We start from the raw sequence: 56,145 nt of genomic DNA on the forward strand, positions 1-56,145 counted from the left end.
CGGCTCGATCCCGCCTTCCACACCGGCAGCCGCCGCGGGGCCGCCGCCGGACCCGCTGTCCGGGACCGGCTCGGTTCCGGCTTGCGCATCGGCGTCCGCGCTGGACCTGCCGGCCGGAGCCGCAGTCGTGGGCGCGCCGGCGGGGTCGATCCGGGGCTCGCCGTCCTGTCCGGATGTGGGCAGCATCGGCCGCCCGGCCTGGTCGGGCGCAGGGCGGGCAGGGGTCGCTCGCAAATCGGCCTTCACACGGAAACCGTTCTCGGCAGCGGGCTCAGGTCGTTCTCCGGGCTCGTACGGGGCGGGCGGTGTCAACGATCCTGCCTGCCGTCCTCCGAGGTCATCGGGATCGGGGGTGGGCTTGGTCATGGATCGCCTTCAACCGCTCGACGGTCACGTGGGTGTAAAGCTGTGTCGTGGCAAGCGTAGCGTGACCGAGTAGCTCCTGAACGCTGCGAAGGTCGGCACCGCCCTCCAACAGGTGCGTCGCCGCGGTGTGCCGCAGTCCGTGCGGGCCCATGTCGGCCGCCGAGGGCACCGCGTCGAGGGCTTCGTGCACCACTCGCCGGACCGTCCGCGGGTCCAGCCGCCCGCCCCGCACACCGAGGAACAGCGCGGACGCGTGCGGCTTCGCCACCGCACCGGCCACCGCCGGCCGGCCGTGGTCGAGCCAGCTGCGCAGAGCCCGATCGGCCGGCGCGCCGAACGGAACCATGCGCTCCTTACCGCCCTTGCCGAGCACCCGGACGAGCCTGCGGCCGAAGTCCACGTCGTCGACGTCGAGCCCGCACAGCTCGGACACCCGCACCCCGGTCGCGTACAGCAGCTCGAGGACCGCGTGGTCCCGCAGCGCGACCGGCTCCTGCTGCGCCGCGCCGCTGCCCGCAGCGGTGAGGACGTCCTCCGCCTCGTCCGGCCGCAGCACCGGCGGGAGAGTCCGGTGCACCCGAGGCGCCACCAGCTTCGCCCCTGGGTCGTGGTCCAGCGCGCCCTGACGACGGGCCCAGGCGGTGAAGGTCCGGGCCGAGGCCGCTCGCCGCGCGAGAGTGGTCCGTCCCGCTCCCCCGTTCCGCTGGTCGGCCAGCCACGACCGGAGCACTCCGATGTCCAGGCCCGCGAGCGCGGCGGCGTCCGGCTGCGGCTCCTCACCGTGCAGGAAGCCCAGCAGGGACACGACGTCCCCGACGTACGCGCGCACCGTGTGCGGGGACAGCCCCCGCTCCAGCCCGAGGTGCCGTTCGTAGTCGTCGACCAGGGTGGCGGCGGCGCGCGGCAGGGCGTCCCGGAGGGCGTGCAGGTCCGTTTTGCGGCCCCGAGATTCCCGTGCGGACATGGTTGTTCACGCTGCGCGAAGGGGCGCGCGTGGTCAAGCATCGCCACACCGGGAGCAGATGACGATCACATCACCTCCTCGTCCTGCGCCGCCAGCCGCTTTCGCAGCGCTCGGCGAGCTCGTCGAGTTCGAGGGCGGGCAGCAGCGCCCGGACCCGGGCGACCGGAACCCCGGATTCGGCCGCGATCTGCTCGGCGGACTTGCCCTCGCGTTTGTGGAGCGCCTCGTGGACGCGCAGGGCGTCCGGGCCGAGGCCGTCGGTCGGCCGTTTCGCGCGGGCCTTCTCGGGCCGGGGCGTGCCGAGCCGGCCGACGGTTTCGATCACGTCGTCGATCGAGGCGACGAGTGTCGCGCCGGACTCGCGGATCAGCTCGTGGCAGCCGATCGACATCGCGGAGGTGATCGGCCCGGGGACGGCCATCACGACCTTGCCGAGCGCGCCGGCAGTCGTCGCGGTGTTGCGCGCCCCGCTGCGCCGGCCGGCCTCGACGACGATGGTGCCCTCGCTGAGCGCCGCGATGAGGCGGTTGCGGACCAGGAACCGGTGCCGGGCCGGCGGTGTGCCCGGCGGGTACTCACTGGCGACGAGCCCACCGAGCTCGGCGATCTTGTCGAGGAGGACGACGTGCCCGGCGGGGTATCCGGCGTCGAGGGCGCAGCCGAGCAACGCGACGGTGGTGCCGCCGACGGCCAGGGCTCCCCGGTGGGCGGCGCCGTCGACGCCGTAGGCGGCACCGGAGAAGATCGGCACTCCCTGGCGGGCCAGAGACGAGGCGAAGTCACCGGCCACGTACTCGCCGTATCCCGAGGCCGACCTGGCGCCGACGATCGCCACGGCCTGGTCCGTGGCCTCGTCGAAGCGGGTGTGGCCGCGCACCCACAACGCGAGTGGCGGGGCGGCGCCTTGCACGCCGCGACTGGCCGCGAGCTGGAGGGACAGCAGCGGCCAGCCCGGCCACTCGTCGTCCTCGGGGATCAGCAGCCGCATGCCGAGGCGAGCGCCTTCGTCGAGGTCGCGCTGGGCGTGGTCGTGCGTGCGGCGGGCCTCGGTCTCGTCGCGCACACGGCTGGGACAGTCGCCGGCACGGATCGCTTCGGCGGCCGCGACGGGCCCGTGCTGGGCGACGAAGTCGACCACGGCCGGAGCCGGTGGTTCGGCGACGCGGACCAGGTAGGAGCGAGCCAGGCGCTCGGCGGCGAGGTTGTCGGTGGAGGGCTCGGGGGCGGTGTGGGTGGTGGTCATGCCGGCCTCCGGCCGTGGGCGGCCAGGTTGGTGGCGCGCGGTCGAGGCGGGTCCGTGGGGCGACTCATGCTGGCCTCCGATCGCGGAACTCCAGGGCAGCGGCGACGTGGTCGCGGCACCACGCGGGGGCGGTGTGGGTGGTGGTCATGCCGGCCTCCGGCCGTGGGCGGCCAGGTTGGTGGCGCGCGGTCGAGGCGGGTCCGTGGGGCGACTCATGCTGGCCTCCGATCGCGGAACTCCAGCGCAGCGGCGACGTGGTCGCGGCACCACGCGGGGGCGGTTCTGGGAGTAGTCATGCCGGCCTCCGGCCGTCGGATTCCAGCGTCGGGGGCAGGTTGGCGGCGGGCGGTCGAGGCGGGTCGGTCGTGCGGCTCCTGCTGGCCTCTGATCGCGGAAACTCCAGCGCGGAGCCAGGGTGTCGGAGCTTGTGTGAGGTGGTCATGCCGGTCTGCGGCTGAGGGAGGCGCGGTTGAGGCGGGTCGGTGGGGCGGCTCATGCTGCTCTCCGATCGCGGAACTCCAGTGCGGCGGCCACGTGGTCGGGGGTTGGTTCGTCGGTCTCGTCCAGGTCGGCCAGGGTCCAGGCGATGCGGAGGCAGCGGTCGGCGCCGCGGGCGGTGATCGTGCCGCGTTCGAGGTTGCGCTCCAGCAGGGCTGTCGTCGGGGGTGGGAGCGCGAACTCGCGGTGGAGGGCGGGGCCGGGAACCTCCGCGTTGGTCTTCCAGCCGTGCGAGCTCCAGCGGGCGGCGGCGCGGTCGCGGGCAGCCAGGACGCGTTTGCGGACCACCTCCGTCGGCTCGGGTTCGCTGCTCTCGTGGCGGCCCATGGCGGTCATCGGACGCAGCCGGACCCGCAGGTCGACGCGGTCGAGCAACGGGCCGGACAGCCTGCTGTGGTAGCGGCGGCGCTCGGTCGGGGAGCACGAGCAGTGGGTCTCTCGTGGTGGTGCGCACGGGCAGGGGTTGGTGGCCATGACGAGCTGGAAGCGGGCCGGATAGCAGACCGAACCGCGTGCGCGGGCGATGCGGACCTCGCCTTCCTCCAGGACGGTGCGCAGGGAGTCCAGCCGTTGCGAACCGAACTCCGCGGCCTCGTCCAGGAACAGGACCCCGCGGTGAGCCTGGCTGATCAGGCCGGGTGTGGCGATGCCCGCGCCGCCACCGATCAGGGCGGCTTCGGAGACCGAATAGTGCGGCGCGACGAACGGCGGAACCTTGATCAACGGGGCCGCCGCCGACAACTTGCCGTGGATCGAATGCACGGCCGTGACCTCGAGCGACTCCTCCGGGGAAAGCATCGGCAGGAGCCCGGGCAGGCGTTTGGCCAGCATGGTCTTCCCGACGCCGGGCGGCCCGGTGAGGAGGAGGTGGTGCCCGCCCGCGGCCGCCACTTCGAGCGCCCAGCGGGCCTCGGGTTGTCCGATGACGTCCGCCAGGTCCGGTACCGCCGGCGGTGCGCTCTCTACGGGCGGCTCCGGCCGGGCGAGAGCGTTCTCGCCCTCCAGCCAGGACACGACGTCACGCAACCTGGCCGCGCCGTAGACCTCCAGGCCGTCGACCAGGGCCGCCTCGAACAGCGTGTGGGACGGGACGATCGCCCGCTTGATCCCGGCTTTACGGGCCGCGAGCAGGCCGGGCAGGATGCCGCGGATCTCGCGCACTCGACCGTCGAGCGCCAGCTCGCCCAGCAGGACCGTGCCGAGCAGGCGGGTGGCCGGGACCTTGCCCGCCGAGGCGAGCACGGCCACCGCGATCGCGAGGTCGTAACCCGAGCCGAGTTTCGGCAGGTTCGCCGGGAACAGGCCGAGGGTGACCTTGTCCTCGGGCCAGTGTTGACCGGAGTTGCGGATGGCCGAGCGGACCCTGTCCTTGGCTTCGCGCAGGCCCGCGTCGGGCAGGCCGACCATCTTGACGCCGGGCAGGCCGCCGCCCAGATCGGCCTCGACCTCGACCAGGCGGCCGTCGAGCCCCACGAGGGCCACCGACCAGGCACGTCCGAGCGGCATCAGAACGCTCCCGGGATGTGCCGGACGCGGGGCTCGCCTTCGCCGTCGGCGTAGACCGCGATGACATCGAAGCGGATCCGACACCAGCCGACGCGGTGGACGCTGAGCCACTGCCCGGCCAGCCGCCGGATGCGGGCGATCTTGTCCTCGGTGACGGCCTCCGCGGGATCGCCGAAACTCTCCCGCGTCCGTGTCTTGACCTCGCAGATGACGAGGGTGCTGCCGTCAGTGGCAACGAGGTCGAGTTCGCCCTGGCGGCAGCGCCAGTTCCTGGACAGCACGACGAAGCCGAGCTTCTGCAGGTGGCGCGCGGCGATGTCCTCGCCCCGGCGGCCGAGGCTGAGGTGGCGGGCGGGTCTGGCCGCGGTGGTCATGGCTGGTCCCCCAAGGTCGGTGGTCGTTCACTGCCTTCGACGGTGCCAGGACCTGGGGTTTCGCCGACAGACCGAGTTGCCGGGCCTGTGGACAAGTGGGGTGTTGTGGACAACCGCGGCGGGTTGCGGTGGGGAGTGGCGGAAATGTCGGACCCGGGTGGTAGGGGGCCGAGCGGTTGGGGGCGAGGTGCACGTGGGCTAGTGGTGGGTTGGGGTTCAGGGCCCCGGGGGCGAGGGGCCGGGGAGCGAGCTGGCGGCGGGCGGAGGTGGAGGCAGAGAACCGCGGCCGGACGCCGAGGGCCGCGGCAAGGCGCAGGGGCGTGGGGCCGAGACGCGGCGAGGCAGACGGGCCGGGGACCGAGGCTCGCGGACGGAACGGAGAGGTGGGGCCCCGGCGGTGTGCGGAGGCTCCCGGCCGGACGCCGAGGGCCGCAGCGGGGGCGCAGGGGCGTTGGGGCCGAGACCCGGCGAGGCAGACGGGCCGGGGACCAAGGCTCGCGGACGGAACCGAGAGGTGAGGCCGCGGCGGCGCAGAGGCTCGCGGCCGCACGCCGAGGGCCGCAGCGGGGGCGCAGGCGCGTGGGGCCGAGACCCGGCGAGGCAGACGGGCCGGGGACCGAGGCTCGCCAACGGAACCGAGAGGTGGGGCCGCGGCGGTGCGGAGGCTCGCGGCCGGAGGCCGGGGGGACGGCCGGCACCGAGGGGCCAGCGGGACGGGAGTGGGAGAACCTTGGTGGGCGGTGGCCGGTCAGGATCGCGGGAGCGGGGACTTCTTCTCGAGAACCTGGTGAGGGGCTTCTCTTGGAGGAGTGGGAGCCGGGGGCCTTCCGGCCGAGGAGCGGCGGGCGGTGGGGCGTCCGTGGAGCGGCTGCCGCCCTGCGGAGGGGGCTGAGAGGGCTGCTCCCCCATCGCCCGGTTGGGTGGGCTGCCGGGGCGTGAGGTCGGTGCACCGGGTGGGCATCCGCACAAAAAGACCGAGGGACGTCCCCTCGCGGGGGGCGTCCCTCGGGTTGAAAACTGCTCCTCAGCCGGAGAAGGGGCCCTCCTCCGGGAGCCTCAGCTCGGGCTTTTCCAGCTCCTCCACGTTCACGTCCTTGAACGTGATCACGCGGACGTTCTTCACGAAACGAGCCGGCCGGTACATGTCCCACACCCACGCGTCGGACATGCGGACCTCGAAGTACACATCTCCCCCGCTGTCCCTGACCTGCACGTCCACCGCGTTGGCCAGGTAGAACCGCCGCTCGGTCTCCACCACGTACGAGAACTGGCTGACGATGTCGCGGTACTCGCGGTACAGCGACAGCTCCATCTCGGTCTCGTACTTCTCGAGATCCTCTGCGCTCATGAAATCCGCGCCCCTCCTCGCGAGTTCGACCGGTCTCCGGCGGCGGAACTCCCATTCTGAACCACGCTGCCCTCCAGAGCACGTACCGGAGCATCGGACTGCCCCAACGCAGCAGCGGTGAGCATGACCTTCCGCGGTGGTCGCATCCCGTGGGCGGCGGCCGCCGCTGCCACATTGGTGTACGACCACCGGTGTACCTCACACGGCCCGTGTTCGACGAGCGCCGCGCCGTGGTCCACCGTCGTGTACCCCTTGTGCACGTCGAATCCGTACATCGGGTACTTCACATGCGTCTCGGCCATGATCCGGTCCCGCGTCACCTTCGCCAGCACCGACGCGGCCGCCACGCACGCCACCGCCCGGTCCCCCTTGATCACCGGCACGCTCGGCGCCGGCAGGCCGGGCACCTTGAAACCGTCCGTCAGCACGTACCCGGGGCACTCCCGCAACCCCGCCACGGCCCGGCGCATGCCCTCGATGTTGGTGACATGAATACCGAGCTGATCCACCTCTTCGGGTGAGATGACGACGATCGAGTAGTCCAGGGCGCGCACCAGCAGCCGCTCGTAGACCCGCTCCCTGGCCAGCGCCGTGAGCAGCTTCGAGTCGTTCAGCTCCGCCAGCCGCGCGGCGTCCCCCGGCCGGAGCACGCACGACGCCACCACCAGCGGGCCGGCACAGGCCCCGCGGCCCGCCTCGTCGACCCCGGCCACCGGGCCGAGGCCCCGCCGATCGAGCGCCGACTGCAGCCCCCACGCCGTCTCGCCCCGGACGATCGCCCTGGGCGGGCGGAAGGAGGCCAGAACCGCCGAAGACCTACCCAACCTGGTTACCGCTTTCGCTCGACCGCCTCGCGCACCTTCGAGCCCAGTCGCCGCCCGCCCCACACCGCGGGCCACGCGGCGACCACACCGAACCCGAGCGGCACGCCTTCCTGCCACGCCGGGGCGCTCATCCCGAGCGCGGCCGGCTGTGCGGCGGCCTGCGGGTTGTGGTCGCTGACCCCGCCCCACCGGCCGGGTGGCAGCACGATGATGCGTGCCTTTCCGATGATGTTGTCCACCGGGACGGCACCGCGGACCCCGCCGCCGCCCTGGCAACGCGAGTCGCACGAGTCGTTGCGGTTGTCGCCCATCACCCAGACGTACCCGTCCGGCACCTTGACCGGCGGGAACGAATCCTGCTGCTGGTCAGACGGATTCTCCCAGTGGATGTAGGGCTCGTCCAGGGCCTTGCCGTCGACGACGACCCGGTTCTGGGCGTCACAGCACTCGACGGTCTGGCCGCCGGTGGCGATGATCCGCTTGACGAAGTCGCGCTCGTCCGGCGGCGCCAGCCCGAACACCGACCCGATGTTCTGGAAGAAGCGCACCACCGCGTTGCTCGAACGCTCGGTCGCCGCCTCGTTCTCCACCCACGGCTCCGGGCCCTTGAACACCACGACGTCACCCGGTTCGGGGTCGGTGAAGTCGTAGGTGATCTTGTCGACCAGGACCTTGTCGCCGTAGCACCCGGTGCAGCCGTGCAACGTGGTCTCCATCGACCCCGAAGGAATCGTGTAGACCCGCGCCAGGAATTGCTGGAACACGAATGCCAGTGCCAGCGCGACGACGATCAGAATCGGCAGTTCGACCCAGAACGAGCGCTGTTTCTTGGGCTTGCGGCGGCGCCGTTTCCCATTTGCGCCGGCATCGGCATTCTCGTCCGGATTCGGGCGTTCGGGCTCGTCCTCAGCGGCGCTGGAGGGCACAGGTTCGACCACTTCGCCAGGCTATCGGAGAACGTCCGATCGCTCAGGACGCGGTCGGGGCCTCGCGGCGCTCCTTGATCTTGGCGGCCTTGCCGCGCAGCTCGCGCAGGTAGTACAGCTTGGCGCGACGCACGTCACCGCGCTTGTGCACCTCGATCTTCGCGATGTTCGGGCTGTGCACCGGGAAAGTGCGCTCGACGCCGACACCGAACGAAACCTTGCGCACGGTGAAGGTCTCGCGAATACCGCCACCCTGGCGGCGGATCACGACGCCCTGGAAAACCTGAACACGCTCACGGTTTCCCTCGATGACGCGAACGTGCACCTTCAGCGTGTCACCCGGGCGGAAGTGCGGAATGTCGGAACGCAGCGACTGAGCGTCCAGGGCGTCCAGGGTGTTCATCGGGAGTCCGTCCTCGTCCTTCGTCTGTCTGGCAGTCATCCGAGCACGCGCACGCTCTCACTGGGGCAGGCGACCCGGGGGCTTGTGGCAGGCGCGCACCACTGGCACGGCCAACCTGTCAAGTATTGCAGACGCGTCCCCGGCCGGATCACCCGGCCTGCCGCTGCCGCGACCGGACACGGTCGAGCACGGCGAGATCGCGCTCGTCCAGCGTACCGTCCGGCAGCCGGTCGAGGAGATCGGGGCGGCGGAGCAGGGTCCGCTCCAGGGCCTGGTCGCGGCGCCAGCGGTCGATGAGCGCGTGGTTGCCCGACCGCAACACCTCGGGCACGGCCAGGTCGCGCCACACCTCCGGGCGCGTGTAGCTGGGGCCTTCGAGCAGGCCGTCGGAGAAGGAGTCCTGCTTGGCCGAGACCGGGTTGCCCAGGACGCCGGGCAGCAGCCGGACCGTGGCCTCGACCATCACGAGCACCGCGGCCTCGCCGCCGACCAGCACGTAGTCGCCGATGGACACCTCGTCGACCGGCATCCGGCGCGCCGCGTCGTCGATCACACGCTGGTCGATGCCCTCGTAGCGGCCGCAGGCGAACACCAGGTGCTTCTCGCGGGCGTAGGAGTGAGCCATCTCCTGGGTGAACGGGCGGCCCGCCGGCGTGGGCACGACCAGCCGGGTGTCCGGACCGCAGACCGCGTCCAGGGCGTCGCCCCAGACCTGCGGCTTCATGACCATGCCGGGACCGCCGCCGTAGGGCGCGTCGTCGACGGCGCGGTGCACGTCGTGGGTCCAGTCCCGCAGATCGTGCACCCCGACCTCGATCAGCCCGCGCTCGATGGCGCGGCCCAGCAACGCGGCCCGCAGCGGGTCCAGGTACTCGGGGAAGATGGTGACGACGTCGATCCGCACGGCGCGAGCGTAACCAGCCGGTCAGCCGGCGTCGTCGAGCAGGCCCTCGGGGGGATCGATCACGACCCGGCCGCCCTTGACGTCCACCACGGGCACGATGGCCTGCACGAACGGGACGAGGACGGTGCGCCCGTCGCGGTCGAGCGCGAGCAGTTCGCCGTGCGGGGCGTGCACCACCTCGGTGACGGTGCCGATCACTTCGCCGTCGCTCAGCTCGGCACGCAGACCCTCGAGTTCGTGGTCGTAGAACTCGTCCGGGTCGTCGGTGGGCGGCAGATCGGCGGTGTCGGCGAGCAGCAGGGCGCCGCGCAGGGCCTCGGCGGCCTCGCGCGTCACCACCTGCTCGAACGTGACCAGCAGCCGCCCGCTGTGTGGGCGGGCGGCTGCGATGGTCAGCGGGCGCGTGGTGCCGTCGCGGAACCGCGCGGTCACCGTCGCGCCGTCGCGGAAGCGTTCCTCGGGCGAGTCGGTCCGGATGTCCACGGCGAGTTCACCGCGCACACCGTGGGCCTTGGCGACCCGCCCGACGACGACGTCCACGGAAGGGTCAGCGGTCGGTGTCGACGACGTCCACGCGGACGCCGCGGCCACCGATGCCGCCCATGACGGTGCGCAGCGCGGTCGCGGTCCGGCCGCCGCGGCCGATGACCTTGCCGAGGTCGTCCGGGTGGACGTGGACCTCGAGCGTGCGGCCGCGGCGGGTGGTGATCAGGTCGACCCGGACGTCGTCCGGGTTGTCCACGATCCCGCGCACCAGGTGTTCGAGGGAGTCGGCGAGGAAGCTCACGCCTCGTCCTTCGCCGCCTCGTCGTCGGCCTTCTTGGCCGACTTCTTCTTCGGCGTGGTGGCCTCGGTGGCGGGCTCGTCACCGGCCGCCGCGAGGGCCGCGTTGAACAGCTCCTCCTTGGACGGCTTCGGCTCGGCGGTCTTCAGCGTGCCCTCGGCACCCGGCAGGCCCTTGAACTTCTGCCAGTCACCGGTGATCTCCAGGATGCGCTGCACCGGCTCGGTGGGCTGCGCGCCGACACCCAGCCAGTACTGGGCGCGCTCGGAGTCGACCTCGATGAAGCTCGGCTCGGACTTCGGGTGGTACTTGCCGATCGACTCGATCGCCTTGCCGTCCCGGCGGGTGCGGGCGTCGGCGACGATGATGCGGTAGTACGGCGCACGGATCTTGCCGAGGCGCTGGAGCTTGATCTTGACGGCCACGGTGTGTGGGTACTCCTTGGTTCTCTGCGTGCTCGCGGGTGTCGGGTCACGTTCCGTGTGGGGACACCGGACGAGTACCCGAAGCTTTTCGGTCGCCACGGCACGGTGAGAGGGCCCGGCCGCAGCAGGCAAGCGACTATTCTGCCAGACCCGGTCACGCGGCCCGCACCGGGCGTCTAGATGGCCATCACTCCCAGCGCCGTGAGCAGCATCGCCACGGCGGGCAGGAAGTTGTTCATCTGGTGGGCCACGATGCTGCCGAGCAGGCGGCCGGTGAACAGCCGGGCCAGGCCGATCGGGATGGCGATCACCAGCAGCAGCGTGGTGCGCAGCGGTTCCAGGTGGCTGGCCGCGAAGACCGCCGTGGACAGCAGGAACGCCGCCAGCCGGGCCCACTTCTCCTGGCCCCAGTGCAGCCGCTCGACCGCGCTCCACAGCAGGCCGCGGTAGATGATCTCCTCGCAGATCGGGCCGAGCAGCCACAGGTAGGCGAACATCACGACGGCCGCGCTCACCGACATCGGCTGCTCCTCGACCAGGGCGCTGATCGCCGAACCGGCGTTGGCCTCGCCGACCGCCTGGGTCCAGATGAACGCGCTGACCGTGGTCAGCACCAGCCCGAACGTGCCGAGCTTGAGCCCGAGCTTGACGTCCTCCCAGCGCCAGGACAGCCGCAGGTCGGTGAACGGGCCGTTGCCGCGCACCTTGGTGATCAGGATCGCGACCAGCGCGGCGAGCACGGTCGGCGCCATGGTGCCGATCAGCACGTCCCGCGCGGGCAGCGGTTGTCCCGGCGGCGCGGGCCCGAGCAGGACGCTGACGAACGCGGCGGAGGCCAGCAGGACGGCCTCGACGACCAGGAAGGCGCCGAACCCCCAGCGGTGCGCGGGCGCGGTGTCCGCGGCGGCGGGCACATCAGGCTGGTCGAGCTCGCCCGGATGTGCCGTCACGGCGCGCCTCCCTCTGATCCTCGCCCAGCACCTACCGAGCCTAGTCGCCATGGTCGTTCCGCTCAGGACCCGGTGAACAGCAGCAAGGCCGGGGCCAGGTTGTTCGCCGCGTGCGCGACGAAACTCGCCCCCACCCGGCCGGTCCGCCACCGCGCCGCGCCGATCAGCAGCCCCTGGGCGAGCAGCGCGAGCGTGCGGGTCGGTTCGCCGTGCAGGTAGGCGAAGACGACCGCGGTCAGCACGAGGATCACCCACCGCGGGACGTGGTGGTGCTCGAGCGCTCCCCACAGCGAGCCGCGCATCAGCAGCTCCTCGGCCATCGGCGTGGCGACCACGACGACGAGCGCGGCGAGCGCGAGCCACACGAACTCGTCGGAGCCGCCGTCCTCGGCGAGGTCGGTGAGCGGGCTGTCGGAGATGCGGTCGGTGCCGTAGATGCCCAGCAGGACCACGTTGACCAGGTACCCGGCGAGCAGGGCGAGCGCACCGAAGGCGAGGCCCACCTTGACGTCACGCAGGGTCGGGAGCCAACCGAAGTCGCGCCGCGGGCCGCTCCCCCAGCGCCGCGACGCGACCAGCGGGGCGAGGCCGAGCAGCAGGCTGGGCACGAACGCGAGCAGCAGCACCGGGCCGACGTCGAGCAGCTCCAGCGGATCGACGCTGGCGTGGCCCGAGCGCAGGGCCGTCATGACGACGGTCACCAGGTGGTAGACGCCGAGGCCGGCGAAGAACGCGAGGAATCCCCAGTGGGCGCCGAAGACCAGCCGGGTGCGCACGTCCTCTCCGCTGCCCTGGCTCACCCTCGACCCGCTCATGGACTTCAGGCTATGTGGCTGGGCGCGATCGATCGACCCCGGGGCGTGAGCGGTGTCACCGGATCCACAGCGGCAGCAGGCCGATGACGACCAGCACGGCGGTGGCGAGCGCGGTGGGCAGCACGCGGCCGCGGGCCCGCGTGACGCAGGGAACCGGCGTGAGGACGGCGCCGGTGACGAGCGCGGCGGAGTAGACGCCCTTGCCGTACCCGAGACCGCCGATCGCGCCGGCCACGACGAGCGCGATGGAGCGGCGAACACGAGGCCGAGACCGCGGATGATCTTCAACGCCGCGTCGTGGCCGATGTCGGGGACGAAGTGGGGCATCAGCGGGGGTTTCCGGAGGCGTCGGCGACCAGTTCCCCCCTCCGCTCGGGCCCGTCGCGCTCGACGTGCACCGTGATCTCGACCGGGTCGCCACCGCGGTGCCTCTGCACGTCGACGCGGATCACGTCGGTCGCGTCCGGGAATCGCTGGCGGGCGAGGTCGATCAGCCCGGGAATGGCGCCGAAGTCGATTTCGTCGAGGCCGAACTGGTAGTCCGGGTCCGGGCCGGTCGTGTCCCCGGGCACCGGCTGCAGGTCGCCGTCCCGGTAGATCACCGCGCGGTCGCCGCGCTGGCCGCGGAGGACGTCGGGCTCGATGTAGATCGCGTCGTAGGTGGTCGCGACTCCGCGGAGTTCGTCGAGGCCGGTTTCGAGGCCCTCGGCGGTGAGGAGGTTGTGGCCGCCGAACAGCTCGGCCCGGAGCGGGATCAGGCCGGCGATGATCAGCAGGACCGTCGCGACCGCGGCGGCGGCGATCCGCTTCGGACTGGTGCTCGTGCGGCCATTCATCCGCGCGACGACGACCGCGAAGACGGCGGCGAGCGTGGCGGCCGCGCCCACCGCGAAGGCCGCCAGGTAGAGGCCCTCGCCCAGGACGAGCCCGCCGACGACGCCGACGACGAGCAGGGCCGGTGGGACCGCGTAGAGCAGCGCCTTGGTGATCTTCACCCGGCCATCTTGATCAAGGTTGGATCGGGATGGTAGCGGCATTTCGGCCGTCATTGGAGGAAGGGGACGTCAGCGGAGGAAGGGGGCGCGATGGATCGTGCGTCCGCGGCTCCGGGCGGGGGATGGTCGCGGCGGATGCGGCGCCACGAGGCCACGCCGCGCGCGGCCGACACTCGCTGCGCGGGGCGGCGCGTAGGCGGCCTCGGCGGCAGGGTCAGCGGATGACGGCGCCGCGACGGTGGGTGCCTCGTTAGGGCGGGTACACGCCGGTCAGCAAGCCCGCGAGCGTGGGCGGCATCGGCGGCAGGCGTCAGCGGATGACAGCGCCGCGACGGCCGGTGCCTCGTCGCGGCAGGTGCACGCCCGTCAGCAAGCCGCGAGCGTGGACAGCCTCGGCGGCAGCAGTCAGCGGATGACAGCGCCGCGACGGCGGGTACGCCGGTCAGCAAGTCGTGAGCGTGGACAGCTCGGCGGCAGGCGTCAGCGGATGAGCGCTCCGCGCAGGATGATGTGCCGTGGTGAGCGCAGGGCGGCCAGGTTCTCGCGCGGGTCGGTGTCCAGGACCAGCAAGTCGGCGGGGGCGCCCTCGCTCAGGGACGGGTGGCCGAGCCACTCCCGCGCGGCCCACGAGCCCGCGGCCAGCGCCTGCGTCGCCGTCATCCCGGCGCGGTGCAGCGCTTCCAGCTCGTCCACCAGGCGGCCGTGCGCGATCATGCCTCCCGCGTCGCTGCCCGCGTAGACCGCCACGCCGGCGTCGAGCGCGTTGCCGACCAGCTCGCCGACCCGGGCGTACAACGCGCGCATGTGGTCGGCGTACACCGGGTACTTGCCGGCCGAATCGGCGATCGCCGGGAAGTTCTCGATGTTGATCAGCGTCGGCACCAGCGCCGTGCCGCGGCGGGCCATCTCGGCCAGCAGCGAGGTGTCCAGGCCGGTGCCGTGCTCCAGGCAATCGATCCCGGCGTTGATCAACCCGGGCAACGCGTCCTCGCCGAAGACGTGCGCCGTGACGCGAGCCCCGGCCTCGTGGGCGACCTTGATCGCCTCGGCGAGCACGTCGTCCGGCCACAACGGCGCGAGATCACCGACCGACCGGTCGATCCAGTCGCCGACCAGCTTGACCCAGCCGTCACCGTCGGCCGCCTGCTCGGCGACCGCGGCGGGCAGCTCGTCGGGGTGCGACAGGTCGATGCCCAGCCCGGGGATGTACCGCTTGGGCAGCGCGAGGTGCCGTCCGGCCCGGATGATCCGCGGCAGGTCGGCGCGCTCCTGCAGCGGCCGGGTGTCGATCGGCTGGCCGCAGTCGCGGATCAGCAGCGTGCCCGCGTCCCGGTCGGCCAGCGCGTTGACCACCGCGCCGTCCAGGTCGGTCGGCCCGCCCAGCCCGATCGCCGGGTGGCAGTGGGCGTCCACCAGCCCCGGCACCAGGAAACCGTCCGACACCAGGGTCCGCGCGCCCTCGACGGGCGTGAACGTGACCCGGCCGTCGCTGATCCAGACGTCGCGCTGCTCACCGTCGGGCAGCACCACCCCGCGCAGGTGCATCTACTTGTTCTTCGGCAGCTTGAACTTGGACGGGTCGAAACCGGGCACGTCGTTCAGGCCGCCACCCAGCTGGGACAGGTCGGGCATGCCGCCACCGGCGCCGCCGGGCGGGAGCATCGGCATGCCGCCAGGGAACCCGCCGCGCACCTTGGGCTGCGTCGGGCCCTTGCCCTTCTTCCCCTTCTTGCCCTTCTTGCGCTTGGTCGCGCTGCCGCCGCCGAACCCGAACCGGCCGGCCATCTGCTGCATCATCTTGCGGGCTTCGAAGAACCGGTTGACCAGGTCGTTGACCTCGCGCACGGTCACACCCGAGCCCTGCGCGATGCGCTGGCGGCGCGACCCGTTGATCATCTTCGGGTCGGCCCGCTCGGCCGGGGTCATGCCGCGGATGATCGCCTGCAGCCGGTCCAGGTGCTTGTCGTCGACCTGCGCGAGCTGGTCCTTCATCTGCCCGGCGCCGGGCAGCATGCCGAGCAGGTTGCCGATCGGGCCCATCTTGCGGACCGCGAGCATCTGCTCCAGGAAGTCCTCCAGCGTGAGCTGGCCGGTGCCCAGCTTGGCCGCGGCCTTCTCCGCCTGCTCCTGGTCGAAGGCCTGCTCGGCCTGCTCGATCAGGGTGAGCAGGTCGCCCATGCCGAGGATCCGGCTGGCCATCCGGTCCGGGTGGAAGGTGTCGAAGTCCTCGAGCTTCTCACCATTGGAGGCGAACAGGATCGGCTGGCCGGTGACCTGCCGGACGGACAGCGCCGCACCACCGCGGGCGTCACCGTCGAGCTTGGTCAGGACCACACCGGTGAAGCCGACGCCGTCGCGGAACGCCTCGGCCGTGGTGACCGCGTCCTGACCGATCATCGCGTCGACGACGAACAGGATCTCGTCCGGCTGGACCGCGTCGCGGATGTCCGCGGCCTGCTTCATCAGCTCCTCGTCGACACCCAGCCGTCCGGCGGTGTCGACGATCACGATGTCGTGCTGCGCGTGCTTGGCCTCGTCGATACCGCGGCGGGCCACGTCGACCGGGTCGCCGACACCGTTGCCCGGTTCCGGCGCGAAGGTCTGGACCCCGGCGCGCTCACCGACGACCTGCAGCTGCGTGACCGCGTTCGGGCGCTGGAGGTCACACGCGACCAGCAGCGGCGCGTGGCCCTGCTTCTTGAGGAACAGCGCGAGCTTGCCGGCCAGGGTCGTCTTACCGGAACCCTGCAGACCGGCGAGCATGATCACGGTCGGCGGGTTCTTGGCCAGGCTCAGGCGGCGGGTCTCGCCACCGAGGATGCCGATGAGCTCCTCGTTGACGATCTTGATGACCTGCTGCGCCGGGTTGAGGGCCTCGGAGACCTCGGCGCCCTTCGCGCGTTCCTTGACGTGCGCGATGAACTCCCGGACGACGGGCAGCGCGACGTCGGCCTCCAGCAGCGCGATGCGGATTTCGCGCGCGGTGGCGTCGATGTCGGCGTCGGTCAGCTTCCCCTTGCCCCGCAGGTTCTGCAGGACCGAAGTGAGCCGGTCGGAGAGGGTGTCGAACACGGGTGTGCACGCTCCAGCTGGTCGTGGTTGTCCGCCTGCGGCGTCCCACCAGGGTAGCCGCTGCGGACGGGCAGGCTGTCAGGCCTGCCGTTCGGCCAGCAGGCGCATGCCGCCGGGCTCGACCAGCACCACGCACGGCACCAGCTCGGTCGTGTCGTACTCCGAGCCCAGCACCTGCTCGTGGATCACCTCGGCCCAGCCCGAATCCGCACCCGCGACGAACAGCTCGTCGGGACACGGCAGGCCGACGACCAGCCGCTCCTCGCCCAGGTTGCGGGCCATCTGCGCGCCGAAGTCGTCCAGGGCCAGCGCCGAGCCGGCCAGCCAGTCCTCCCGGGTCAGGTGCAGCAGGTCGCCGCGCTCGCCGCGGTGACCGGTGACCCGCAGGCCGCGCTTGAGGTTCGCGCCCGCTTCGGCCATCAGCTCCGCGAACGGCGGTGAGCCCAGCTCCTGGTAGCTGTGCGTGGTGACGTGGTGCATGCCGAGCGTGCCGCGCGGGGTGGGGCCGACGTGCGCCAGTGCCACGGACAGGCGCCCGGGCACCAGCGGGTGGTGCGGGATCGAGCCGAGCACCTCGGCGCGCGGCGAGGACGCGCTCCACAGCACCGGCAGCAGCTCCGGCGCGGGCGCGGCCTGCTCCGCCAGCACGCGCTCGGCCTCGGCGAACGCGGCGGCCCAGCCGTCCGGGCCGGGGCGGTCGAAGCTGTAGGTGTGCCGGGCGCCGGGGAACATCAGCGCGACGAACCCGAGGTCTTCGGCTGAGGGCTCCCACTCGCTGTAGACGGCGGTCACGTCCGCGGGCTGGACCTGCCGGTCGGCGCGCACCTGGGCCCACGCCTGCCGCAGCGCGTCGTCGGCCACGGTCGGGGCGCCGGCGACGACCGGCTCGTCCAGGCCGTGCACCTGGAAGGCGAAGAGGTTCTGCGTCACGTCCGTGTTCACGCCGGGCCCCTCGGATAACGCAGGATCAGCATGCCCGACATCCAACCGCGCGAAGGAAAGTGCGGGTGGCCCGCCCCCTCGCCGGGCCACCCGCACACGCACGCCGCGGGCGCCGGTCCCCCGGTGCTCGCCGTACCCCCAGTACCAGCGAGTCCCTTCCCGGACATCCGTGGCGTGATGTCCTAAGACTGCCGGTTCCGCGTGGGCCGGGGCAGCGTGAAGACCCCCAAGTAGACCTAGGTAGATCTACTCAGGAACCGGTGCGCGCAGGGGTGTGACCCGCCTCGCGCGGGGGCGTGACGCGGATTTCCGAAGATTTTTTCAGCGCGCGGACTTGGGCGCGGACTTCGCCTTCGACGTGGCCTTGCGCGCCCGGCTCTTCGCGTCGGCGGCCTTCTTCGCGGCGGCCTTGGCCTTCGCCACGCCCTGGTCGGCGTCGGTGCGGTCCTGCGCGCTGCTCTGCAAGGCCCGCAGCAGCTCGGTGACGCCCTCGTCCTGGATCGCGGCCGTCGGGCGGACCACCTCGCGGCCCTCGACCTTCGCGTCGACCAGGTCCCGCAGCGCGTCCGCGTAGCCGTCGGTGTAGGCGGACGGCTCGAAGTCGCCGGAGAGGTTCTCGATCAGGTTCGCCGCGGCGCGCAGCTCGGACGTGCGCAGGTCGATGTCCTCGTGCCGGAAGGGGAAGTCGGGGCGGCGGACCTCGCTGGGCCAGTGCATCGTGTCGAGCACGATCAGCTGGTCGCGCACCCGTAGCGCGCCCAGGGTCTCCCGCTGCCGGATCGCCACCTTCACCAGCGCGACGCGGCCCGCGGTGAGCAGCGCCTCGGCCAGCAGCACGTACGGCTTCGTGGCCGGAACCTCGGGCTCCAGGTAGTAGCTCTTCATGAAGTAGACCGGGTCGATCTGCGACGGCGGGACGAACCCGCACACCTGGATCGAGTGAGCGCTTTCCGGCGCGAGCGAGGCCAGCTCCGCCTCGGACAGGACCACCACGTCCCCACCGGGTAGCGCGTAACCGCGGCCGACCTCCTCCGCCGGGATCTCCGCGCCGTCGACCTCGCAGACCCGCTTGAACCGCAACCGTCCGCCGTCGGTCAGGTGGAGCTGGTGCAGGCCACTGCCGGGCTCCTCGGTGGCGCTGTACGCCTTCACCGGGATGGCGAAGCTGCCGACCCCGATCGTGCCCTTCCAGACTGTCCGCATCCCACCGACGTTAGCGACGCGCGAACGGCGTTCAACAGCTACAAACGGGTGCTCTCACCGGCGTTCGCGGCGATGAACGCGGCCAGTGGCTCGCTTTCGCCGAGCGCGTCGGCCGAATAGCCGAACGCGGCGCCCGCCGCCTGGAGGATCTCCACGAGGGCGGCCATTTCCGCCGACGGCATCGCGGCCAGCGCACCGAACCGCGCTTCGCCGAGCCGTTCGGCGAGCCCGGTGAGCGCGCCGGACAGGTGCCGCTGCCCGGCGACGAGGTGCTTCAGGACGGCGACGATCTCCCCGAGATCGGTTTCCGGCGCCCGGTCCAGCTCCGCGGCGCACGCCTCCAGGTGCGCGGCGGCGACCGTGAGCGGCAGGATCGTCGACTCTGGCACGAGCGACATCCTGCCACCCCCGATCGGGGAAACCGTGGCGACACCCCGCAGGGGATCAGCTCGCCGCGGCGAGCACCGCCTGCTCGACCCGCTGCCGCCACGCCGGGTCCAGCTTCCCGCCGCGCGGGGAGACGGCGAACGAGTCCACGACCGCGGCGCCGAGCGTGGCGACCTTGGCCCACTTCACCTCCGCGCCGCACGACCGCAGCGCCCCGGCGACCCGGTACAGCAGGCCGATCCGGTCGGTGGCCCGCAGCTCCAGCACGACCGTGTTGGGGCCGCTGGTCTCGTCGTCGAACCACAGCACCTTCGGCTTGGCGGCCACCCGGGTCGGCTGGTAGTCCCGTTCCTTCGCCGCGATCTTCGCCTCCAGCGCGAGCCCGCCGGCGACCGCCCGCGCGAACTGCTCGCGCAGCAGCGACGGATCGGGCAGCGACCCGAACTTGGGGGACGCGGTGAAGATGCCGGCCCGCCCGCCGTCGTGGCCGCGCAGGTCCGCGGTGTGCACCTCCAGCGAGTGCAGCGCGAGGACCCCGGCCGCCGGGGCCAGCAGGTCCGTGTGCGCGGGCGCGGCGACCACGACGGTCGCCATCTTGCCGTCGTGCGTGATCAGCACTTCGCTGCGGCCGGCCGCCACCGACGCGGCGACCAGCTCGCGCCGGCGCGCGTCGAGCGGCTCCGGCGGGCTGAACCCCTTGCCCTGCATGGCCTGCCGGCACCGGTGGACCAGGCTCGCGACCAGGCCGGCCTTCCAGTCGGTCCACATGCCGGGCCCGGTGGCCAGCGAATCGGCCTGGGTCAGCGCGTGCAGCAGTTCCAGCAGGACCACGTCGTTGTCGACGGTCTTGGCCACGCGCGCGATCGTGGCCGGTTCCTCGATGTCGCGGCGGGTCGCGGTGTGCGCCAGCAGCAGGTGGTGCCGCACCGCGGCCGAGACGAGCGCGGCGTCGCCGTCGGGCAGCCCGATGCGGCGGGCGACCTGAAGCGAGATCGCCGCGCCCAGCTCGGAGTGGTCGGCCTCGCGGCCCTTGCCGATGTCGTGCAGCAGCGCGGCCAGCAGCAGCAGGTCCGGCCGGGACACCGTGGTGGTGAGCTTGGCGGCCTCGACCGCGGTCTGCACGAGGTGCCGGTCGACGGTCCACGAGTGCACCGGCTCGCGCGGCGGCAGGTCCCGCACCGCGCCCCACTCCGGGAACAGCCGCGCCCACAACCCGGTGCGGTCCAGGGCTTCGACCGCGTCGATCAGGCCCTCGCCCGCGCCGAGGAGTTCGGTGAGCGAGTCACGCGCGTCGGCGGGCCACGGCGTGCGCAGTTCCGGCGCCGAATCGGCGAGCGTGCGCAACGTGCCGTGCGAGATGGGCGTGCGGGTGCGGGCGGAGGCGGCCGCGACGCGCAGCAGCAGCGCCGGATCCTTGGCCGGGACGGCGTCGCGGGCGAGCGCGACCTCGTTTCCGTGCAACACCACGCCGTCGTCCAGCGGGGTCCGGCTGGGCCGCCGCGAAAACCGCCCGCGCGGCACCTCGGCGGTGGCGCGCAAGGCGACGTCGAGCGCGTAGCCGACCGCCCGTCCTGCGCCGGACAGCTTGCGCGCCAACGTGAACCGGTCGCCGAACCCGAGTTCGGCGGCCACCAGCTCGGCGTCCACACCGGACAACACGTCCCGGTCGCGGCGCAGTTCGCGGCGCATCTCGGTGCGCACGTCCAGCAGCAGTTCCCGGGCCTGGCGGAGTTCCTCGCCCGGCCGGTCGGTGAGCTGGGCGACGGCGAGCGTCTGCAGCACCCCGAGGTCACGCAGGCCGCCCCGGCCGTACTTGAGGTCGGGCTCGGCCGCCTGGGCGATCTCCCCGCTGCGCTGCCAGCGCTTGCGGGTCGACTCCGCCAGTTCCGGCAAGCGCTTGCGCGCGGTGCGGCGCCACTGGTCGCGCGCCGCCGTGGCGAGCCGGCCGGTCAGCTCGGCGTCCCCGGCGATGTGCCGGGCGTCGAGCAGTCCCATCGCGGTCCGCAGGTCCTCCGAGGCGACCTGGAGGGCCTCCCCTGGCGTGCGGACCGAGTGGTCGAGGCCGATCCGCGCGTCCCACAGCGGGTACCACAGCGCGTCGGCGATCTCGGCGATTCCGGGGTGCTGGTTGTGGACCAGGACCAGGTCCAGGTCCGAGAACGGCACGAGCTCGCGGCGGCCGAGGCCGCCGACGGCGACCAGCGCGACACCGGGTTCGGCGGTGTCCACGCCGGCCGCCGCGGCGGCCTTGCTGAGCCAGAACTCGTACAGGTCCACCAGCGCGGCGCGCAGTGCGGAAGCACCGAGCCTGCCGTGCCGGCCTTCCAGCAACCGGTTCGCCGCCTTGGCGAGTTCCCCCCCGACGACCATCCGGTGCTTCCCTAGAGCGCGTCCGTACCGCGCTCGCCGGTACGGACGCGGACCACGGTCTCCACCGGGGTCACCCAGACCTTGCCGTCACCGATCTTGCCGGTGTGCGCGGCGTTCACGATGGCTTCGATGACCTTCTCGACGTTGGCGTCGTCGGTGAGGACCTCGACCCGCAGCTTGGCGACGAAGTCCACGGCGTACTCGGCGCCGCGGTAGACCTCGGTGTGGCCCTTCTGGCGGCCGTAGCCCTGCACCTCGCTGACGGTCATGCCGAGCGTGCCCAGCTGCTCCAGCGCGGCGCGGATGTCGTCCAGCGTGAACGGCTTGACGATCGCGGTGATCAGCTTCATGCCTTGCTTCCTTCCAGGGCCGCCCCGTCCTTGGACGGCAGCGAAGCGGGGGTCGATCCACTGTGGCCGCCGATGCTGCCACCCACGAAGTCGTACGCGCTCTCCGCGTGCTGCGCCTCGTCGATGCCGCTGACCTCGTCCTCCTTGCTGACCCGGAAGCCGCCGGCGACCTTGATGATCCCGCCGAGGATGAGGGTGACGACGAACGAGTAGCCCAGGACCGCGAAGGCCGCCGCGGCCTGCTTGCCGAGCTGGCTCCAGCCGCCGCCGTAGAAGACGCCGTCCACGCCGAGGGAGTTGACGCTGGTGGTGCCGAAGAAGCCGATCAGCAGCGTGCCGACCAGGCCACCGACCAGGTGGACGCCGACCACGTCGAGCGAGTCGTCGAAGCCGAGCTTGTACTTCAGGCTCACCGCCAGTGCGCACACCGCGCCGGCGATGACACCGATCGCGATCGAACCGAGCGGCGACACGAAGCCCGCGGCCGGGGTGATGGCGACCAGGCCGGCGATCGCGCCGGAGGCGGCGCCCAGCGTGGTCGGCTTGCCGAAGCGCAGCTGCTCCACGATCAGCCAGCCGAGCACGGCGGCCGCGGTGGCGACGGTGGTGTTGGTGAAGGCGACCCCGGCGAGGTCACCGGCGCTCAGCGCGGACCCGGCGTTGAAGCCGTACCAGCCGAACCACAGCAGACCGGCGCCCAGCAGCACGAACGGCACGTTGTGCGGGCGGCCGGTGTCGCGCGGCCAGCCGCGGCGCTTGCCCAGGACCAGCGCCAGGGCCAGGCCCGCCGCACCGGCGTTGATGTGGACCGCGGTGCCACCGGCGAAGTCGAGCGCCTTGAGCTGGTTGGCGATCCAGCCGCCGGTCGCGTCGGCGCTCATGAAGCCGTCGAAGGCGAACACCCAGTGCGCCACCGGGAAGTAGACGATCGTCGACCACAGGACGACGAACAGGGCCCAGCCCCAGAACTTCGCGCGGTCCGCGATCGCACCGGAGATCAGGGCCGGCGTGATGATCGCGAACATCAGCTGGAACATGGAGAACACGAGCATCGGGATCCCGTCGCCGCCCGGCCACGGGATCTCCGGCGCGGTGTCGGTCGCCGCGGTCGCGAACCCGACCAGCTGGCCCCAGGTACCGGACAGCCCGGCGTGCTCGAAGCCGCCCAGCAGCCCGCTGAACGCGTCGTTGCCGAAGGCCATGGTGAACCCGAAGAGGGTCCACAGCACGGCGACGATCGCCAGGCAGATGAAGTTCATCATGAGCATGTTCAGGACGCTCTTCACGCGGACCATGCCGCCGTAGAAGAACGCCAACCCTGGTGTCATGAGCATGACCAGCGCGGCGCTGGCCAACACCCATGCGGTGTCTCCTGCGTTCAGCACATCGTCCTCCCGTACACGAGATATTGACGGGGAGTTTTCGATTCCCGTGTTTCACGACGGCACTTCGCGCGTTTCCCGCGGGTGAACTGTGGCGCCGCTCTTGTTACGAGCACGTTTCACACGACCAGGGCGGATATGTCCGGTCACGAAACGTCGGCGTCGAATACCGGCCGTCACCAGTGACGGTGGGTGAGCCCCGGTGGTGTGATGAGATGTGGGCATGACCAGGCCCGCCACGCTGCCCGGCGCCGTCGTCGCGGCGTTGCGGTGCCCGCTGTGCGCGTCCCCGTTCACCCTCGACGGCCGGTCGCTGCGCTGCCCGGCGCGGCACTCCTTCGACCTGGCGAAACAGGGGTACGTGAACCTCCTGCACGCCGGCATCCCGGCGGGCACGGCGGACACCGCCGAGATGGTCGCGGCGCGGGTGGCGTTCCTCGGGGCCGGTCACTACGGCGGGCTGCGGGACCTGGTCGCCGAGGTCGCCGCCGGTGCGGGCGGTTACGGGCTGGTCGTGGACGCCGGAGCGGGGACGGGCTACTACCTCGCCGGGGTGCTCGACCGGCTGCCGGAGGCGGCGGGGCTCGCGCTGGACGTTTCGGCGGTCGCACTGCGGCGGGCCGCGAAGGCGCACGACCGGCTGGGGGCCGCGGTGTGGAACCTGTGGGAGCCGTGGCCGGTCGCGGCGGAGGCGGCCGCGGTGGTGCTGAACGTGTTCGCGCCGCGCAACGCCGCGGAGTTCCGGCGGGTGCTGCGTCCGGGTGGCACGCTGCTCGTCGTGTCGCCCGAACGGGGGCACCTGGGCGAACTGGCGGCGGTGGCGCCGGTCCTGGAGGTCGACGCGCGGAAGGAAGAGCGTCTCGACGCGGCGTTGTCGGAGCATTTCGAGCTGGTTTCCCGGCGGGCGTTGCGGGATCGGGTGCTGCTGAAGCCGGACGACGTCCGCAACGCTGTGCGGATGGGGCCGACCGGGCACCACCCGGACCGGCTGGCCGCACTCGCCGAGGTGACCGAACCGGCCGAGGTGACGCTCGCGTTCTCGGTGTCGGAGTACCGGAGGACCGCATGACGGCCGTGCCCGCGACCGCGATCACCGACCGGGACTGGCTTTCCGCGCAGCTGCGCCTGGCCGCCGGGCTGTACGGCGACGCGGGACCGGTCGTGCTGGGCACGATCTGGTGGTACTCGGTGTCGGCGGTGCTGGTGACACCGGCGCTGGACCCGCTCGTCGCGACGGGACGCGCGATGGACCCGGCGCTGGAGGCGGTGACGCTGGACGTGGTGCCCGACGGCCGGGTGCTGGACGCGCGCTCGTCGCGGCCGCTGGGCTCCGATGTGGACGAGATCGGCAAGGCGCTGGCCGGTTCGCTGGACGCGGGGATCGCCGCGGTGGCCGAGGTGAGCGGCGCCGGGACCCGCTCGCTGTGCGCGATCGCGACGGACTCGATCGCGAACGTCCTGCTGTGGGCCGGGAAAGCGGCCGGCGACTCCTCACGCGGGGTGTCGCTGGCCGGTGCGGTGGTCGCCGCGGTGGGCGACCACTTGCCCCGGCCGCGGTTCGTGGAGGTCGGCGGCACGCCGGTGGTCCGGCGGGCGTCGTGCTGCCTGATCTACCGGACCGGAGGGGCGCCCAAGTGCGTCAGCTGCCCGCGCCAGACGCCGGCCGAGCGGGCGCAGCGGTTACGGATGACGTTCGGCTGAGGCGTCGGCCACCGCACTGGGCTGCCGGGTGCCTGCCGGGAGCAGCAGGCAGACCGGCAGCGCGACGAGGAACAGGCCGAGCCCGACGAGCAGGCCGGTCTGGGTCGCCGAGGCGAACCCGTGTCCGGGCAGCCGCCCGAAGAACGCTGTGCCGATCGTCGCGGGTCCCGCCGCGAGCCCCAGCTGGACGGCGGTGTTGACGACGCCGGACGCGGCGCCCGCGTCCGCCTCGCCCGCGCCGGACAGCGTGGCGAGCATGAGCGACGACGCGGCGATCCCGAGCCCGGCACCGTAGACGAGCACGGGCAGCGCCAGGTGCCACGGCGTCAGCCCCGGCCCGGCGTGCGCGACCACGACGAGCATCGCCGCGGTCGCCACCAGGAGTGCGGTGACGCCGGCGAGCGTCAGGCGACGCCCCAGCTTCGGGGCGAGCGGCATGCCGAGCCCGTTGCCGAGGACGATCCCCGCGGTGGCGGGCAGCATCGTGGCCGCGGTCTTCAGCGGCGAGTACCCGAGCCCGTCCTGCAGGTACAGGGTGAGCACGAAGAACGCGCCCATCCCGCAGTACACGACCAGGATCGCGGCGATGCCGCCGGAGAACGCGCGGTCGCGGAACACCTCGGTGCCGATGAGGGCCGAGCTGCGGCGGCGCTGCTGGAGGGCGAACACCCCGAGCAGCGCGATCCCCGCCACCACCAGGCCGACTGTCCACAGTGGCCACCCCAGCTCGCGGCCCTGCACCAGCGGGTAGAGCACGGCGAGCAGAGCGGCGGCCAGCAGCGCCACGCCCGGGAGGTCGACAGCGGCCCGTGCGTCACGCCGGGGCGCGGGCATGATCCGCGCCGCGGCGAGGGCCACCACCAGGGCGATCGGAACGTTGACGAGGAACACCGTCCGCCACCCCCAGCCGAAGAGGTCGGCCTGGGTGAGCAGACCGCCGAGGAGCGGGCCGGCCAGGCCGCCGATCGGGAACGTCATGCCGTAGAACCCCATCGCCCGGCCCTGCTCGTCCGCGGGGAACTCGACCCGGATGAACGACAGCACCTGCGGCACCATCAGGCCGGCGAACACGCCCTGCGCGACGCGTGACCCAAGCAGCACTCCGGTTCCGGGTGCGCACCCGGCGAGCAGCGACGCGACGCCGAACCCGGCGGCGCCGGCGACGAAGACCGGCCGGTGCCCGAACCGGTCGCCCAGCCTGCCACCGGTGATCAGGGTGACCGCGAACGCCAGCGTGTAGGCGGTCGCCGTCCACTGCAGCGCCGAGGGCGGCGCGCCGAGGTCGCGCTGGATGGTCGGCAGCGCGATCACCACGATCTGGTTGTCGACCATGTCCATGAAAACGGCTGCCAGCAGCAGCGCGAGCGCCGTCCAGCGGCGGCGGTACGGCTCAGTCATGCCCGCGAGTGTCACACAAACGCATGAACTAATCAAACAGACAGATGATTAAGCTTCCTCGACGGATGGCAGAATGGGGCGCATGACGGCCCCGAAACGGCGGGCCCCGGCGCCGGGCGAGCGGCAACGGGACGCCGAACGCACGAAGTCCCGCATCCTCGAAGCCGCCGTCGCCGAGTTCTCCGCCCACGGTTTCGCCGGCGCGCGGGTCTCCGCGATCGCCCGGCGGGCCGGGGTGAACCAGCAGCTCATCGCCTACTACTTCGACGGCAAGGAGGGGCTGTACCGGGAGATCGGGCGCCGGTGGCGGGCGCACGAGACCGCGCAGTTCCCGCCGGAGGAGGAGTTCGGCGAGCTGATCAAGCGCTACGTGCGGGCCAGCCTGGACCCGCGGCTGGGCGGGCGGCTGCTCGCCTGGGAGGGCCTCCAGGACACCGGGGAGGACGACCCGGAGCGCGACGCGCGCCTGCGCCAGGAGGTGGAGCTGATCCGGCGGCGCCAGGAGGCCGGGGAGCTCGACGACACCGTGGACCCGGCGGCGCTCGTCCTGATCAGCATGAGCGCGGCGAACGCGCTGGCGGTGTACCCGCAGCTGGCCCGGGCTCTGTTCGGGCGCGAAGGATCCGCGGTGGCGGAGGACTACGCGGAGCAACTCGCGCGGCTCTTCGGGAAGCGGGGCTGAGCCGCCGGATCGTCCGCCACGCGGGAGCCCTGGCCCAGTCCGTGGACGGGGAGGTAGCGTCGGCCGGGTGAGTGAGCGCAGCTGGGGCTTCCGCACCCGCGCCCTGCACGCCGGCGGGACTCCCGACCCGGTGACCGGGGCGCGGGCGGTGCCGATCTACCAGACCACGAGTTTCGTGTTCGAGGACGCGGCCGACGCGGCCAACCTGTTCGCGTTGCAGAAGTACGGCAACATCTACAGCCGGATCGGCAACCCGACCGTGGCCGCGTTCGAGGAGCGCCTCGCGAGCCTCGAGGGCGGCATCGGCGGCGTCGCGACCAGCAGCGGGCAGGCGGCGGAGTTCCTCACCTTCGCCGCGCTGACCGAGGCGGGCGACCACATCGTGGCGGCGAGCGGGCTCTACGGCGGCACGGTCACGCAGCTGTCCGGGACGCTGAACCGGTTCGGCGTGGAGACCACCTTCGTGCCCGGGGACGACCTGGACGACTACGCGGCCGCGATCACCGACCGCACCCGGCTGATCTTCACCGAGGTCATCGGCAACCCGGGTGGCGGCATCGCGGACCTCGCCGGCCTCGCCGACCTCGCGCACAGTCACGACATCCCGCTGGTGGTCGACGCGACGCTGGCGACGCCGTACCTGTGCCGCCCGATCGAGCACGGCGCGGACATCGTATTGCACTCGGCGACGAAGTTCCTCGGCGGGCACGGCACCACGCTCGGCGGGATCGTCGTCGAATCGGGCAGGTTCGACTGGGGCAACGGCAAGTTCCCGCGGATGACCGAGGTCGTGCCCAGTTACGGCGGTCTCAAGTACTGGGAGAACTTCGGCGAGTACGCGTTCTGCACGCGGCTGCGCGCCGAGCAGCTGCGCGACATCGGCGCGGTGTTGTCGCCGCACTCGGCGTTCCTGCTGCTCCAGGGCGTGGAGACGTTGCCGCAGCGGATGGACGCGCACCTGGCGAACGCCCGCGCCGTCGCCGAGTTCCTGGACGCCGACGACCGGGTGGCGTGGGTCAGCTACGCCGGGCTGCCCGGGCACCGGCACCACGAGCTGGCGAAGAAGTACCTGCCGCTGGGGCCCGGCGCGGTGTTCTCGTTCGGCGTCAAGGGCGGGCGCGCGGCCGGGGAGAAGTTCGTCGAGTCGGTCGAGCTGCTGTCGCACCTGGCCAACGTCGGCGACGCCCGAACGCTGGTCATCCACCCCGCGTCCACGACGCACCAGCAGCTCTCCGACGAGCAGCTCGAGGCCGGTGGGGTGGGCCCGGACCTGATCCGGCTGTCGGTCGGGCTGGAGGACGCCGAGGACATCCTGTGGGACATCGACCAGGCGCTGACCGCGGCGGTGAAGGCCGCATGAGCCTGGAGACGACCGTGCCCGCCGGAGCCGTCCGGTCGGAGTCGCCGCTGTCCTGGAGCCCGCCGACCGCGCGGGACCGGCTCGCGCTGCTGTCGCGGACGAAGTCGGTGACGATCGTGGGCGCGTCGGACAACCCGGCGCGGCCGAGCTACTTCGTCGCCACCTACCTGCTGTCCTCCAGCGACTACGAGGTGAACTTCGTCAACCCGCGGCTGTCGTCGCTGCTGGGGCGGCCGGTGTACCCGTCGCTGGCCGACGTGCCGGGCGAGCTGGACCTGGTCAGCGTGTTCCGCAAGCACTCCGACCTGCCCGAAGTGGCCGAGGACGTGATCAAGGCGGGTGCCCGGACGCTGTGGCTGCAGCTGGGCCTGTGGCACGAGCCGGTGGCGCGGCGGGCGAGCGAGGCGGGCCTGGACGTGGTGATGAACCGGTGCGTGAAGATCGAGCACGCGCGGTTCGCCGGAGGCTTGCACCTGGCCGGTTTCAACACCGGGGTGATCTCCTCGCGGCGTCGCCTGAAGCCCTGATCCCGCGGCGGGAAAGGCGATTCGGCGCGACTCACCCTCCACTTCGGCTGCCCGATCGTGTCAGACTCGGTGGTGTGGCGGGAAGTTCCCCGGGTGAAGGTGGGTTGTGCTGGTCATGGCAGACGGTGTGAAGGTGACGTACGTCGGCGGCCCGACGGTGCTGCTGGAGCTGGGCGGCAAGCGGTTCCTGACCGACCCGACGTTCAGCCCGGCGGGCGTGCACGAGACGACGCCGGGGCGGCCGCTGACCAAGACCGAGGATCCCGGCCTGTCCGCGGCGGAGGTCGGCCCGGTCGACGCGGTGCTGTTGTCGCACGACCAGCACGCGGACAACCTGGACCCGGAGGGCCGGCGGTACGTCGGGGAGGCCCTGCTCACGCTCACCACGCCCAGCGGCGCGCGGCGGCTGGGCGGCACCGCGCAGGGGCTGGCGCCGTGGCACCAGCTGCACATCGGCCCAGTCGCGGTGACAGCCGTGCCCGCCCAGCACGGCCCGGCGGGCAGCGAAGAGCTGACCGGTGAGGTCATCGGTTTCGTGCTGACCGGGAAGGACCTGCCGACGGTGTACGTGAGCGGGGACAACGCCTCGCTCGACGTGGTGCGCGACATCTCCCGCCGGTTGCGGCGCCTGGACCTGGCGGTGCTCTTCGCCGGCGCGGCGCGCACGTCGCTCTTCGACGGCGCCCCGCTGACCCTGACCAGCGAGGACGCCGCCGAGGCCGCGCAGGTCCTGCGGGCGCGCAACATCGTGCCCGTGCACACCCGCGGATGGGCCCATTTCAGCGAGGGGCCCGACGAGATCCGCAAGGCGTTCGCGGGCGCCGGGCTGAGCGACCGGCTGCACGTCCTGGAACCAGGCGAAAGCACGCAAATCACCTGATGTGTCGCCGGCCCGTGATCGACACCGGGTCGCGCGAGGATCAGCCGCGTTCGCGGCCGAAGCAGCCCGGATCGCGGTGCAGTGCCTGGCCGAGGACGCGGCGCCGCCGGAGGGTGGCGAGTGGGCGCACGTGACGCCCGCGGCGGAGGTCGCGGTTTCGCTCGCCGGCGAGCGGGCGGACACGCGCTCTGGGGGGCCGGGCCGTGCTCAGCCGCCGGTTGGCTGGCGACGGCTGGTGTGGAACTGGCGGCAAACCGGCGCCGCAACAGCCGACCCCGCCGCGGCCCTGGGGCCAGCCCGGCGGGACGGCTGCCCGGCAACGGCCGCACCGTACGCGACCGGCGGCGAACCGCCGCCGCCACGAACCCACCCCGCCAGGCCAGCCCGGGCGAACCGCATACCGGGCAACGGCTGCACCATGCGAACCGGCGCCAAACCCACCGCCGCTATGAACACCCCCGTCCCGCCCGCCTCGGTCCTGGGGCCAGCCCGGCGGGGACGGCTGCCCGGCAACGGCCGCACCGTACGCAACCGGCGGCAAACCGCCGCCGCCACGAACCCACCCCATTCGCCCCCCGGGCCACCACGCGCGGACCGACCGCTGAACCGGGCCGGGCCCGCTGCGCAGCCACGAAGCTCAGCCCGCGGTGTCGGTGAACCGGCGCTCGAACTCCTCGCGCCCGCGGTCGGAGAGCGCGCCCCACAGCCGTAGCCGTGCCATGCCGCCGTCCGGGAAGATGTCCAGGCGTACCTCGCGCAGTTCGCGGGGGTTCGGCACCACGAAGCGGTGCCGCGTGTCCGGCTGGAGGCGTGTTCGCGGCAGGACCTCGAACCACGAGCCGTCCAGGCGGCCGCTCAACGAGGCCCACCCGGGCGCGTTGCCCTTGAAGTGCGTGGTGTCCAGCTCCGCCAGCCGGGGCACGCCCGCCCCCGCCAGCGCCACCGACACCCAGTCGTTGCCGTCGTCGCGGCGGCGGGCCGTCTCCCAGCCCTCCCCCATCACCGCGGCGAAACCGGGTGCGATCAGGTTCGACGGCGACGAGTAGAACATGTTCGAGCACCCCGTCACCCGCGCGCCGTTTTCCAGCGCCGCCAGGTCCAGGGCCGCCGGGTCGACCAGGCGCGGGTCCGCCACCGGCGTGCCGTGCACCCGGAACCGCGCGACTCCGCCATCCGGGTGGATCGTCAGCCGCACGTGCGTCCAGCGCCGCGCCGAGGACACCGCGAAGAAGTTCTCCGCGTCGCCCCGCAACTCCGACTTCGGCACCAGCGGCGTCCACTCCAGCTCCAGCAGCTCCGCCGGGCTCGGATACCCCTCGACCGCCAGCGCCTCCACCGACGCGAACGGCGGGTAGTTCCCGGTGAAGAACGCCGTGTCGACGACCACCCCGGTCACCACACCCGGCAGCCCGAGCCGCACGATCGCCTGGTCAACGCCGGGCTCGCGGCGCCGCCGCGTCTCCCACCCGTCGTAGATCTGCCCCTTGTGCCCGAAGTTCCACGGCCGGAACTCCGCCGGCCCTGGCTTGATCAGGTTCTCCCGCTCGGCGAAGGCCTCGTCGTTGGCCCACACCACGCTGCCGCCGACCCGGCGCGACGCCAGATCCGGCTCATGAGTCCACTCCGGACGCTCGTTCAACACTGCCCTCGATTCAGCAACTCGCCCCGCGGATCGTCCCCGGTGACTTCCTGGCCCCGCAACCACGTCTGCCGCACGACACCGCGCAGCGGGCTGCCGTCGTAGGCGCTCACCGGGTTCCGGTGGCGCAGCTTCGCGACGTCCACGACGAACTCCTCGTCCGGCGCGAACACGCAGAAGTCGGCGTCGTACCCGGGCGCGATCCGGCCCTTGCGCGTCATCCCCGCCAGCTCCGCCGGCCGCGTCGCCATCCAGCGCACCACGTCCGCCAGCCCGTGCCCACGCTGAGCGGCCCCGCTCCACACCGCGGGCAGCCCGACCTGCAGCCCGGCGATCCCGCCCCAGGCCGCGCCGAAGTCACCGCTGTCGAGCCGCTTCAGCTCGGGCGTGCACGGCGAATGGTCGCTCACCACGCAGTCGATCACGCCGTCGGCCAGCCCCTGCCACAGCAGCTCGCGGTTGCCGGCCTCGCGGATCGGCGGGCAGCACTTGAACTGCGTCGCGCCGTCGCGGATCTCCTCCGCCGTGAAGCTCAGGTAGTGCGGGCAGGTCTCGACCGTCAACGCGACCCCCTCGGCCCGGGCCGCCGCGATCATCGGCAGCGCGTCCGAAGAGGACAGGTGCAGGATGTGTGCCCGCGCCCCGGTGCGCCGCGCCAGCTCGATGACCCGCGCGATCGCCCGGTTCTCCGCCTCACGCGGCCGCGAGGCCAGGAATCCCGCATAGCGCGGACCGTGCGGCTGGGGCGCGGCGTCGATCGTCGGGGCGTCCTCGGCGTGCACGATCATCAGCGCGCCCAGCTCCGCGAGGATCCGCAGGTCGGCCTCCAGTTCGGCGTCGTCCAGCGGCGGGAACTCGTCGACGCCGGAGTGCAGCAGGAAGCACTTGAACCCGAACACCCCGGCCTCGTGCAGCGCCGCCAGGTGACCGCTGTTGCCGGGGATCGCGCCGCCCCAGAACCCGACGTCCACGTGCACGCGTCCGGCCGCGGTCTTGCGCTTCACCTCCAGTGCGTCCGGATCGACCGTCGGCGGCAGGCTGTTCAGCGGCATGTCCACGATCGTGGTCACCCCGCCCGCCGCGGCCGCGCGGGTGGCCGTCTCGAAGCCCTCCCACTCGGTGCGGCCGGGGTCGTTGACGTGCACGTGCGTGTCGACGAGCCCGGGCATCAGGACGACGTCCTCGCCCAGCTCGACCACCCGGTCGCCGGACAACGCCGCACCCGGTTCGACGGCCACGATCCGCCCACCCTCGACACCCACGGAGCACGGCCCGGTGCCCGCGGCCGTGATCGCGCGCCGCGCCCGGAAGACCAGTTCCACCCGGCACTCCTTTCGTCCGCTTCCAGTTTCCCCGCCCGTGCCGTTACCGTGCGGACGTGGAACTGGAAGCCGAGTTCACCACCGAACCGTTCCGCGGCGAAGGCGAACCGCCCGAGCACGCCGTCCTGGCCCGCACCGCCGCCGAGCAGGCCGGGCTGTCCGTGGACTTCGGCCCGCTCGGCACCACTGCCCGCGGCGACGCGGACGCCCTGCTCGACGCGCTCCCGGCCATCGCCAGGGCCGCGCTGGCCGGTGGCGCGAGCCGCCTGACCCTGCAGCTGTCCACGCCGGCCGCCGCCCGGGAACCGGCCGGCGCGCCGCCCACCACGCTGGAGCGGCTGATCACCGAGGTCGAGCGGGAGCTCGGCACCCGGCTGGCGGACCTGGACCGGCCCGGCAAGCAACGCGCCGTGCGCCTGCTGGAGGAACGCGGCGCGTTCGCCATGCGCAAGGCCGCGCCCACCGTCGCCGAAGCTCTCGGCGTCACCCGGTTCACGGTCTACAACTATCTCAATCGCGAGCCCTGATTTCAACAAATTGTTGACGCTCGCCGAACACGACCGTAACGTCCATTTCCCAGAATCGGCAGCACCGTGATCCGGAGGAACACTTGACTGTCACGCTCGCCGAGTTCAACACCGCACCCGACGACGAAGCCCGGGAACTGCTCACCGCGTGCCTGGACGTCCCGCGCTGGGCAGACGCGGTGCTGGCCGGGCGGCCCTATCCCGATCTCGCCGCGTTGACCGGCGCGGCCCGCCGCACCCTGACCGAGGACGAGACCCGGCGGGCGATCGCGGCGCATCCGCGGATCGGCGACAGATCGGCGGGCGGCTGGTCACGCGCCGAACAGTCCGGTGTGGACGATGACGCGGCCGCGAAGTTCCGCGCCGCCAACGCCGAATACGAAGAGCGGTTCGGGCACGTGTTCCTGGTCCGCGCGAGCGGGCGCAGCGGCGAGGAACTGCTCGCGAACCTGCGGGAGCGGATGCACAACGACCCGGCCACCGAACTGGCGGTCGCCGGGCGCGAACTCATCGAGATCGCCGTGCTGCGGCTGGAGAAAGCGGTGACCGCATGAGCCTGGTGACCACCCACGTCCTGGACACCGCCGCCGGCCGCCCGGCCGCGGGCATCGCCGTGCGACTGGAGTCCGCCGACGGCGCGGAGATCGCCCGGGGCCGCACCGACGACGACGGCCGCGTCCGCGACCTCGGCCCGGACGAAGTGGATCCCGGCGTCTACCGGCTGGTCTTCGACACCGGCGCCTACCTCGGCCCGGACGCGTTCTTCCCCGAGGTCACGGTGTCCTTCCGGATCACCGACGGCACGCAGCACCACCACGTGCCGGTGCTGCTGAGCCCGTTCTCCTACTCCACCTACCGCGGGAGCTGACCATGGCGATCAAGCTGGGCCCGAACCAGTACGGCAAGGCCGAGGTCCGCCTGGTGACGGTGACCCGCACCGGGGACGTGCACCACCTCAAGGACCTCACCGTGTCCACCGCGTTGCGCGGCGATCTCGCGAAGACCCACCTGACCGGTGACAACTCCGACGTGGTCGCCACCGACACGCAGAAGAACACCGTCTACGCCTTCGCCAAGGAGAGCCCGGTCGGCGAGATCGAGGACTTCGGGCTGCGGCTGGGACGGCACTTCGTCGGCGAGTTCGGCCAGATCACCGGCGCGCGCGTCACGATCGACGAGCACGGCTGGGACCGCATCCCGGTCGGCGGCCGTCCGCACGACCACGCCTTCTCCCGCTCGGGCGAGGAAAAACGCACCACCGTGGTCACGATCGAGAACGACCGCGCGTGGGTCGTCTCCGGCCTGCGCGACCTCGTCGTGCTCAAGTCGACCGGCTCGGAGTTCCACGGCTTCCCGCGCGACAAGTACACGACGCTCGCCGAGACCGACGACCGCATCCTGGCCACCGCCGTCACCGCGCAGTGGCGGTACCAGGGCAGCGGCATCGACTGGCGCACGAGCTTCGCCGAGATCCGGCGGATCCTGCTGGAGACCTTCGCCACGAAACACAGCCTCTCGCTGCAGCAGACCCTGTACGCGATGGGCGAGGCGGTTCTCTCCGAACGCGGCGAGGTGGCCGAGATCCGGCTGTCGATGCCGAACAAGCACCACTTCGTGGTGGACCTCAGCCCGTTCGGGCTCACCAACGACAACGAGGTCTTCCACGCCGCGGACCGTCCGTACGGTCTGATCGAAGGAACCGTCCTGCGCGACGACGCGGAGGACCCGGGCCCCGCCTGGCTCTAGCGCCGGGCGAGTTGGGAGCACCCGCGTGACCACGACCGCCACACCGGTGACGGACATCCACCCGGTCGACCGCAAACCCCCGGCTCTGCAACTGGTCGTCGGCGGCGTGCAGCACGTCGCCGCGATGTACGCCGGCGTCGTCGCCCCGCCGCTGATCATCGGCAGCGCCGTCGGCCTGTCCGGCGGTCAGCTGAGCCTGCTGATCAGCGCCAGCCTGTTCACCGCCGGGCTGGCGACCCTGCTGCAGACGCTCGGGGTGTGGCGGTTCGGCGCCCGGCTGCCGCTGGTCAACGGCGTCACGTTCGCCAACGTGGCCCCGGTGATGGCGATCGTGCAGCAGCACGGGCCCCAGAACGCGCTCGGCATCGTCTACGGCGCCACGCTCGTCGGCGCCGCGCTGATGGTGCTGGCCGCGCCGTTCTTCTCGCGGCTGACGCGGTTCTTCCCGCCGCTGGTGACCGGCACGGTCATCACGCTGATCGGGGTTTCGCTGCTGCCGGTGGCGATCAACTGGATCTCCAGCCAGCAGGACTCCGCCGAACCGCACGGCATCCTGCTCGCCGCGATCACGCTGCTGGCGGTGCTGGCGTTCAACCGGTTCCTGCCCGGGTTCTGGAGCCGGATCGCGCTGTTGCTCGGTCTGGTCGTCGGAACGCTGATCGCGTGGCCGCTGGGCGAGGTCGACACGTCGACCTTCCGCGAGGCGCCGGCGTTCGGCGTGGCGAGTCCGTTCCACTTCGGCAGCCCGGCGTTCGACATCGCGGCGATCATTTCGATGGCGATCGTGATGATCGTGATCATGGCCGAGAGCACGGCGGACATGCTCGCGCTGGGCGAGGTCGTCGGCCGCCCGACCGGGCAGCGCACGCTCGCCGACGGCCTGCGCGCGGACGGGGTCGCGACCGCGCTGTCCACCGTGTTCGGCGGGTTCGCGTGCACCGCGTTCGCGCAGAACGTCGGGCTGGTCGCGCTGACCCGGATGTTCAGCCGGTACGTGGTGGCCGCGTGCGGCGCGATCCTGGTGCTGCTGGGCCTGTTCCCGGTCGCCGGCGGGGTGGTCGCGCTGGTGCCGCAGCCGGTGCTCGGCGGCGCCGGGCTGGTGCTGTTCGGCAGCGTCGCGGTGAGCGGCGTGCGGACCCTGGCGACGGCCGCGTTCGACCGCCCGGCGAACGTGACGATCGTGGCGGCCGCGCTGGGCATCGGAATCATCCCGATCGCCGCGCCCGAGTTCTACGCGCACTTCCCATCCGCCGTGCAGACCGTGCTCGACTCCGGCATCAGCGCCGGCTGCGTGGTGGCCGTGGTGCTCAACCTGATCTTCGGGACGCGACGGGAACGAACTCCCGCAGCAGGTTCGTGAGCAATTCGGGCGGGTCCTCCGGCACGAGCGGGTAGCTGCCGGGCACCTCGACCACGTCCCGGAGGTCGAGCTTGTCCAGGAACTCGGCCACCAGCCGCACGCGACCGATCGCCGCCATGGCCGCGGTCGCCACGGCCGAAAAATTGTTGATCGGACGCTCCAGATAGGGTTCAATGATCACGTGGCCCGCACCCGTGAGTTCGACACCGACGCCGCGCTGGAGCGCGCGATGGAGGTGTTCCGCGAGAAGGGCTACGAGGGAGCGTCCACACGCGACCTGGCCGGCGCCATCGGCATCGGCCCCGGCTCGCTCTACGCGGCGTTCTCCAACAAGGAGGGGCTTTACCTGGCGGCGTTGCGCCGCCACTGCGAGCACCTCGAGGCAACGACACAGCGGGCACTCGCTTCGAAGCAGTCCGCGCGGACGGTGCTGCGGGGTCTGCTGGAGCGGGCGTTCACGGGCAGCGATCCGGCGCACTGGGGGCCGGGCTGCCTTCTGCTGCGCGCCGCGACCGAGCGCGCGGGAGCCAACCCCGAACTCGACCGCATGCTCCGCGACGCCTCCCGGGCGGTCGAGGCCGCCTTCGCCGAGATCCTCGCGGATGGCCGGCGTCGCGGCGAGCTCCCGGCGGACCTGGATGCGGCCGCGGCCGCGCACTTCCTCGTCACCACGCTGCAGGGACTCCGCGTGATGGCGCTGCTCGGCTCGGATCGGGCGAGCCTGTCCGCGACCGTGGAGACCGCCCTGCGGTGCCTCGGCTGATTTCTTCCGCCCAGATTATGGACCGATCGCTCAAGAAAGGTTGCCCCATGGTACGTGGACGCGAAGTCCGCCTGGTCACCCCGCTGGACGGCCTGCCGAAGCCGGCGAACTTCGAGGTCGCCGAGGTGACCGTGCCGGAACCGGGACCCGGTGAAGTCGTCGTGCGGAACCGGTTCTTCGTACTCGAACCCGGTGCCCGCCTGGCGATGGAAGCCCTGAGCGCGGGCGTGCCCGGATTCGACGTGGACGGGTTGCGGGCGCACACGATCGGCGAGGTGTTCGCCTCGGGCTCCCCGGACTTCCGGCCCGGGGACACGGTGACCCACGTGCTGGGCTGGCGTGAGTACTCGGTGGCCGGGACCAGCGCGCTCACCCGGGTCGATCCGGATGCCCTGCCCTCGCTCACCGCCCACCTCGCGGGCGGGCTCACCAGCTACGTCGGGCTCACCGAGATCGGCCGGATGCGGCCCGGCGACACGGTGTTCGTCTCCAGCGCGGCGGGCACGGTGGGCAGCCTCGCCGGCCAGATGGCCCGGCTGCTCGGCGCCGGGCGCGTCGTCGGAAGTGCGGGCAGCGCGGCGAAGGTGCGGTACCTCGTGGACGAACTCGGGTTCGACGCGGCGTTCGACTACCACGACGGTTCGCTCGCCGAGCAGCTCAGCGCCGCCGCACCGGGCGGTGTCGACGTGTATTTCGACAACGTGGGCGGTCCGCACCTCGAGGCGGCGCTCGAGGTGATGAACCCGCACGGCCGGGTCGTCCTGTGCGGGGCGATGTCCCGGCAGGGCAGCGACGACGTGCCGCCGGGGCCGTCGAACCTGCTGCAGGCGATCGCGAAACGGCTCACGCTGCGCGGGTTCACCGTCAACGAGCACCTGGACCGCGCGCGCGAGTTCACGCCGTTGTTCGGCGAATGGCTGCGCACCGGGAAGATCCGCTACCGGGAGACCGTCGTCGACGGGCTGGACCAGGCGCCGCGGGCGTTCGCCGGCCTCCTGGCCGGTCAGTACACCGGCCGGGTCCTGGTGCGCCTGGTCAGCTGACGATGTGCTCCGGCCGGACCGGGATCCGCGGCAGGTCCTTGCCCGTCGCGGCGCGGATGGCCGCCACGATCGCCGGGGTGGAGGAGATCGTGGGCGGCTCGCCGACGCCGCGCAGGCCGTAGGGCGCGTTCGGGTCGGCCCGTTCCAGCACGTCGATGTCCATCGGGGGCATGTCGAGCACCGTCGGGATCAGGTAGTCGGTGAACGACGGGTTGCGGATCTTGCCCTCGTGCGTCTGGATCTCCTCCATCACCGCCAGCCCGAGTCCCTGCGCCGAGCCGCCCTGGATCTGGCCCAGCACGGCCTGTGGGTTGAGCGCCCGCCCGACGTCCTGGGCGCAGTCCAGCGCCACCACCTTGACCAGTCCCAGTTCGGTGTCCACGTCCACCACCGCACGGTGCGCGGCGAACCCGTACTGCACGTGCGCGTTGCCGGCGCCGGTCTCCGGGTCGAGCACGTCGGTCGGCCGGTGCCGCCACTCCACGGTCTCGTCGTAGACGTCGTCGCCGAGTACGTCGGCCAGGTCCGCGACCACACCGTCCCGTGTGGACACCACCTTGCCGCCGACCAGCTCCAGATCGGGCGCACCGACCCGCTTCGACAGCGCCGTGCGCACCGCCAGGCAGGCGGCGCGCACCGCTCCCCCGGTCATGTACGTCTGGCGGGACGCCGAGGTGGATCCCGCGTTGCCGATCGAGGTGTCCATCGGCAGGATCGTCACTTGCTCCACACCCAGTTCGGTCCGCACGATCTGCTGCAGCACCGTCACCAGGCCCTGCCCGACCTCGCACGCCGCGGTCTGCACGGTCGCGGCCGCCTCGCCGCCGACGACCCGCAGCTGCACGCGCGCGGTCGAGTAGTCGTCGAAGCCCTCGGAGAAGCAGATGTTCTTGATCCCGACGCCGTAGCCGACCCCGCGGACCACGCCCTCGCCGTGTGTCGTGTTGGAGACCCCGCCCGGCAGCGTCCGCAGGTCCCGCTCACCGGAGGGCTCCGGCGGCAGCGGTTTGGCGGCCACCCGCCGCAGCAGCTCGGCGACCGGGGCGGCCGAGTCCACGATCTGCCCGGTCGGCATCCGCGAACCCTCGCTCATCGCGTTGCGGACCCGCACCTCGACCGGGTCCAGCCCGCACGCCTGGGCGAGCTTGTCCATCTGCGACTCGTACGCGAACGCGGCCTGCACCGCGCCGAAGCCGCGCATCGCGCCGCACGGCGGGTTGTTCGTGTACGCGCCCCAGCAGTCGACGTGCACGTTGTCAACGTTGTACGGCCCCACGCCGAGCGTCGCGGCGTTGGCGACGACCGCGCTGGTGGACGAGGCGTACGCGCCGCCGTCGAGGAAGAGCCGCGCCTTGACGTAGACCAGCTTCCCGTCCCGGTCGGCGCCGTGCTCGTAGTACATCTTCGCCGGGTGCCGGTGCACGTGGCCGTAGAACGATTCCTCGCGGTTGTAGACCATCTTCACCGGCTTGCCGGTGTGCAGCGCGAGCAGGCACGCGTGGATCTGGATGGACAGGTCCTCGCGCCCGCCGAACGCGCCGCCGACCCCGCCGAGCGTGAGCCGCACCTTGTCCTCGGGCAGACCGAGCGCGGCGACGATCTGCCGCTGGTCGACGTGCAGCCACTGCGTCGCGACGTACAGGTCGACGCCGCCGTCCTCGGCCGGGACCGCGAGACCGGACTCCGGGCCGAGGAACGCCTGGTCCTGCATGCCCACCTCGTACACGCCCGATACCACCACGTCGGCGGTCGCCGAGGGGTCGCCGCGCCGGATCGGAACGTGCCGCACGACGTTGCCGTTCGGGTGCACCTTCGGCCCGTCGCCGTGCACGGCCTGCTCGGCGTCGGTGACCGGGTCCAGCACCTTGTAGTCGACGCGGATGCGTTTCATCGCGCGGCGCGCGGTCTCCGGGTGGTCGGCCGCCACGAGCGCGACCGGCTCGCCCTGGTAGCGCACCACGTCGACGGCCAGCACCGGCTGGTCCGGGTGCTCCAGGCCGTACCGGTTCACGCCCGGCACGTCCTCGTGCGTCAGCACCGCCTCGACACCCGGGACCTTGAGCGCCTCGGTGATGTCGATGCCCGTGATGCGCGCGGACGGGTGCGGGCTGCGCAGGGTCACGCCCCACACCATGTCCTCGTGCCAGAGGTCCGAGGAGTAGGCGAACTCGCCGCGCACCTTCACGATCCCGTCCGGGCGGCGCGGGCTGCTGCCGATCCCGTCCGCCGTGGTGGTCCGCTCGACCGACGTGGTCATCGCAACCTCCTGCTCGCGGCGGCCAACTCGCCCGCGATCGCCGTTTCGTCGTCCGTGCGCAGCTCGCCGTCTTCGACCACCGTCCGGCCGCCGACGAGCAGCCGCTTCAACCGCGGTGTCGTGCCGAGGACGAGGGCGGCCACCGGGTCCTCGATGCCCGCGTAACGCAGGCCGGTCAGGTCCCACACGGCCAGGTCGGCGAGCTTGCCGGGTTCGATCGAGCCCAGCTCACCGTCCCGCCCCAGGCAGCGCGCGCCGCCCATCGTGCCCATCCACAGCGCCTCGCGCACGGTCAGCGCGGTCGGACCGCCGCGTTGCCGTGCCTGCAGCAGCGCCTGGTGCAGTTCCTCACCGAGCCCGCCGGACTCGTTCGAGGCGGCGCCGTCGACGCCGAGGCCGACCGGCGCTCCGGCGTCCAGCAGGCCCCGTACCGGGGCGATTCCGGTGCCCAGGCGGCCGTTGGAGGTGGGGCAGTGCGCCGAACCGGTGCGGGTCGCGCCCAGGCGGCGGATCGCGGCGTCCTCGAGGTGGACGGTGTGCGCCAGCCACACGTCGTCGCCGAGCCAGCCCAGCTTGTCGGCGTATTCGGCGGGCGTGCAGCCGTTCTCGGCGACGCACTGCTCTTCCTCGTCCAGGGTCTCGGCGAGGTGGGTGTGCAGCCGGACTCCCTTGCGCCGCGCGAGATCCGCGGCCTGGCGCATCAGCTCCTCGCTCACGGTGAACGGTGAGCACGGCCCAGCGGCGATCCGGATGTGTGCGCCGGGCGCCGGGTCGTGGTGGGCGTCGATGGCCGCTTCGGTGCCGATGAGCGCGGCTTCGGTGGTCTCCACGAGGTTGTCCGGGGGCAGGCCGCCGTCGGACTCGCCGCGGTCCATCGACCCGCGCACGAGGTGGGCACGCACGCCGATCCGGTTCGTCGCGGCGACGAGCGCCTCGATCTGGTCGCCGCTGTCGTGCGGGAAGACGTAGTGGTGGTCGGCGACCGTGGTGCAGCCGGTCAGCGCGAGGTGCGCCATCCCGGCGGTCGCGGCGGCGTGGGTGATGCCGGCGTCCAGCCGTTTCCAGATCGGGTAGAGGTGGACCAGCCACTCGAACAGCGTGGCGTCGGCCGCGAGCCCGCGGGTGGCCCACTGGTACAGGTGGTGGTGGGTGTTGACCAGGCCGGGCGTGACCAGGCAGCCGGTCAGATCGACCCGGTCGCCCGGTGTGGTCGCCGGGCCCGCGCCGACCGCGGTGATGGTGTCGCCGTCGATCACCACGTGCCCGTCGCGGTGCTCGGTGCCGTGCGCGTCGACGGTCGCGATGGCCGCGTTCTCCAGGATCAGGGTCATCGCGCCGCCGCCCGCACCGCGTCGAGGATCTTCTCGTACCCCGTGCAGCGGCAGAGGTTCCCGGCGAGCGCCTCGCGGATCTCCTCGTCGCTCGGGTTCGGCACCCGGTTCAGCAGATCGTGCGCGGCGACCACCAGGCCCGGTGTGCAGAACCCGCACTGCACCGCGCCCGCGTCCACAAAGGACTGCTGCACCGGGTCGAGCCGGTCGCCCTCGGCCAGTCCTTCGACCGTGCGCACCTCGCGGCCCTCGGCCTGGCCGGCCGCGACCAGGCACGCGCACACCGGGGTGCCGTCCAGGTAGACCGTGCAGGACCCGCATTCGCCCTGCTCACACGCGTTCTTCGAACCGGGCAGGCCGAGCCGTTCGCGCAGCAGGTAGAGCAGGCTCTCGCCCTCCCACACGTCGTCGGCCTGCCGGGCCTCGCCGTTGACCGTCACGTTCACGCGCATGTCCGCTCACTTCCCAGGTAGTCCTGCCAGGCCCAGCCGAGCGTCCGTCGGGCGAGCACCGCGAGCGCGTTCCTGCGGTACTCCGCGGTGCCGCGCACGTCGTCGATCGGCGCGGCCGCCGAGGCGACCAGCTCACCGAAGCGCCGCTTGACCGAATCCCGCAGCGGCGCGGGCGAGTCCCACGGCAGCTCGCCGGCCAGGAACTCCTCGGCCTCGGCGGCGCGGCGCGGGGTGGGCGCCGCGGAGCCGATCGCCGCGCCCGCGCGCCGGTGCTCCGGATCGAGCGCGACGGCGAACGAGCACACCGCGATGACCATGGCGTTGCGCGTGCCGACCTTCGCGAACTGCTGCGGCGCGGTCGCGACCGGCAGGTGCACCGCCACGATCAGTTCGTCGTCGGCCAGGCTGTGCTTCTTCACGCCGACGTAGAAGTCGTCCGCGTCGATGAACCGGGTGCCGCGGGTGGACGCGGCCTCGACCCGGGCACCGGTCGCCAGCAGCACCGGATGCGTGTCCCCGGCGGGCGACGCGGCGCCGAGGTTGCCACCGACCGTGCCGCGGTTGCGGATCTGCGGTGAGCCGACCGTGCGGGAAGCCATCGCCAGCGCCGGGAGTTTTTCACCCAGCTCGGTGATCAGCCGGGTGTAGGACACGCCGGCGCCGAGCCGGACCGTGTCGCCGTCGGTCGTCCAGTCGGCGAGTTCCGCGACGCGGGTCAGGTCGAGCAGCGCGTCCGGACGGCGGTGGTCGAAGTTCAGCTCGACCATGACGTCCGTGCCGCCCGCCAGTGGCACGGCGTCCGGGCGCTCCGCCTTCGCGGCGAGCGCCTCGGCCAGGTTCGCCGGTCGCAGGAAATCCATGGATAGCAGTAGACGCCTGTGGCGGGGGCACCGGCAACGGCGGCGCAGTACGAACCGACAGCAGCGTGCGGGCCCGGATTTGTGCTTTCCTACAACCCTGATGACGACCGTGAAAACACTGCTGGAGATCCCGGAACTGCGGCTGCGGTTGCGCACCGGCGCCGGGCTGCTCGGGCGCGAGGTCAGCCGGATCTACGTGACGGAGCTGCCCGACCCGAGCCGGTACGTCTCGGCGGGCGAGGTCGTCCTGAGCGGATTGCTGTGGTGGCGGCAACCGGGAGACGCCGGGCCGTTCGTCGCCGCGCTGGCCCGGGCCGGTGTCGCCGCGCTGGCCGCGTCGGGCGCGGACACCGGCGGGATCCCGCCGGACGTCGTGCAGGAGTGCGCGCGACACCGGATCCCGCTGCTGGAGGTGCCTGCCGACCTGTCGTTCGCGGTGATCACCGAGCGCGTGGTGCTGGAACTGGCCGCGGCGCGGGGCCGGGAACCGAGCGGCGCTCGCAAACGCTTGCTGGCCGCGGCGACCGAGGACATCTCGCTGCCCGCGCTGCTGCGGCAGGGTGCGGCCGAGCTGGGCGCGCCGTGCTGGGTGCTGAGCGGGACGGGCCGGGTGGTCGCGGGCACGGCCGAACCGCCCGGGGACCTCGTCGCGCACGTCGTGCCGGGCCGGGAGGTGACGGTCCACGACGGGTACGCGCTGCTGCCGGTCGGCGGGACCTTCGCGGTGCCGTGGGTGCTGGCGGTCGGGCACCCGGAGCCGGGCGAGCTGGCCGGGGAACTGGCCGAGCTGGTGCGGCTGGCGCGGGCGCGGGCGGACCAGGTGCGGCGCATGGCGGCACGCGCGGCCGAACCGTTGCTCCGCGCGCTCGCTGACGGGAGCCCGGTCGCGGACGCGTTCGCCGCGTCCGGTCTGCCCGAGGACACCGAGATCCGCGTGCTGCTCGCGCGGGCGCCGGACGACGACCCGGACCTGGCGGCGGAGGTGCTGGCCGAACTGCTCGCCGACGCGCGGCCGGTGGTCGGCGTCGTCGGCGAGGACGCCTACGCGCTGGTCGCCGGACCGGGGAACTGGATGCGCGCGGCGGGTGAGGCGCTGGCGCGGCTGGACCGGCTGATGTCGTTGTCGCGGTTCCACCTGGGGTCCGGCGGGCCCGCGTCGGTGGACGGCCTGCACGGCGCGACGCAGGAGGCCCGGCACGCGGTCGAACTGGCGGCCCGGCGCGGCGGGCGGATCGAGCTGGTCGCGGGCGAGGACATCGCGGTGCACCAGCTGCTGGCCGCCGGCGCGCCGGACGAGCTGCGCCGCTCGGTGCGGGCGCGGGTGCTCGGGCCGCTGCTCGCCTACGACGCGGCACAGGGCACGGATCTCGTGCACACCGTGCGGGTGTACCTGGAGTGCTCCAGCTCGCCGACCGCGGCGGCGCGGGCGCTGCACGTCCACGTCAACACGCTGCGGTACCGGATCGCGCGGGCCTCGGAGCTGCTCGGCGTGGACCTCAACGACTTCATCACCCAGGTGGACGTGTATCTCGCCCTGTTGGTTACCGTCTAGAGCCGTTAGCTGGTAACGTCGCCGGGCATGGAGCGATTCGAGACACCGAACGGGACCGTGCGCTGGGCTTCCTCGGGTTCCGGCCCGCCGGTCGTGTTGTTGCACGGGACGCCGTTTTCGTCGTACGTGTGGCGGGACATCGCGGCCGCGCTGAGCGAGCGGCACGAGGTGTTCGTGTGGGACATGCTGGGGTACGGGCAGTCCGAGAAACGGGCCGGGCAGGACGTGTCGCTGGGGACTCAGGCTTCGGTGTTCGCGGCTTTGCTGGAGCACTGGGGGCTGGACGCACCGTCGGTCGTGGCGCACGACTTCGGCGGGGTGGTCTCGCTGCGGGCGCACCTGCTGCACGGCGCGCGGTACGACCGGCTCGCGCTGGTGGACGTCGTGGCGATAGCGCCGTGGGGGACGCCGTTCTTCCACCTGGTGCGCGACAACCCGGCCGTGTTCGAGCAACTGCCATCACACCTGCACGAGGCGATCGTGCGCACCCAGACCGCGACCGCGTCCGCGCCGGGCCTGCGGGGCGGGGTGCTGGACGACCTGGTCGCGCCGTGGCTGGGCGCGGAGGGGCAGGCCGCGTACTACCGGCAGATCGCGCAGGCGGACCAGCGGTTCACCGACGAGATCGAGCCGCTGCTGGGCTCGCTGGACCTGCCGGTGCTGGTCGGCTGGGGCGAGGCGGACGAGTGGATCCCGGCCGAGCAGGGCAAGGAGCTGGCGTCGCGGATCCCCGGCGCCCAGCTGAAGCTGTTCCCCGGCGCCGGGCACCTGGTGCAGGAGGACGCACCGGCCGCGCTGACCGCGACCCTGCTGGATTTCCTCGGTCAGCCGCGGTAGGTCGCGTAGGTCTCCAGCCGATCGCGCGTCAGGCCGGTCAGGCTTTCCACCTCGGCGGCGTCGGTGGCGCCGCAATCCAGGCCGCGCAACAGGAAACCCGACAACGCCCGTGCGGTGGCCGGCTCGTCGAGGACGCCGCTGTCGACCTGCTCGGCGTAGTCCCGCAGCCGGGCTGCCGCGGCGGGCAGGCCCTCGCGGAAGAACGCGTACGTCGCGGCGAAGCGGGTCGGCAGCTGGTGCGGGTGCAGGTCCCAGCCCTGGTAGAAACCGCGCTCCAGCGCCCGCCGCACAAGGCGCAGGTGCTCGCGCCAGGCGGGCAGCAACGCCTCCCCCACCGGCAGCTTGTTGGTGGACCCGTCGGAGAGCCGCACCCCGGTCCCCGCGGCGCTGACCTGCATGAACGCCTTCGCGAAGTCCGCCGCGGGGTGGTCCATGCTCTGGTGCTCGGCGGCGATGCCCAGCCCGGCGCTGTAGTCGTAGGTGCCGTAGTGCAGCCCGCTGCAGCGACCCTCGGCGGCCTGGATGATCCGCGCCACCGCGACCCGCCCTGAACTGTCCACGATGGACTGCGCGGTCTCGATCTGCACCTCGAACCGCAACGCGCCGTCCGGGAGCCCGTAGGCCGTCTCCAGGTGACCGAGCACCTCGGCGGCGGCGCCTACCTGCTCGACCGCCGTCACCTTCGGCAGCGTCACCACGAACCCGGCTGGCAGCTTGCCGTGCTCCAGCAACCCGGACAGGAACAGGTCCAGCGTCCGGATGCCGCGGCGTCGGGTGGCCCGCTCGAAGCTCTTGAACCGGATCCCGCAGAACGGCGTCGCCGGGTTCTCCGCCAGCACCCGGCCTGCCGTGAGAGCCGCTTCGTCCTCCGCGTCGTCGCCGGGGCGGCCGTAGCCGTCCTCGAAGTCGATGCGCAGGTCCTCGATCGGCTCGGTGACCAGCTTGCGCCGCACCCGCTCGGCGACGGCCGGGTCCAGCCCGAGCGCGTCGCCGTGGTCGTCGAACACCGTCCGGGCCTGCTCGCCCCAGCGGGCGACCAGGTCGGCGGTGTACCGGTGCGCCGGCACGTAGACCGTGTGCACCGGCTGCCGCCCTGACGGCTCACCGGGGTAGCGCGCCTCGACCCGGGCGTCCACTTCGGACAACCGGGCGTCGATGCCCGCGTAGACGTCCCCGGTGAGCCGTCCAGCCACGGTTACTTGATCCGCTCGTAGGCCGGCAGGGTCAGGAAGTCGACGAACTCGTCGGCGAGCGCGACCTCCTCGAAGATCTCGACCGCCGGGGTGAGCAGGTCGGCCGGGATCTGGCCGTCGAGCTCCTTGCGCACGTCGTCGAGCACCGCCTTGACCAGGTCGCGGGTGACCTTCTGGCCGTTGTCGAGCTCGGTGCCGTTCTGGACCCACTGCCAGATCTGCGAGCGCGAGATCTCCGCGGTCGCGGCGTCCTCCATCAGGTTGTGGATGCCGGCCGCGCCGTTGCCGCCCAGCCAGGAGGCGATGTAACGGACGCCGACGTCGACCGCGCCACGCAGGCCGGCCTCGGTGGCGCCGCCTTCGGTGCTCGCCACGTCGAGCAGCTGGTCGGCGGTCACCGACACGTCCTCACGCAGCCGGTCGAGCTGGTTCGGCTTGTCGCCGAGGACCTTGTCGAACTCCTCCTTGCAGAGCCCGACCATGCCCGGGTGCGCGACCCACGAGCCGTCGAAGCCGTCATTGGCCTCGCGCGCCTTGTCCGCGTGGACCTTCTTCGAGGCGTTCTCGTTGACCTCGGGGTCCTTGCTCGGGATGAACGCGGCCATGCCGCCGATCGCGAACGCGCCGCGCTTGTGGCAGGTGCGCACCAGCAGCTCGGTGTAGGCACGCATGAACGGCGCGGTCATGGTGACGCTGTTGCGGTCCGGCAGCACGAACTTCTCGCCCGCGTCGCGGAAGTACTTGATGACGCTGAACAGGTAGTCCCAGCGGCCGGCGTTGAGGCCGGAGGCGTGCTCGCGCAGCTCGTAGAGGATCTCCTCCATCTCGAACGCGGCCGGGATGGTCTCGATCAGGACGGTGGCGCGGACGGTGCCGTGCTCGATGCCCAGCGTCTTCTCGGCGTGGGTGAACACGTCGTTCCACAGCCGGGCCTCGAGGTGGCTTTCCATCTTCGGCAGGTAGAAGTACGGGCCCTTGCCGCGCTCGAGCAGTTCCTTGGCGTTGTGGAAGAAGTACAGGCCGAAGTCGACCAGCGCGCCGACGCCCTTGCGGCCGCCGAAGGTCAGGTTGTGCTCGTCGAGGTGCCAGCCGCGCGGACGGACCACGATCGTCGCCAGCTCGATGTCCTTGCGCAGCTCGTAGTGCTTGCCGTTGGAATCCAGCTCGATGGTGCCGCGGATCGCGTCGTACAGGTTGACCTGGCCGCCGACGACGTTGTGCCAGTGCGGGGTGTTGGCGTCCTCGAAGTCGGCCAGCCACACCTTGGCGCCCGAGTTGAGGGCGTTGATCGTCATCTTGCGGTCGGTCGGGCCGGTGATCTCCACGCGGCGGTCGCGCAGGGCCGGCGGCGCCTCGGCGACGCGCCAGTCGCCCTCGCGGATCTCCTTGGTCTCGGGGAGGAAGTCCAGGCGCCCGGTGCGCTTGGCCTCCTCGCGCCGCTTGGAACGGGCGGCGAGCAGCTCGTCACGGCGAGCCGCGAAGTTCTCGTGCAGCCCGGCCAGGAAGTCCAGCGCTTCCCGGGTCAGGATCTCGTCGCCTCGCTCGACGGAGCCACCGAGCACCTGGACGTCAGCCATGCGGAACACTCCCAAGAAGACTTGCGGTTCGGTTTTTACATCCCGGACTATAGTTTCTACATAGCGGAAGCTCAACGTGAGGAGTCGCGGTGGCCGAGGAGAAGGCGGGACGAGACGGCGGGGTCCAGTCGCTGCGCCGCGCGTTCGAGCTGCTCGAGCGGCTGGCTGACACCGGTGGCGAAGCCAGCCTGTCCGAGCTGGCGGCCACGTCGGGCCTGCCGATGCCGACGATCCACCGCCTGATCCGCACGCTGGTGCAGCTCGGTTACGTGCGGCAGAACACGAACCGGAAGTACGCGCTGGGGGCGCGGTTGATCCGGCTGGGTGAGAACGCGAGCATGCAGTTCGGCACGTGGGCCCGCCCCCTGCTCGCGGAGCTGGTGGAGGCGACCGGCGAGACGGCGAACCTGGCGGTCCTGGAGCGCGACGAGGTGGTGTACGTGTCGCAGGTGCCGTCGAAGCACTCGATGCGGATGTTCACCGAGGTCGGGCGGCGGGTCCTGCCGCACGGGACGGGTGTGGGGAAGGCGATCCTGTCGCAGCTGCCGCCCGAGGACGTGCGAGCGCTGCTGGGCCGGACGGGGATGCCCGCGTACACCGAGCACACGTTCACCGACCCCGACGAGCTGCTGGCGCACCTGACCCAGGTGGCGGCGCAGGGCTACGCGGTGGACGAGAGCGAGCAGGAGCTGGGGGTGCGCTGCGTGGCCGTACCGCTGACCGGAACACCAGCCCCCGCGGCAGTGTCGGTGTCCGGGCCCTCGGGCCGCCTGACGAGGGAGGCGGTTTCGCGGATCGCCCCCCTGGTCCAGGCGACGGCGGCCACGTTGTCGACACACCTGGCGGAGAGCGCCTAGCTCAGCCGAACCAGGGGTTTTCGAGGGGCTGGTCGTCGACCTGGATCCGGTAGTTCACAGCGCCGCCTTTGACGTCGGCGACGGTCACCGTCACTCCGAGGCGCAAGGCGCATGTCCGGGCCGGTGAGGACGCAACGAGTGCTGTTGCCGGGCTTCGCATCCACGGGGCCTGGGCAGTCGACCCGGTCCGGCCGGTGGCCGAACTCCTTCAGCAGAACATCCGAAACCCCTTGCTCGACGGTCTCCTGACTGAGCGACGGGGTCGCCCCGACGGTGACGGTGCAGCCGGCGAGCAGAAGCGCAGCAGAGCAGGCGACGAGCGCGGTGCGGATCATTCGAAGCTCCCAGGAAAGTGAAAAGGCGCGCCGCCTCCCCTGCGGCGCGCCCTCACATCCTGGACTGTCCTGACCTCGCTTGTACAGCGTTCCTGATCTTCTCACCCGATCAGGGGGATACGGTCGAGGATGTCGCAGCGGAGGTCAAGCGCGGGGACCAGCTCGGCGGGGTCACGGTGGTCGCGGATCCGGTCGAGGGCGTCGACGCGGTCGGCGAACAGCGTGAACCCGCGGAACCGGCGCTCGTCGGTGAGCAGGAACTCCGCCAGGGCCGGGGTGATCACGTGGGCGAGGAACCGCTCGTCCGGCCCGTTGACCTCGAACCGGTCGTCGAAGGCCGGGTGGCCGATGCGGAAGTCGCCCTGTCCGACGGCCGCGTTGATCTTGCTGACCATCCCCACCGTCTGCCGCACGTACACCGGCGGATACGGCGCAGGGGTGCGCACCCAGATGCAGAGTTCGGTGGTGATCTGGTGCAGGTAGAAGATCTCGAGCGTCGCGGCGATGAACGGGCGGCCGCGGTGGGTGCCGGTGATGACGTCGTGAGCGCTTCGCGCGTGCGGTGGCCGGATGAACTGCTGCTCCAGCGGCCCCGGCGCCTTGGCCTGGAAGCCGGACCGCCATTCCGGCTGGTTCGGCCGCCAGAACTGGCTCTGCTCCGGGCTCCAGAACTGCTCGTACTGCCGGTTGTAGACCTCGGCCAGCGAGTCGTCGCGTTCGACGTACGTCCACCCCCGTCGCGGCAACTCCTCCCGCAGCTTGGCGATCGTGACCGCCGCGGCGGCGCCCTGCCTGCGGTTGAACCACACGATCAGCCAGGTGATCAGGCCCATGAACAGCACCGACCCGCCGACCGCGATCGCGACGACCGCTCCCGCGCTCACCGGCCGGAACCGTCCGCGAACAGGTCGGTCTCCTCGAACGGATCGTCGTCCTGCACCGGTGGCCGCCGGTGCGCCGCGGGCGCGCGAGGTGGCACCGGCACGGTGGCGGGCGCGGGAGGCGGTAGCGGAACAGCCGGGCGTTCCTCGAACAGCCGGTCGGCGCTCTCCAGCGGTTCCTCCTCGCGAGGCGGGACGTACACCGGAGCCGGGCCGGGATGCCGGGGCCGCTGATCGCCGAACGTCTTCTCGTCCGCGTCCAGCACCTTGTCCAGGAGTTCGGTGTCGCCGAGCCCCCGGCGGACGACTTCGGCCTGCCGCCTCGCCGCGGCCGCCCTGGCCGCGGCGAGGGTGTGCATCACGGCCGCGGACAGTGCGGCCGGCGGCAGTTCCCGGACGCGTTCGCCGAACGTGACCGCCTTGACCTCCCCACCCGCACCCGCGACGACGCGGACGGCACCGTCGGGCGAGACGACCTCCGCCGTGACATCCCTCAACTCCCCGGCCATCTGCTCGTAAGCCTGGGCGCGGCGGCGGTTGTCAGCCGCCGCGGTGTCGATCGCTTCGATGCGGCGCAACAGCTGCTGGGCGAACTCGTTCACCGCGTCTCCTCCGGACGGATCGTCGACAGGAACTTCTGGAAGTCGCCCACGACCTCCTCGAACTGCTCAGCGAGCGAGCTGAGCACGATCTGCAGGACGGCGTACCGGCTGGGCTCGTTGGTGTCGCGGATCCCGAGGAACACCTGGAGCTGCACCACCTGCTCGGGCTTGCCGTTCAGCAGCAGGGACAGGCGCACGGCTTGCGTCAGACCAGGGCCGCCCGCGGACCCTGCCTCCTTGCGCCTCCCGAGCTGGGCGTCGGGCGCGCCGCGCCGCAGCCGGTCCAGCGCCGCGTCGGCGAGTTCGGTCAGCGACACATCACGCGGGTGTAGCTCGCCGCTGATCGTGATGTTCGGGGTGAACCCCTTGAGCGCGGGCGGCCGCAGAGCCACGAACGCGGCCTCGTCGGCCTTGACCTCGGCCGGCGGCACCGACTGCCAGCCCTCGGGCAGCGAGAACTGGATCGGCACCGGAATGGTGGTTGCCACGATGTTTTCCGTCTCCGTCCTAGAACAGGAAGTCCGCGACCGCGTCCGCGGCGTTCGCCAACCCGTGCCCGACGTCCGTCGCGATGTCGGCGACGTCGTCCGCCACGTCCGTCACAGTGTCCACGACCTCCTGCGGGTCGATGGCGATGTCGAAGCCGACGTTCCCACCGACGCCGACGGTCAAGCCGAGCGAGGCGCCAAGGTGGAACTTGCCGTCATCGCCCATCCCCAGCTGACCACTCGCGTGCGCGCCGAACCCGGCCGAGAGCCCGCCGTGGACGCCCGCGCTGAGACCCGCGGCCTCGGCACCCGCCGCACCATCGATCCGCACACCGGCGAAACCGCCCATGCTGCCCCGGACCCCGGTCAGCCCGGCGCTTCCCTCGGCCTCCGCCCGCACACCCACCGAGCCTTCCGCATGTCCCGAGGCACCGGCGTGCTCACCAAGCTTGACCTGTCCCTCGGCCGACCCCTTGGCCAGCCACGCCTCGGCGTTCGCCGCGGCCGTCACGCCGAGCGCGTTGACGCTTCCGGAGGCACCGGCACTGGCACCGAGGAGCGAGCCGTCGAGCTTCCCCGATCCCGACAACACCCCCGAAGCGAACGAGCCGTCCAGGCTGCCGCCCAGCAGGTCGACGCCGGCGGCCGCGCTGAACGTCTGGTCCGAGAGGTCGAACCCGAGTGCTTCGAGGGTGTCATCGATCCGGTCGCTGAGCATCCCCTCGGACTGGGAGCCCCACTCGAACCCCTTCCGCTTGCCGGGATTCCGCTCCCGGTCGCCGAACTCCTTGCTGTAGCCACCTTCGCCATCGGGCTCGAAACCGAAGGCCGCCGCGACGGAATCACCGATCTCCGCGACATGGGCGCGTGCTTGGTCGAGCACCGACTGGGCTTCCCGGGCCAGCGCTTCCCCCGGGTCCTGGAACGGGGCGAGGATCTGGCCGACGGCCTGGGCCTGCACGGCCTGGACGTGGTACTGCGCCGCTGCCGCGCGGGAGGCTGCCTGCGCCTGGGTGTACATCTCGATGGCGCGCTGCGCCTCGGACTGCGCCCAGGTCAGCGCATCGCCGAAGTCCGCGAGCGACTGCCCGCCCTGCCCGAGGAGGGCGGCGGTCTCGATCCACTTGGGCGGCTCGGCGCCGAACGCCTGACGGAAGGCGTCGGCCGCCGCACCGGTCCACTGCGCGGGAGCGATCCCGGTGAGCCCCTCGCCGGTGGTGCTGATCTGCTGGATGCCGGCCACCAGGTCACGGAGGTCGTTGGCGATCAGTTCCGGTTCGCCCGGGACGAGTTCCCTGGGGTTGGTCGTCTGCCCGAGTTCGGCGGCCATCAGTAGGTCCGCTCGTCGAGGTCGGCGGGGTCGGGGTTGAGCCGGCTCGAGATGCCGCCGATGTCCGGGAACAGCTCGCGAGATCGTTCCGGGCTCATGATGCCGGCGGGCTCGACCGGCCCACTGGCGGTGGCCTGAAGGCCGGCGACGCCGCCGGCCGGGGAACTGCCCGTCGCGCGAGCACCGGCGAAGCCGCCCCCGACCATGCCGCCGAGCGGATCACCCGTCTCGCCGATGAGTTCGCCGATGCCGGCCAGCGACCGGCCGGCATCGCTGTCGGACTCCTGGTACACGCCCGCCGCGACACGCAGGCTCTCCCCGTGCTCCTCCGCCTTGGCGCGCAGCTTCTTGAGCTGAGCTTCCACCTGACGGAGGAAGTCGGTCCAGCCCGCCTGCACCCCGGCATGCCCGTAGTCCCCGGCCGGCGCGCGGAAGGCCACCCCGGCCACACCCGAGACGACGTCGCCGATGGTGCCCGCGGTCTGGCGCAGTTCGTCCGGGACCGCGCCGAAGCCCGTCATCACCCACCCCCAGTCAGAAACGAGCGCGCCGCCTCCCCTGCGGCGCGCCGTTACAGACTGGCGAAGCTCGATCGGGCTTGTACAGTGTTTCTGATCTTCTCACCCGTCCGGGCGAGCAAGATCATCCGAGCAGGGCGTCCACGAAGGCGGCCGGCTCGAAGGGCGCCAGGTCGTCCGGGCCTTCGCCCAGGCCGACGAGCTTCACGGGCACCCCGAGCTCCCGCTGGACCTGGAACACGATGCCGCCCTTGGCGGTGCCGTCGAGCTTGGTGAGCACGATCCCGGTGACGTTCACGACCTCCCGGAACACCCGGGCCTGCATCAGCCCGTTCTGGCCGGTCGTCGCGTCCAGCACCAGCAGCACCTCGTCGACCTTGGCCTGCTTTTCGACCACCCGCTTGACCTTGCCCAGCTCGTCCATCAGACCGGTCTTGGTGTGCAGGCGGCCCGCCGTGTCGATGAGCACCGCGTCGACCCCGGCGTCCACGCCCCGCTTGACCGCATCGAACGCCACGGACGCCGGGTCGGCGCCCTCCTTGCCGCGCACGACCTCGGCCCCCACGCGCTCGGACCACGTCTGCAGCTGGTCGGCCGCCGCGGCGCGGAACGTGTCCGCCGCACCCAACAGGACCTCGCTGCCCTGCGCCACCAGCACCCGCGCGAGCTTGCCGGTCGTCGTGGTCTTCCCGGTGCCGTTCACGCCCGCGACCAGCACGACCGCCGGCTGCTTGGCCCTGTCCACGGTGTGCGCGAGCGCCCGCACCGAGCGGTCCCAGTCCGGGTGCAGGGCGTTGGTCAGCACGGTCTTGAGCACCGTGCGCGCCTCGGCCGACGTCCGCACCGCCCGCGCGGTCAGCTCGGTCCGCAGCGTCTCCACGATCTCCGTCGTCGTGGCCGCGCCCAGGTCCGCCATCAGCAGCGTGTCCTCGACGTCCTGCCACGAGTCCTCGTCCAGGTCACCGGCGCCGAGCAGGCCCAGCAGGCTCTGCCCGAACATCGACCGGGACTTCGACAGCCGACCGCGCAGCCGCTCGATCCGTCCGGAGACCGGCTCCGGCTCCTCGACCGCGACCGCGGCCTTCTCCGGCTCCCGGGCGGCCGGCACTTCCGGCGCCGCAGGCGTCGCCGGGACCTCGGTCTCCGGCGCGGGCGCCTCGGCCTCCGGCAGGCCCACGTCGACGATGCCGCGCCGCGGCGAGTCGCGCGGCACGGAGGCGTCGTCGCCGACACCGGGCTGGCCGTCCACCTCGGTGCGCTCGCCCGCCGGGTGCTCGGGCGGTTCGACCGTCTCCGTCCGCTGCCCACCAGGCGCCAGGGCGATGCCGCCGCCCGCCTGGTAGTTCCCGCCTCTCGGCGGCTTGGTCTCCCGCTCCGGCTCCGCCTCGGTCAGGCTGATGCGCCGACGACGGGCGAAGACCAGGCCGGTGATGAGGAGGATCGCCAGCAGGACGACGACCACCAGGATGATCCAGAACCAGAGGTTTTCCGCCACGGGGCCATCCTCGCATCTGCCGGTTGACCGGGCAGGACACCCCTCGCGGACAAAAACTCACCGGATGCCTTGCGCTCCGGTCAGAAAAGGACTAGACCACTCGGTCATGCGCGTCGTCGGGCTCATCTCCGGCACGTCGGTCGACGGGATCGACGTGGCACTGGCCGAGTTGGCCGCGTCCGGGGACGAGGTCGTGCTCGTCCCGCTCGGGCACGCCTCGCTCCCCTACCCCGATGACCTGCGGCGCGAGCTGCTCGCCACGCTGCCGCCGTCGGTCACCACCGTCGAGCAGGTCACGCGCCTGGACACCCGGGTCGGCCAGGCCTTCGCCGACGCCGCGAGCACCCTGGCCGGCACAGCGGACCTGGTCGCCTCCCTCGGCCAGACCGTCTTCCACTGGGTCGAGGGCGGCCGCGCCCGCGGCACGCTGCAGCTGGGCCAGCCGGCCTGGATCGCCGAGCGGACCGGGCTGCCGGTGGTCGCCGACCTGCGGGCCCGCGACATCGCCGCGGGCGGGCACGGCGCTCCGCTGGCCAGCACGCTGGACGCGTTGTGGCTGCGGGACCTCGCCCCGGCCGTCGCGTTGAACATCGGCGGCATAGCCAACGTCACCGTCGTGCGGGCGGACGGCGTGCAGGCCTTCGACACCGGCCCGGGCAACGCCCTGCTCGACCTCGCCGCGCACCAGGTCACCGGCGGTGCCCAGAGCAGCGACCTCGACGGCGCGATCGCCGCCCGCGGCCAGATCCACGAAGAACTGCTGGACCGTCTCCTCGCCGAGCCCTACTACGCGGCCCCGCCGCCGAAGTCGACCGGCAAGGAGCTGTTCCACGCCGGCTACCTGCGGGCGGCGACCGAGGGACTCGACGTCCGCGACGAGGACCTGCTCGCCACCCTCACCGAGCTGACCGCCGTCACGATCGCCCGCGCCTGCGCCGGCGCGACCACCGTGATCGTCTCCGGCGGCGGCGCCGACAACCCGTCGCTGATGCGCGCGCTGGCCCGGAACCTGCCCGGCACCCGGCTGGCGACCAGCGACGAGTTCGGCCTGCCGCGCGAGGCCAAGGAGGCGTACCTGACCGCGTTGCTCGGCTGGCTCACCTGGCACGGCGTCCCGGCGAACCTGCCGGACGCGACCGGCGCGCGCGGACCACGGCTGCTCGGCAGCATCACGCCGGGCGCGCACCCGCTGTCGATGCCCGCTCCACATCCGGTGACCGTCACCCGTCTGCGGGTAGCGGCCCACCCGGACCAACCGATAGGAGTGCCTGATGCACCCAGTTGACCTGGCGATCATCGTGGTCTACCTGGCCGCGATGCCCGCGATCGGCGTGCTCGTGGGGCGGCGCCAGCGCTCGGCGGCCGACTACTTCATCGGCGAACGCAGCCTGCCGTGGTGGGCGGTGTGCTTCTCGATCGTCGCCACCGAGACTTCGACGCTCACCGTGATCAGCACCCCGGGCCTGATCTGGGCCGCCTCGGGCAACTACAACGGGCTGACTTACCTGCAACTGCCGTTCGGCTACATCATCGGCCGCACGCTGGTGTCGTTCGTGCTGCTGCCGCGCTACTTCAAGGGCCAGCAGACCACCGCGTACGCG

59 protein-coding genes and 1 pseudogene (1 of these 60 only partly in view) are annotated in these 56,145 nt (G+C 72.2%); 18 read left to right on the forward strand and 42 right to left on the reverse strand.

All coding sequences use genetic code 11. The features are described 5' to 3' along the window. The 25 genes and pseudogenes from IE290_RS37990 to IE290_RS26785 all read right to left on the reverse strand — a co-directional run. A pseudogene (locus tag IE290_RS37990) lies at positions 1-366 on the reverse strand (hypothetical protein); the annotation flags it as partial. Next, positions 338-1,330, reverse strand: a complete 993-nt coding sequence (locus tag IE290_RS26670) for a tyrosine recombinase XerC (protein ID WP_191247463.1) — start codon at positions 1,328-1,330, stop codon at positions 338-340. The gene IE290_RS26670 and the pseudogene IE290_RS37990, both read right to left, overlap by 29 nt. Before the next feature lie 70 nt (positions 1,331-1,400). Further along, positions 1,401-2,573 (reverse strand): DNA-processing protein DprA, encoded by a 1,173-nt coding sequence (gene dprA / locus IE290_RS26675; RefSeq protein WP_191247464.1) that lies wholly within the window; start codon positions 2,571-2,573, stop codon positions 1,401-1,403. A 492-nt stretch (positions 2,574-3,065) separates the two neighbouring features. Beyond that, positions 3,066-4,577, reverse strand: coding sequence for a YifB family Mg chelatase-like AAA ATPase (locus IE290_RS26680; protein WP_191247465.1), 1,512 nt, complete (start codon positions 4,575-4,577; stop codon positions 3,066-3,068). Beyond that, a complete protein-coding gene (locus IE290_RS26685; protein ID WP_191247466.1) occupies positions 4,577-4,951 on the reverse strand; it encodes a YraN family protein in 375 nt (124 codons plus the stop codon). Before IE290_RS26685 ends, IE290_RS26680 begins: the two co-directional genes overlap by 1 nt. Before the next feature lie 1,024 nt (positions 4,952-5,975). After that, positions 5,976-6,299, reverse strand: coding sequence for a DUF2469 domain-containing protein (locus IE290_RS26690; protein ID WP_167098488.1), 324 nt, complete (start codon positions 6,297-6,299; stop codon positions 5,976-5,978). Beyond that, positions 6,296-7,075: a ribonuclease HII gene (locus IE290_RS26695; protein ID WP_191247880.1), complete on the reverse strand. Its 780-nt coding sequence runs from the start codon at positions 7,073-7,075 to the stop codon at positions 6,296-6,298. The genes IE290_RS26690 and IE290_RS26695 overlap by 4 nt, the downstream gene beginning before the upstream one ends. 53 nt (positions 7,076-7,128) lie before the next feature. Then, the gene (lepB, locus tag IE290_RS26700; RefSeq protein WP_191247467.1) at positions 7,129-8,061 is read right to left on the reverse strand and encodes a signal peptidase I; all 933 of its coding nucleotides are present in this window, start codon (positions 8,059-8,061) and stop codon (positions 7,129-7,131) included. Positions 8,062-8,092: 31 nt separating this feature from the next. Next, entirely contained in the window at positions 8,093-8,452 is a 360-nt protein-coding gene (gene rplS / locus IE290_RS26705; RefSeq protein ID WP_094007861.1) for a 50S ribosomal protein L19, read from the reverse strand. A gap of 148 nt (positions 8,453-8,600) precedes the next feature. Next, positions 8,601-9,356: a tRNA (guanosine(37)-N1)-methyltransferase TrmD gene (trmD, locus tag IE290_RS26710; RefSeq protein ID WP_191247468.1), complete on the reverse strand. Its 756-nt coding sequence runs from the start codon at positions 9,354-9,356 to the stop codon at positions 8,601-8,603. Between the two features lie 21 nt (positions 9,357-9,377). Beyond that, a complete protein-coding gene (gene rimM / locus IE290_RS26715; RefSeq protein WP_094007859.1) occupies positions 9,378-9,896 on the reverse strand; it encodes a ribosome maturation factor RimM in 519 nt (172 codons plus the stop codon). A 7-nt stretch (positions 9,897-9,903) separates the two neighbouring features. After that, positions 9,904-10,143 carry an RNA-binding protein gene (locus tag IE290_RS26720; RefSeq protein ID WP_017987579.1) on the reverse strand — a complete coding sequence of 80 codons (240 nt, stop codon included), beginning with the start codon at positions 10,141-10,143 and terminating at the stop codon, positions 9,904-9,906. After that, on the reverse strand, positions 10,140-10,565 hold the full coding sequence (gene rpsP / locus IE290_RS26725) for a 30S ribosomal protein S16 (RefSeq protein WP_191247469.1): 426 nt from the start codon (positions 10,563-10,565) through the stop codon (positions 10,140-10,142). Before rpsP ends, IE290_RS26720 begins: the two co-directional genes overlap by 4 nt. 176 nt (positions 10,566-10,741) lie before the next feature. Continuing rightward, positions 10,742-11,515, reverse strand: coding sequence for a CPBP family intramembrane glutamic endopeptidase (locus tag IE290_RS26730; RefSeq protein ID WP_191247470.1), 774 nt, complete (start codon positions 11,513-11,515; stop codon positions 10,742-10,744). 62 nt (positions 11,516-11,577) lie between these two features. After that, the gene (locus IE290_RS26735) at positions 11,578-12,330 is read right to left on the reverse strand and encodes a CPBP family intramembrane glutamic endopeptidase (protein ID WP_191247471.1); all 753 of its coding nucleotides are present in this window, start codon (positions 12,328-12,330) and stop codon (positions 11,578-11,580) included. Positions 12,331-12,385: 55 nt separating this feature from the next. Continuing rightward, positions 12,386-12,565 (reverse strand): hypothetical protein, encoded by a 180-nt coding sequence (locus IE290_RS26740; RefSeq protein ID WP_191247472.1) that lies wholly within the window; start codon positions 12,563-12,565, stop codon positions 12,386-12,388. Positions 12,566-12,656: 91 nt separating this feature from the next. After that, positions 12,657-13,325 carry a hypothetical protein gene (locus IE290_RS26745; RefSeq protein ID WP_191247473.1) on the reverse strand — a complete coding sequence of 223 codons (669 nt, stop codon included), beginning with the start codon at positions 13,323-13,325 and terminating at the stop codon, positions 12,657-12,659. A gap of 480 nt (positions 13,326-13,805) precedes the next feature. Beyond that, positions 13,806-14,870: an amidohydrolase family protein gene (locus IE290_RS26750; protein ID WP_191247474.1), complete on the reverse strand. Its 1,065-nt coding sequence runs from the start codon at positions 14,868-14,870 to the stop codon at positions 13,806-13,808. Then, a complete protein-coding gene (ffh, locus tag IE290_RS26755; RefSeq protein WP_094007852.1) occupies positions 14,871-16,397 on the reverse strand; it encodes a signal recognition particle protein in 1,527 nt (508 codons plus the stop codon). Between the two features lie 78 nt (positions 16,398-16,475). Then, positions 16,476-17,339 carry a hypothetical protein gene (locus tag IE290_RS26760; protein ID WP_191247475.1) on the reverse strand — a complete coding sequence of 288 codons (864 nt, stop codon included), beginning with the start codon at positions 17,337-17,339 and terminating at the stop codon, positions 16,476-16,478. A gap of 321 nt (positions 17,340-17,660) precedes the next feature. Continuing rightward, positions 17,661-18,542 carry a non-homologous end joining protein Ku gene (gene ku, locus IE290_RS26765; protein WP_191247476.1) on the reverse strand — a complete coding sequence of 294 codons (882 nt, stop codon included), beginning with the start codon at positions 18,540-18,542 and terminating at the stop codon, positions 17,661-17,663. 38 nt (positions 18,543-18,580) lie between these two features. Further along, a complete protein-coding gene (locus IE290_RS26770) occupies positions 18,581-18,940 on the reverse strand; it encodes a hypothetical protein (RefSeq protein WP_020418146.1) in 360 nt (119 codons plus the stop codon). Positions 18,941-18,986: 46 nt separating this feature from the next. Continuing rightward, positions 18,987-21,299 (reverse strand): [protein-PII] uridylyltransferase, encoded by a 2,313-nt coding sequence (locus IE290_RS26775; RefSeq protein WP_191247477.1) that lies wholly within the window; start codon positions 21,297-21,299, stop codon positions 18,987-18,989. An 11-nt stretch (positions 21,300-21,310) separates the two neighbouring features. Continuing rightward, positions 21,311-21,649 carry a P-II family nitrogen regulator gene (locus tag IE290_RS26780; RefSeq protein ID WP_017987570.1) on the reverse strand — a complete coding sequence of 113 codons (339 nt, stop codon included), beginning with the start codon at positions 21,647-21,649 and terminating at the stop codon, positions 21,311-21,313. Next, a complete protein-coding gene (locus IE290_RS26785; RefSeq protein WP_191247478.1) occupies positions 21,646-23,034 on the reverse strand; it encodes an ammonium transporter in 1,389 nt (462 codons plus the stop codon). The genes IE290_RS26780 and IE290_RS26785 overlap by 4 nt, the downstream gene beginning before the upstream one ends. A gap of 220 nt (positions 23,035-23,254) precedes the next feature. On the opposite strand from IE290_RS26785, the gene IE290_RS26790 reads away from it, so the two are divergent. Both IE290_RS26790 and IE290_RS26795 read left to right on the forward strand, forming a co-directional pair. Then, positions 23,255-24,100 (forward strand): putative RNA methyltransferase, encoded by an 846-nt coding sequence (locus IE290_RS26790; protein WP_191247479.1) that lies wholly within the window; start codon positions 23,255-23,257, stop codon positions 24,098-24,100. Beyond that, the gene (locus IE290_RS26795) at positions 24,097-24,732 is read left to right on the forward strand and encodes a (2Fe-2S)-binding protein (protein ID WP_191247480.1); all 636 of its coding nucleotides are present in this window, start codon (positions 24,097-24,099) and stop codon (positions 24,730-24,732) included. The genes IE290_RS26790 and IE290_RS26795 overlap by 4 nt, the downstream gene beginning before the upstream one ends. On the opposite strand, the gene IE290_RS26800 is transcribed toward IE290_RS26795, so the two are convergent. Then, positions 24,712-26,130, reverse strand: a complete 1,419-nt coding sequence (locus IE290_RS26800; RefSeq protein ID WP_191247481.1) for an MFS transporter — start codon at positions 26,128-26,130, stop codon at positions 24,712-24,714. The genes IE290_RS26795 and IE290_RS26800 overlap by 21 nt on opposite strands. A gap of 82 nt (positions 26,131-26,212) precedes the next feature. Between IE290_RS26800 and IE290_RS26805 the strand changes: the two genes are divergently transcribed. The 4 genes from IE290_RS26805 to IE290_RS26820 all read left to right on the forward strand — a co-directional run bounded on the left by IE290_RS26805 (position 26,213) and on the right by IE290_RS26820 (position 29,579). Further along, entirely contained in the window at positions 26,213-26,812 is a 600-nt protein-coding gene (locus IE290_RS26805) for a TetR/AcrR family transcriptional regulator (RefSeq protein ID WP_191247482.1), read from the forward strand. 67 nt (positions 26,813-26,879) lie between these two features. Beyond that, the gene (locus IE290_RS26810) at positions 26,880-28,172 is read left to right on the forward strand and encodes an O-acetylhomoserine aminocarboxypropyltransferase/cysteine synthase family protein (RefSeq protein ID WP_191247483.1); all 1,293 of its coding nucleotides are present in this window, start codon (positions 26,880-26,882) and stop codon (positions 28,170-28,172) included. Next, positions 28,169-28,699, forward strand: coding sequence for a CoA-binding protein (locus IE290_RS26815; protein ID WP_229874726.1), 531 nt, complete (start codon positions 28,169-28,171; stop codon positions 28,697-28,699). The genes IE290_RS26810 and IE290_RS26815 overlap by 4 nt, the downstream gene beginning before the upstream one ends. 106 nt (positions 28,700-28,805) lie before the next feature. Continuing rightward, a complete protein-coding gene (locus tag IE290_RS26820) occupies positions 28,806-29,579 on the forward strand; it encodes an MBL fold metallo-hydrolase (RefSeq protein ID WP_229874727.1) in 774 nt (257 codons plus the stop codon). 637 nt (positions 29,580-30,216) lie between these two features. On the opposite strand, the gene alc is transcribed toward IE290_RS26820, so the two are convergent. Both alc and allB read right to left on the reverse strand, forming a co-directional pair. Beyond that, positions 30,217-31,221 carry an allantoicase gene (gene alc / locus IE290_RS26825; protein ID WP_191247485.1) on the reverse strand — a complete coding sequence of 335 codons (1,005 nt, stop codon included), beginning with the start codon at positions 31,219-31,221 and terminating at the stop codon, positions 30,217-30,219. Next, positions 31,215-32,540 (reverse strand): allantoinase AllB, encoded by a 1,326-nt coding sequence (allB, locus tag IE290_RS26830; protein WP_191247486.1) that lies wholly within the window; start codon positions 32,538-32,540, stop codon positions 31,215-31,217. The genes alc and allB overlap by 7 nt, the downstream gene beginning before the upstream one ends. A gap of 56 nt (positions 32,541-32,596) precedes the next feature. On the opposite strand from allB, the gene IE290_RS26835 reads away from it, so the two are divergent. The 5 genes from IE290_RS26835 to IE290_RS26855 all read left to right on the forward strand — a co-directional run bounded on the left by IE290_RS26835 (position 32,597) and on the right by IE290_RS26855 (position 36,173). Beyond that, a complete protein-coding gene (locus IE290_RS26835) occupies positions 32,597-33,067 on the forward strand; it encodes a helix-turn-helix domain-containing protein (protein WP_191247487.1) in 471 nt (156 codons plus the stop codon). An 83-nt stretch (positions 33,068-33,150) separates the two neighbouring features. Further along, positions 33,151-33,621, forward strand: coding sequence for a 2-oxo-4-hydroxy-4-carboxy-5-ureidoimidazoline decarboxylase (gene uraD / locus IE290_RS26840; RefSeq protein ID WP_191247488.1), 471 nt, complete (start codon positions 33,151-33,153; stop codon positions 33,619-33,621). Next, positions 33,618-33,935: a hydroxyisourate hydrolase gene (gene uraH, locus IE290_RS26845; protein ID WP_191247489.1), complete on the forward strand. Its 318-nt coding sequence runs from the start codon at positions 33,618-33,620 to the stop codon at positions 33,933-33,935. Before uraD ends, uraH begins: the two co-directional genes overlap by 4 nt. A gap of 2 nt (positions 33,936-33,937) precedes the next feature. Next, positions 33,938-34,813 carry a factor-independent urate hydroxylase gene (gene pucL / locus IE290_RS26850; RefSeq protein ID WP_191247490.1) on the forward strand — a complete coding sequence of 292 codons (876 nt, stop codon included), beginning with the start codon at positions 33,938-33,940 and terminating at the stop codon, positions 34,811-34,813. Positions 34,814-34,838: 25 nt separating this feature from the next. Then, positions 34,839-36,173: a nucleobase:cation symporter-2 family protein gene (locus IE290_RS26855; RefSeq protein ID WP_191247491.1), complete on the forward strand. Its 1,335-nt coding sequence runs from the start codon at positions 34,839-34,841 to the stop codon at positions 36,171-36,173. Here the strand turns inward: IE290_RS26855 and IE290_RS26860 are convergent. Then, a complete protein-coding gene (locus IE290_RS26860) occupies positions 36,121-36,354 on the reverse strand; it encodes a hypothetical protein (protein WP_191247492.1) in 234 nt (77 codons plus the stop codon). The genes IE290_RS26855 and IE290_RS26860 overlap by 53 nt on opposite strands. On the opposite strand from IE290_RS26860, the gene IE290_RS26865 reads away from it, so the two are divergent. Together IE290_RS26865 and IE290_RS26870 are read left to right on the forward strand one after the other, a co-directional pair. Next, positions 36,355-36,936 carry a TetR/AcrR family transcriptional regulator gene (locus IE290_RS26865; RefSeq protein WP_191247493.1) on the forward strand — a complete coding sequence of 194 codons (582 nt, stop codon included), beginning with the start codon at positions 36,355-36,357 and terminating at the stop codon, positions 36,934-36,936. It abuts the gene before it with no gap. A 47-nt stretch (positions 36,937-36,983) separates the two neighbouring features. Then, complete coding sequence (locus IE290_RS26870) at positions 36,984-37,979, forward strand: NADP-dependent oxidoreductase (protein ID WP_191247494.1); 996 nt, start codon at positions 36,984-36,986, stop codon at positions 37,977-37,979. Here IE290_RS26870 and pucD read toward each other — a convergent pair. Genes pucD through IE290_RS26890 form a run of 4 tightly spaced genes read right to left on the reverse strand, consistent with a single transcriptional unit; the run spans position 37,972 to position 42,879 of the window. Continuing rightward, positions 37,972-40,236 (reverse strand): xanthine dehydrogenase subunit D, encoded by a 2,265-nt coding sequence (gene pucD / locus IE290_RS26875; RefSeq protein ID WP_191247495.1) that lies wholly within the window; start codon positions 40,234-40,236, stop codon positions 37,972-37,974. The two genes, IE290_RS26870 and pucD, sit on opposite strands and share 8 nt — an antisense overlap. Beyond that, complete coding sequence (locus IE290_RS26880; RefSeq protein ID WP_191247496.1) at positions 40,233-41,567, reverse strand: 8-oxoguanine deaminase; 1,335 nt, start codon at positions 41,565-41,567, stop codon at positions 40,233-40,235. The genes pucD and IE290_RS26880 overlap by 4 nt, the downstream gene beginning before the upstream one ends. Next, a complete protein-coding gene (locus tag IE290_RS26885) occupies positions 41,564-42,019 on the reverse strand; it encodes a (2Fe-2S)-binding protein (protein ID WP_191247497.1) in 456 nt (151 codons plus the stop codon). Before IE290_RS26885 ends, IE290_RS26880 begins: the two co-directional genes overlap by 4 nt. Then, positions 42,010-42,879 carry an FAD binding domain-containing protein gene (locus IE290_RS26890; protein WP_191247498.1) on the reverse strand — a complete coding sequence of 290 codons (870 nt, stop codon included), beginning with the start codon at positions 42,877-42,879 and terminating at the stop codon, positions 42,010-42,012. The genes IE290_RS26885 and IE290_RS26890 overlap by 10 nt, the downstream gene beginning before the upstream one ends. 100 nt (positions 42,880-42,979) lie before the next feature. On the opposite strand from IE290_RS26890, the gene IE290_RS26895 reads away from it, so the two are divergent. Together IE290_RS26895 and IE290_RS26900 are read left to right on the forward strand one after the other, a co-directional pair. Next, complete coding sequence (locus IE290_RS26895) at positions 42,980-44,431, forward strand: PucR family transcriptional regulator (protein ID WP_191247499.1); 1,452 nt, start codon at positions 42,980-42,982, stop codon at positions 44,429-44,431. 27 nt (positions 44,432-44,458) lie between these two features. Next, entirely contained in the window at positions 44,459-45,268 is an 810-nt protein-coding gene (locus tag IE290_RS26900) for an alpha/beta fold hydrolase (RefSeq protein ID WP_191247500.1), read from the forward strand. Here the strand turns inward: IE290_RS26900 and IE290_RS26905 are convergent. Further along, positions 45,256-46,461 (reverse strand): DUF6986 family protein, encoded by a 1,206-nt coding sequence (locus tag IE290_RS26905; RefSeq protein ID WP_191247501.1) that lies wholly within the window; start codon positions 46,459-46,461, stop codon positions 45,256-45,258. The two genes, IE290_RS26900 and IE290_RS26905, sit on opposite strands and share 13 nt — an antisense overlap. Before the next feature lie 2 nt (positions 46,462-46,463). Beyond that, entirely contained in the window at positions 46,464-48,038 is a 1,575-nt protein-coding gene (aceB, locus tag IE290_RS26910) for a malate synthase A (RefSeq protein WP_191247502.1), read from the reverse strand. A gap of 89 nt (positions 48,039-48,127) precedes the next feature. Between aceB and IE290_RS26915 the strand changes: the two genes are divergently transcribed. After that, complete coding sequence (locus tag IE290_RS26915) at positions 48,128-48,895, forward strand: IclR family transcriptional regulator (protein WP_191247503.1); 768 nt, start codon at positions 48,128-48,130, stop codon at positions 48,893-48,895. Here IE290_RS26915 and IE290_RS38590 read toward each other — a convergent pair. From IE290_RS38590 to ftsY, 7 genes are all read right to left on the reverse strand, one after another. Further along, positions 48,892-49,230: a DUF4333 domain-containing protein gene (locus IE290_RS38590; protein WP_191247504.1), complete on the reverse strand. Its 339-nt coding sequence runs from the start codon at positions 49,228-49,230 to the stop codon at positions 48,892-48,894. The genes IE290_RS26915 and IE290_RS38590 overlap by 4 nt on opposite strands. 101 nt (positions 49,231-49,331) lie before the next feature. Continuing rightward, positions 49,332-50,114, reverse strand: a complete 783-nt coding sequence (locus tag IE290_RS26925) for a hypothetical protein (protein ID WP_191247505.1) — start codon at positions 50,112-50,114, stop codon at positions 49,332-49,334. After that, on the reverse strand, positions 50,111-50,713 hold the full coding sequence (locus IE290_RS26930; protein WP_229874728.1) for a YbaB/EbfC family nucleoid-associated protein: 603 nt from the start codon (positions 50,711-50,713) through the stop codon (positions 50,111-50,113). Before IE290_RS26930 ends, IE290_RS26925 begins: the two co-directional genes overlap by 4 nt. Continuing rightward, positions 50,710-51,201 carry a hypothetical protein gene (locus IE290_RS26935; RefSeq protein WP_191247506.1) on the reverse strand — a complete coding sequence of 164 codons (492 nt, stop codon included), beginning with the start codon at positions 51,199-51,201 and terminating at the stop codon, positions 50,710-50,712. Before IE290_RS26935 ends, IE290_RS26930 begins: the two co-directional genes overlap by 4 nt. Positions 51,202-51,220: 19 nt before the next feature. Further along, entirely contained in the window at positions 51,221-52,531 is a 1,311-nt protein-coding gene (locus tag IE290_RS26940; protein ID WP_191247507.1) for a putative T7SS-secreted protein, read from the reverse strand. Beyond that, positions 52,531-53,052 (reverse strand): WXG100 family type VII secretion target, encoded by a 522-nt coding sequence (locus IE290_RS26945; protein ID WP_191247508.1) that lies wholly within the window; start codon positions 53,050-53,052, stop codon positions 52,531-52,533. Before IE290_RS26945 ends, IE290_RS26940 begins: the two co-directional genes overlap by 1 nt. 121 nt (positions 53,053-53,173) lie before the next feature. Continuing rightward, the gene (gene ftsY / locus IE290_RS26950) at positions 53,174-54,544 is read right to left on the reverse strand and encodes a signal recognition particle-docking protein FtsY (protein ID WP_191247509.1); all 1,371 of its coding nucleotides are present in this window, start codon (positions 54,542-54,544) and stop codon (positions 53,174-53,176) included. Positions 54,545-54,650: 106 nt separating this feature from the next. On the opposite strand from ftsY, the gene IE290_RS26955 reads away from it, so the two are divergent. Both IE290_RS26955 and IE290_RS26960 read left to right on the forward strand, forming a co-directional pair. Next, entirely contained in the window at positions 54,651-55,829 is a 1,179-nt protein-coding gene (locus IE290_RS26955; protein ID WP_191247510.1) for an anhydro-N-acetylmuramic acid kinase, read from the forward strand. Continuing rightward, positions 55,816-56,145, forward strand: the beginning of a protein-coding gene (locus IE290_RS26960) for a sodium:solute symporter (protein ID WP_191247511.1). 1,200 nt of this gene lie beyond the right edge of the window; 330 of the gene's 1,530 nt are visible here — the first part of the coding sequence; the start codon lies at positions 55,816-55,818; its stop codon lies off the right edge, out of view. Before IE290_RS26955 ends, IE290_RS26960 begins: the two co-directional genes overlap by 14 nt.

It is taken from the genome of Amycolatopsis deserti, from assembly GCF_014653945.1.
GTDB classification, from domain to species: domain Bacteria; phylum Actinomycetota; class Actinomycetes; order Mycobacteriales; family Pseudonocardiaceae; genus Amycolatopsis_E; species Amycolatopsis_E deserti.

Excerpts from the sequence above, each read along its gene's own strand:
- IE290_RS26670 (WP_191247463.1), bottom strand. The coding sequence starts at position 1,330 with ATGTCCGCACGGGAATCTCGGGGCCGCAAAACGGACCTGCACGCCCTC.
- dprA (WP_191247464.1), bottom strand. The coding sequence starts at position 2,573 with ATGACCACCACCCACACCGCCCCCGAGCCCTCCACCGACAACCTCGCC.
- IE290_RS26680 (WP_191247465.1), bottom strand. The coding sequence starts at position 4,577 with ATGCCGCTCGGACGTGCCTGGTCGGTGGCCCTCGTGGGGCTCGACGGC.
- IE290_RS26685 (WP_191247466.1), bottom strand. The coding sequence starts at position 4,951 with ATGACCACCGCGGCCAGACCCGCCCGCCACCTCAGCCTCGGCCGCCGG.
- IE290_RS26690 (WP_167098488.1), bottom strand. The coding sequence starts at position 6,299 with ATGAGCGCAGAGGATCTCGAGAAGTACGAGACCGAGATGGAGCTGTCG.
- rplS (WP_094007861.1), bottom strand. The coding sequence starts at position 8,452 with ATGAACACCCTGGACGCCCTGGACGCTCAGTCGCTGCGTTCCGACATT.
- IE290_RS26735 (WP_191247471.1), bottom strand. The coding sequence starts at position 12,330 with ATGAGCGGGTCGAGGGTGAGCCAGGGCAGCGGAGAGGACGTGCGCACC.
- IE290_RS26750 (WP_191247474.1), bottom strand. The coding sequence starts at position 14,870 with ATGCACCTGCGCGGGGTGGTGCTGCCCGACGGTGAGCAGCGCGACGTC.
- ku (WP_191247476.1), bottom strand. The coding sequence starts at position 18,542 with ATGCGGACAGTCTGGAAGGGCACGATCGGGGTCGGCAGCTTCGCCATC.
- IE290_RS26770 (WP_020418146.1), bottom strand. The coding sequence starts at position 18,940 with ATGTCGCTCGTGCCAGAGTCGACGATCCTGCCGCTCACGGTCGCCGCC.
- IE290_RS26775 (WP_191247477.1), bottom strand. The coding sequence starts at position 21,299 with ATGGTCGTCGGGGGGGAACTCGCCAAGGCGGCGAACCGGTTGCTGGAA.
- IE290_RS26780 (WP_017987570.1), bottom strand. The coding sequence starts at position 21,649 with ATGAAGCTGATCACCGCGATCGTCAAGCCGTTCACGCTGGACGACATC.
- IE290_RS26790 (WP_191247479.1), top strand. The coding sequence starts at position 23,255 with ATGACCAGGCCCGCCACGCTGCCCGGCGCCGTCGTCGCGGCGTTGCGG.
- IE290_RS26795 (WP_191247480.1), top strand. The coding sequence starts at position 24,097 with ATGACGGCCGTGCCCGCGACCGCGATCACCGACCGGGACTGGCTTTCC.
- IE290_RS26800 (WP_191247481.1), bottom strand. The coding sequence starts at position 26,130 with ATGACTGAGCCGTACCGCCGCCGCTGGACGGCGCTCGCGCTGCTGCTG.
- IE290_RS26805 (WP_191247482.1), top strand. The coding sequence starts at position 26,213 with ATGACGGCCCCGAAACGGCGGGCCCCGGCGCCGGGCGAGCGGCAACGG.
- IE290_RS26815 (WP_229874726.1), top strand. The coding sequence starts at position 28,169 with ATGAGCCTGGAGACGACCGTGCCCGCCGGAGCCGTCCGGTCGGAGTCG.
- uraH (WP_191247489.1), top strand. The coding sequence starts at position 33,618 with ATGAGCCTGGTGACCACCCACGTCCTGGACACCGCCGCCGGCCGCCCG.
- pucL (WP_191247490.1), top strand. The coding sequence starts at position 33,938 with ATGGCGATCAAGCTGGGCCCGAACCAGTACGGCAAGGCCGAGGTCCGC.
- IE290_RS26870 (WP_191247494.1), top strand. The coding sequence starts at position 36,984 with ATGGTACGTGGACGCGAAGTCCGCCTGGTCACCCCGCTGGACGGCCTG.
- pucD (WP_191247495.1), bottom strand. The coding sequence starts at position 40,236 with ATGACCACGTCGGTCGAGCGGACCACCACGGCGGACGGGATCGGCAGC.
- IE290_RS26880 (WP_191247496.1), bottom strand. The coding sequence starts at position 41,567 with ATGACCCTGATCCTGGAGAACGCGGCCATCGCGACCGTCGACGCGCAC.
- IE290_RS26885 (WP_191247497.1), bottom strand. The coding sequence starts at position 42,019 with ATGCGCGTGAACGTGACGGTCAACGGCGAGGCCCGGCAGGCCGACGAC.
- IE290_RS26890 (WP_191247498.1), bottom strand. The coding sequence starts at position 42,879 with ATGGATTTCCTGCGACCGGCGAACCTGGCCGAGGCGCTCGCCGCGAAG.
- IE290_RS26895 (WP_191247499.1), top strand. The coding sequence starts at position 42,980 with ATGACGACCGTGAAAACACTGCTGGAGATCCCGGAACTGCGGCTGCGG.
- IE290_RS26900 (WP_191247500.1), top strand. The coding sequence starts at position 44,459 with ATGGAGCGATTCGAGACACCGAACGGGACCGTGCGCTGGGCTTCCTCG.
- aceB (WP_191247502.1), bottom strand. The coding sequence starts at position 48,038 with ATGGCTGACGTCCAGGTGCTCGGTGGCTCCGTCGAGCGAGGCGACGAG.
- IE290_RS38590 (WP_191247504.1), bottom strand. The coding sequence starts at position 49,230 with ATGATCCGCACCGCGCTCGTCGCCTGCTCTGCTGCGCTTCTGCTCGCC.
- IE290_RS26940 (WP_191247507.1), bottom strand. The coding sequence starts at position 52,531 with ATGGCCGCCGAACTCGGGCAGACGACCAACCCCAGGGAACTCGTCCCG.
- IE290_RS26945 (WP_191247508.1), bottom strand. The coding sequence starts at position 53,052 with ATGACGGGCTTCGGCGCGGTCCCGGACGAACTGCGCCAGACCGCGGGC.
- IE290_RS26955 (WP_191247510.1), top strand. The coding sequence starts at position 54,651 with ATGCGCGTCGTCGGGCTCATCTCCGGCACGTCGGTCGACGGGATCGAC.